Here is a 55,371-nt window from a genome sequence, read left to right as displayed (position 1 = left end):
ACGTCAGTGCCCCGCGGCTACCAGTACGTGCCCGACGTCGCCGGGGCCGTGGCGGTCATGTACAACCTCCACGACCGGGCCGGGCGCAAGGTCGACTACCTGCACCTCAGCCAGAAGACCATCGCCCGCATCTTCCTCGGCGACATCTCCAGCTGGGCCGATCCCGCCATCTCGGCCGAGAACGCCGGGTTCGTCTTCCCCGACAAGCCGATCAACGTGGTCTTCCGCTCGGGCCAGTCCGGCACCACCGGGCTCTTCTACGACTTCGTGAAGCACGCCGACCCGTCGCTGTTCGCCTCGTGGGCCGCCCGCACGGATGCGCCCACCAACGTCCGCATCCTCGAGATGCCGCCCGGCTTCGCGCCGAAGACGCAGGGCCTGGCCACCTCCGACCAGATCGCCCAGTTCGTGGCCAGCGATGCCGGCCAGTGGTCGATCAGCTACGACGAGTTCGGCTACGCCAAGACGTACGGCGCGCCGGCGGCCTGGGTGCAGAACGGGGCCGGCAAGTGGGTGCTGCCCTACGCCGAGAACATCTCGGCCGCCCTCGAGTCGGCGAAGCTCAAGCCCGACCTGAGCCAGGAGCTCTCGGGCGTGTTCGCCAGCACCAACCCGTTGGCCTACCCCGTGTCGGCGTACTCGTACGTCGTGACCCAGTGCGTCCCGAGCGCCGACCGGGCCACCTGCAGGGGCAAGTACCCCGACCAGGGCGTCATCGACACCCTGACGCCCTGGTTCAAGTACATCGCCTGCGAGGGCCAGGTGCCCATGGCGCGCATCGGCTACTCGCCGCTCCCGCCCAACCTGTCGCAGGAGATCATCAACTCGATCGCCCGCCTGACGGGCACGCCGCAGCCGCTCGAGCTCACGGCCCAGAACTGCGTCAACCCGCGCTTCCACGGCAGCCTCGGCGCCGGCGCGGGGAGCCCGGCCGACCCGTTCGACCAGCTCCCCGGCGGCGCGTGCGCCGCATCGGGCTGCAACCCGGGCGGCGGGGGCGGCACTGCTGCTCCCCAGGGCTCGGCGGCCGCCGCCGACGACGGGGGCAACCCATCGTCGGGCGGGGCGGTCACCGACGGCGGGGCCGCGCTGCGCAAGATCGCCGCCGCCGACGCGGCCAGGGTGGCCACGGCCGACGCCGCGTCGGGCAAGGCGGCGGCCGGCTCCAAGACCGCAGCCGGCGCCACTGACTGGCTGCCGGCCGACCCGAAGCCCTACTCGGGCACCGACTCGGGCCACCTGCCCGTGGCCCCGGCCGCGGTCCTGCTCGCCACCCTGCTCGTCCCCGCGCTCGTCGTGATCCTGCGCCGCCGTCGGGCCGTCCCATGACCCGTTCTCCGTCCCGCACCCTGCGGGCGACACCGATCCCAACCCTCCTGGAGGAGACCATGCCCACCCGTCGATCTGCCCGACTCGGCGTCAGCGCCCTGCTCGGCGCTGCTGTCCTCGTGCCCGCGCTGGCGCTGACCGGCCCGCCCGGGGCCGGGGCCACCGCGGCGTCCACGCCCGCGTTCGGGCCCCAGGTCACCGTCGGCATCACCGGCATCTACTCGCCCTACGGCGTGGTCGTCGACGGCACCGGCACGGTCACCGCCACCTCCTTCGCCGATGATGCCGACATCGCGGCCGGCGTGGTGCAGCGGGGGAGCGGCGCCCAGTCGAGCCTCGACTTCGGTGACCTGGGCTCCCCCTGGGCCGTCGCTCGCGACTCCGCCGGGAACCTCTACGTGGCCGACGCCAGCTCCAACGTGGTGCTCAAGAAGGCGGCGGCCGGCGGGGCGGTCACCACCCTGTCGATCGACGGCTTGGCCTTCCCCACGGGGGTCGCCGTCGACAGCGACGGCAACGTCTACGTGGCCGACTCCGACAACGGCCGCATCGTGAAGGAGCCCGCCGACGGCGGCGCCCAGTCCGACGTGGCGTTCACGGGCCTCCAGACGCCCTACGGCGTGGCGGTCGACTCGGCCGGCACCCTCTACGTCGCCGACCTCGACGGCAACGACGTCGTCAAGCGCACGTCGGCCGGCGTGCAGACCACCCTCGGGTTCACCGGCCTGAGCTCGCCTGACGCCGTCGCGGTCGACAGCGCCCTCGGCGTGTACGTGTCCGACGGCGACAACGACCGGGTGCTCACCCTGCCCGCTGCCGGTGGCACCCAGGCCACCCTCGGCTTCACGGGCCTCAGCACCCCGGCCGGCATCTCGGTGTCGCCGAACGGGAGCGTCTACGTGGCCGACAGCGGCAACGACCGCATCGTCGAGCTGCCGGTCCCGGCCAACTCGGCCAACCAGTCGTTCGTCATCGCGGCCTACACCGACTTCATCCAGCGAACGCCCACCTCGGGTGAGCTGAGCGCCGCGGTCACCAAGCTCAACGGCGGCCAGACCCACGCCGCGTTCCTCACCACGCTGGCCAACTCCGACGTGTGGCTCAACGCGGTGGTGCAGAAGCTCTACGTCGACACCCTGGGCCGCCAGGGCGATCCCGGCGGCGTGGCCTACTGGACCACCAAGATCCGCAACAAGACCCAGACCGTCGCCCAGGTCTCGGCCAGCTTCTACTCGTCCAACGAGTACTTCCGAGGCTTCGGGCACTCCGACAACGCCACGTGGGTCAAGGACCTGTTCCAGAAGGTCGTCCTGCGCCAGCCCACCTCGGCCGAGGTGACGAAGTGGGTCAACGTCGCCAAGACCAAGAGCCGCACGCAGGTGTCGCTGCCGGTCTTCCAGTCGGACGAGTCCGCCCGGGTGCGGGTGACCGCCCTCTACCAGAAGCTCCTCGGTCGTGGCACCGACCCCAGCGGCCTCACCTACTGGGCCAAGAAGGTCGTCACCCAGGGCGACGTCGCCCTGGCCATCAACCTCGGGTCGAGCAACGAGTACCAGCGGCGAGCGGCCACCCGCTTCCCGTGACCACCAGCACCGGTGGGCGCTCGCGGGCGTCCACCGGTGCACCCACCCGCCGGTTCGGAGGAACCATGCGCATCACCAGTCGAGACGGCGACCCCGTCCACCACATGAAGGTGACCATCGTCGGCCAGGTGTCTCTCCCGGCCGCGGTACGACGGCGGTGGGGGACCACCCGGGTGAAGGTGACCGACCTCGGCGACCGGTTGGTCGTGGAGCCCGAGCCCGACAACCGCTTCGACCTCTTCGTCGGCGTGCTCGCGCCGGCCGACGGCCTCTCGGAACCGCGGTGTCCGTCATGATCCCCGTCCTCGATGCCGGCGCGCTGGTCTGCCTGCTCCTGGGCGATCCCGGTGCGGAGGAGGTGGCGTCGCTCCTCGGCGGGGGGAGCGAGGCGTTCGCCGCCAACATCGGCGAGGCGGTCGACGAGCTCCGCCGCCGCGGCGCCGATCCCCATCGCGCCGTGGTGGAGGTCGAGCGGCTCCTCGACGAGGGGGTCTCCGCGCTGGCCATCGACCGCACGGTCGCGCTCCGCGGTGCAGCTCTGCGTGCCCAGCACCATGCCGGACACCCCGCCGCGTCTCTCGCCGACTGCACGGCCGTGGCGGCGGCCGAGCGCGTCGGCGGGACCGTGGTGACGACCAGCGCCGCGGTGGACGCCCTGGCCTGGTCGATCGGCGTCGCTGCCCACCGTCTGGGCGCAGCGCCGCTCCTGGTGGATCAGCCGGTGATGGCGGTGATGCAGGTGGCGTCGCCGCCGGCGCGGGAGGACTCGGTGAGCGCGGTGGCATCGCCGTAGAGCGCCTCGAGCATGCCGCGGACCATGCCCCGGTCGACGGCGCAGATCACCGGGTGCTCGACGGCGGCGTCGCCGAAGGGGCAGTGGTCGGAGATGATGCGCAGCTCGTCGCCGCGCTGCTCGGCGTGGGCGGCGAACCCGTGGGCGCTGAGCGCGTCGGCCACGGCGTGCAGGGCGGTGCGGAACGAGCGCTGCACGTCGCCCACCTCGCCCATGGCGGCGGCCATGGTGCGGCCGTACTCGACGCCGACCTCCTCGGCCATGGCCTCGGCCTGGTCCGGCGGGAGCATGCCGAGCGCCTTGCCCAGCAGGGTGACGAGGACGTCGTCGTGGCGGACCGGGAGGTCGAGCTCCATGGCCTCGCCGTGGGTGCGGTACCGCTTCGAGGGCCGCCCGGCGCCCGGGGAGCCGGGGCTGCGGGCCACGGAGACCTCGAGGTGGCTGCCGGCCGCGAGCTTGTCGAGGTGGTGGCGGGCCACGTTGGGGTGGAGGTCGAAGTGCTCGGCCACCTCGCTGGCGGTGACGCCCTCGGGGTTCTCGTGGGCGAACAGGTAGATCTGGCGCCGCGTTGGGTCGCCGAACGCCGAGGTGATGGCGGTGACGGCCGAAGAGAACTCGGTGGGACTAAGGGTCTCGCGGGTCACCTCGGTATTCTACCTATGCCGATAGGGGAAATCCCTCGGCGCTGGAACCGACCGAGACCACGAGGACACCCTGTGCCTACCGAAGCCGAGATCATCGAGGCGCTTCGCCCCGTCGAAGACCCGGAGCTGCACCGCAGCATCGTCGACCTCGGGATGGTCAAGGAGGTGGCCCAGGCCGGCGGAAACGTGCGGGTGATGATCGCCCTCACCACCCCGGGCTGCCCGCTGAAGAACGAGATCAACACCCGGGTCCGAGACGCGGTCACCGGCCTCGGCGGCGTCGACGCCGTGCAGGTCGACTTCACCGCCATGACGCCCGACGAGCTGGCCGCGCTGCGCCAGGAGCTCCACGGCGACCCGGCCGCCACCGCCGGGTCGCAACCCGCGCACGGCCACGCCGAGGGCCGGTCCATCCCGTTCTCCGAGGCCGGGTCCAAGACCCGGGTGCTGCTCATCGCCTCGGGCAAGGGCGGCGTGGGCAAGTCGTCGGTGTCCACCAACCTGGCCATCTCCCTGGCCAACCGGGGCAAGTCGGTCGCCCTCGTCGACGCCGATGTGTGGGGCTTCTCGATCCCCCGCATGCTCGGCATCTCGCACCCGCCGCAGGTGATCGACTCCATGCTCATCCCGCCCGAGGCCCACGGCGTCCGCTGCATCTCGATGGGCTTCTTCGCCGAGGAGGACCAGGCCGTCATCTGGCGGGGCCCGATGCTCCACAAGGCCCTCGAGCAGTTCCTCACCGACGTGTTCTGGGACGACCCCGACTACCTGATCATCGACCTCCCGCCCGGCACCGGCGACATCTCGATCTCCATCGCCCAGTTCCTGCCGCGCGCCGAGGTGTTCGTCGTCACCACGCCGCAGCCGGCTGCCCAGCGGGTCGCCCAGCGCGCCGCCGCGATGGCCGAGAAGGTCAACCTCCAGGTCCGCGGCGTCATCGAGAACATGTCGTGGTTCATGGGCGACGACGGTCAGCGCTACGAGATCTTCGGTGCCGGTGGCGGCCAAGAGCTCGCGGACAAGCTCGACGTGCCGCTGATCGGGCAGATCCCGCTGCTCCAGGACCTCCGCGAAGGCTCCGACGAGGGCAAGCCGGTGGCCGCCATCGATCCCGACGGCGAGGCCGGCCGGGCGTTCGCCGCCATCGCCACCGAGATCGACGTGGCCCTGGCCCCCAAGCGGCGCTACAACGCCGGGCTCAAGCTCATCGACAGCTGAGTATCCTCTGGGGCGAGACGACCCCAGGAGGCAGCCCCGTGGAACCGCAGCGTTGGCAGTCCGGTGAAGTGCTCGCGTGGAGCGAAGGCGACGGCCCCGGCCGGCCGCCGGTCGCGTCGCGGTGGATCATCGGTGGGGTCGCGGTCGCGCTGACGGCCACCCTCACCGGCATCATCACCACCGATGCCCTCTGCCCCGATCACCGCGCCTGGGTGCAGACCCTGGCCAGCGTGGCCATCTTCAGCGCCGCGGTGGCCATCTTCCAGGTGGTGCGCGGCCAGGCGTCCGCCGTCGTGTTCGCGCTCATCTCGTCGGTCCTCGGCGTCGCCATCGGCTTCATCGATGCGATCCACGACCCCACCCGCGGGATGCTCATCTCGCTGGGCTTCGCGCTGGCCGGCGTGGGCGGCGTGATCGTCGCCTTCCGGATGCAGCAGGTCGCCCGCTGGGGTGCCGACCTGTCCACCTCCCACCTCGCCCCGGCCGAGCTCGAACCGGTCGACGACGCGCCGGCGGTGGCCGGTCAGACGGCCGCTCCGGTCGACGACGCTCGGGCTGACCTCCGCCGTCGTTGAGGCCCGGTCGCCGGGACCAGGCGGTCCGACGGTGGCTCCGGCGCCCGCTGTGGTGGCTCGGCGCCTCGGTCCTCATCGTCGCCGCGCTCTTCGGTTCCGACCTCGTCGCGTTCCCGCGCCAGCAGCGCGCCGCCCACGGTCAGGTCGTCGAGGGGCGGATCCTGGGCTCCTGGGACGGCGGCACCGACGTCCCGGTGGCCTACACGTCGAATGGCGGCGACGAGGTCACCGCCACCGCCCGCACGACCGACGGCTCCGACGAGCGCGTCGGGCCGGTGCGGATCTCCGTCGACCCCGACCACCCCACCGACGCCCACCTCCAGGGCTTCGACCAGTCCCAGCTCTGGGTCGGCTCGCTCACCCTGCTCGGCCCCGCCGTCGCCGCCATCTTGCTCTGGTGGTGGACGCGCCGCCGTCGGGTGCGGCGGTCGGAGGCGCTCGCGGCCAGTGACGTCCCCTCGTTCCGGATGATCGGCGTGCCCCGCCCCGGCCGGGTGTCGCCGCGGCGGTGGCGCATGGGCCTGTACCCGCTCGATGCCCCGGTCGGGGCGGCGCCGGTCTGCTCGGTCGCGATGATCGACGGCGACGACGACATCCGGCCGCGGATGGTCGAGGTGAAGGGCCAGCCGCGTCCGGGAGGTGAGGTGGTGGTGTGGGAGCCCGCCACGGACCGGGTCTGGTGGCCGGCGGCCCGGGTGCTGCTGAGCGGCACGCGGAAGCTGCCGGAACGGGCGCCTCAGGCCCAAGCACCCACCTACTCGGCGTGGCGGTGGGCGGTGCCGATCGTGGCCGCCGTGGTCATGATCGCCGCGTTCGAGAGCGGGGAGAGCCCCGAGGCGCTGAAGGCGCGCAGCGAGGTCGTGCTCGTCACCGTGGTGACGGGCCACGGCGCCGAGACGGGGCCCACGCTCGTGTCGTACCGGCTGGCCGATGGCTCTGCGCACCGGACCACGGTGGCGCTGGCGGGGCCCCAGCGCACCGGTGACCGCTACCGGCTGCGGGCCGACCCGGAGCACCCCGACCGCCTCTGGCAGCCCGGCACCAGCGAGTCGCTCCCCGGCGCCGGCGGTTCGGCGTCCGAGACGGTGGGCACCCTCGCGCTGCTGGTCCTCGTGCTGGGCATCGTGGTGGTCCGGCGGCCGCGCCCCCGGCAGCTGCCGACGGGGTACCCGGGGCTCGTGGGCCCACGCGCCTTCGGCGCCCCCCGGCTGCCGCCACCGCCGCCGGCCTCGCCGTGAGCACCGGGCGGGAGGTCCTGGCACCGGCAGCCCCTACGATGACGCCTGCTCACCCATTCCTTCAGGAGACACACGCCGTGGACGTTCGCATCGGAGTCAGCCAGACCGCCAAGGAGATCGACGTCGAGCTCCCCGAGGGCGTCGACGCCGACTCGGTGAAGGCCGATCTCGACAAGGCCCTGGCCGACGGCGCGTCCTTCTGGCTCACCGACAAGAAGGGCCGCCAGGTCGGGATCCCCGCCGAGAAGGTCGCCTACATCGAGATCGGTCGCCCCGACGACGGTCGCCACATCGGCTTCGGCGCCTGACCGACCCGCGCCGCGCCCCGCGCAGCGTGCCCTTGGTCACGGGGCGGCTCGCCGTCGCCGGACCTGGGTAGGTACCCCATCATGATCCTCGACCGGCCCGTCCGATGACCCCGCTGCTCGATCGCAAGCTGCTCTTCGTCACGGGCAAGGGCGGCGTCGGCAAGTCCACCATCGCCGCATCGATCGGCCTGCTCGCCGCGGAGCAGGGCAAGCGCACGCTCGTCTGCGAGGTCGATGCCAAGGGCAACCTGGCCGACTTCTACGAGGCGGGCGACACCGCGTTCGCCCCCCGCGAGCTCCAGCCCAACCTCTGGGCCATGTCGATGAACACCGAGGAGTCGCTCAAGGAGTACCTGGGCCTCCAGCTGAAGATCCCGCTGCTCGCCAAGATCGGCCCGCTCGCCCGCACGTTCGACTTCATCGCCAACGCCGCGCCGGGGGTGAAGGAGATCCTCACCATCGGCAAGGTGGCGTGGGAGGTCAAGGAACACCACTACGACCTCGTCGTGGTCGACTCCGTCGCCAGCGGCCACATCATCGGCCAGCTCACCGCGCCCCAGGGCATCAACGAGCTGGTGCAGGTGGGCATGGTCCGCCACCAGACCCAGTGGATGCTCGACATCCTCACCGACCCGGTGCAGACCGGGGTCGTCATCGTCTCGGCCCCCGAGGAGATGCCCGTCGCCGAGACCATCGAGCTGGCCGACCGGCTCAAGGCCGAGACCGACGTCGACCTCGCCGCCGTCGTGGTCAACCGGGTGCTGCCCGAGCTGTTCACCGAGCGCGAGGAAGCGCTGTTCGAATCGCTGCGAGACCCCGATCACCTCGCCGCCCTGTCGGCCGCCGCCAACGGCGACGTCACCCCGGTGTTCGACGCGGCCGAGCTCGCCGTCACCCTGCGGCGCACGCGGGCCGAGCACCTGGCCACCCTCCGCCGGGCCCTCGACCCCACGCTGCCCATGCTCTACGTGCCGTACCTGTTCACCCGCAGCCACGGCGCCCGCGCCACCCGGCAGGTGGCCGAGCTGCTGGCGGAGGAGCTCTGATGGCAGCCGCGAAGGGATCCTCGAAGGGCTCGGCCAAGGACGCGGCCAAGGGGGCGGCGAGCCGCCGGCAGAAGGCCGATGCCGAGGCGGTGGCCGCCGACAAGGTCCGCACGCTGGAGCAGCTCCTCGCCACCAAGGAGATCGTGATCTCCTGCGGCTCGGGCGGGGTGGGCAAGACCACCACGGCGGCCGCAGCCGCAGCCATGGCCGCCACCCACCTCGGCGGCAAGGTGCTCGTGCTCACCGTCGACCCGGCCAAGCGCCTCGCCAACGCCCTCGGCCTCGAGCGGTTCGGCAACACCGAGACCCGCGTGCCCGAAGCCGCCTTCACCGCCGCCGGCATCCAGCCTCGCGGAGAGCTCTGGGCCGCCATGCTCGACACCAAGCAGTCCTGGGACGACCTCGTCGCCCGCCACGCGCCCGATGCCAAGACCCGCGAAGCCATCCTCGCCAACTCGATCTACCAGAACATCTCCGGCCGGTTCGTCCAGAGCCACGACTACATCGCCATGGAGCGGCTCTACGAGATCCACTCGTCGGGCACCTACGACCTGATCGTCGTCGACACCCCACCCACCCGCAACGCCATCGACTTCCTCGAAGCCCCCGATCGCATGAGCGACTTCTTCTCGTCGAAGCTCCTCCGCTGGCTCACCGCACCGTCGAAGAGCCGGGTCATGAGCCTGGCCTCGAAGCCCTTCTACACGGTCGCCGACCGCATCCTCGGGTCGCAGTTCCTGGCCGACATCGCCGAGTTCTTCACCCTCTTCCAGGCCATGGCACCCGGGTTCGTCGAACGGGCCGAGGCCGTCACCAAGACCCTCGCCGACAAGCGCACCACCTTCTTGGTGGTCTCCACCCTGGAGGCGGCGCCGCTGCACGAGGCCGAGTTCTTCATCAGCGCCCTCGACGAGCGCAAGCTCCACCTCGGCGCCCTCGTCCTCAACAAGGTCCTGCCCTCCTACCTCCGCCGCACCGCCACCACCGGCGTCGCCAAGCGCCTCTGCACCGACGCCGACGAGCTGGCGGCCATCGTCGCCGACGCCGGCAACCCGGCCGACACCGCCCGCGTCCTCGGGACCATCGGCGAGAGCTTCCTCAACTACCAGGTCGTCGCCAAGCGAGAGGCCGAGCAGCGCGCCAGCCTCGCCCGCAGCCCCGACGTCGTCGCCACCGTGCCCTACTTCGACGCCGACATCCACGACCTCGCCGGCCTCCTCCAGCTCGGCGACCAGATCTGGCGATAGTCCTTCTCCTCACTCGCTTCGCTCCGTTCGTCGAGCTGGACCATGCGGAGCTCCTGACGTCGCGCCGCCTTCGCTCGTCGGCACGACTTCGTCGCACCTCCTCGGCTCGAGGGCGCTCCGCAAGCTCCGCCCCTCGAACTCCCCGGGGCTCGCTTCGCTCGGTACCCATCCCTCGTCCTGGGTGCTCGGTCTGGTCGGGGGAGTCGCTTCGCTCGGTACCCATCCCTCGTGCTGGGTGCTCGGGCTGGTCGGGGGAGCTTGCTTTGCTCGGTATCCCTACCCGACCCCGCGCTGGGTGCTCGGTCTGAGTGGCGGGTCGGGGTGGGGGATCAGCGGGGGAGGGACTTGGCTGCTCGCCACTGCTTGAGGCGGGTGAGGGCCCAGGCGGCCGGGATGATCACCAGGCCGGCGATGCCGACGACGCTCACCATGTTCTGCATGCCGCTGGAGTTGACGAGCTCGATGCGGCCCAGGTCGTCGGCCGCCGGATCCTCGCCCGGGTGCAGCGGACGGTGCTCGTACTCGCGCTTCCGCCAGCTCACGGCTCGGCCCGGTCGGCTCGGGGGACCGTGGGGGTCGACGGCAGGGCATAGGTGCTGGTGCTGTAGGCCACCAGCTCGTCATCCGCGGTGGAGTAGATGCGCACGGCGATCACGGCCTGGCGGCGCCCCACCTTGAGGAGCTCGCCGGTGGCGCGGAGATCGGCCGGCGGGGGCTTGCGGAGGAAGTCGATGGCCAGGTGGCTCGTGACGGTGAGGAACTCCGGGCCGATCCGTGACACCACCGACGCGTAGGCCACCGTGTCGGCCAGCGTCATCAGCGTGGGGCCCGACAGCGTGCCGCCCGGGCGCAGCTGGCTGGCATGGAAGGGCCAGGTCAGCTCGACGCCCTCGTCGTCGGCCCTGGTGACCCGCGCCGAGAGCTCGACATCGGGGAAGGCGGCGGCCAGGAAGTCGTTCAGCTCATCTGGACCCATGGCGACCATGGCCGGGCACCCTAACCTCGCCTCGTGGCATCGCTCGCCGAGATCGTCCGCACCCGCTCGCGCCTGTCGCTGGGCGAGCTGGTGCACCTCCAGCGCCTCGTCGCGTCGTGGAACATGCTCGCCGACTTCTGCTTCTCCGACCTGCTGCTGTACGTCCCGCTGAGCCCGCACGAGACCAGCGCCGACCCCGACGACACCGAGTTCGTGGTGGTGGGCCACGTGCGCCCGTCCACCACCCAGACGCTCTATCGCCACGACCTCATCGGCGAGCAGCTCGACGAGAGCGAGCGCCCGCTCGTCGCCCGGGCCAACCGCCTCGGCGAGATCATCGAGGGCGAGATCACCATCTCCGCCATCCGCGAGCGGGTCCGGGTGCTCTGCATCCCCGTGCGCCTCGGCGGCAAGACGATCGCCGTGCTGTCCCGCGAGTCCACGCCCACCGTCGGCCGATCTCCCGGCGAGCTCGAACGCACCTACGTCGACATCTTCAACCGCTTCGCCCGGATGATCGCGGCCGGGCAGTTCCCGTTCCCTGCCGACGACAGCGACTCCAAGGAGTCCCCGCGCGTGGGCGACGGCGTCGTCGTGCTCGACCGCGCCGCGTGCGTCGAGTACGCCTCGCCCAACGCGGTGTCGGCCCTGCACCGCATGGGCGTCCACGCCAGCCTCGACGGCATGCGCCTGGGTGAGCTCGGTCTCGACGACGAGCCCATGCGCGACGCGTTCGCGGTGGGCAAGCCGGTCACCGAGGAGGTCGAGCGCGGCGACGTGATCATCCTCGTGCGCACCATCCCCATGCACGACTCGCAGGGGGTGTCGGGTGCGGTCGTCTTGTTCCGCGACGTCACCGAGGTCCGCCAGCGCGACCGGCTGCTCCTGTCGAAGGACGCCACCATCCGGGAGATCCACCACCGGGTGAAGAACAACCTCCAGACCATCTCGTCCCTCCTCCAGCTCCAGGCGCGCCGCACGGGGTCCGACGAGGCCAAGGAGGCGGTGGCCGAATCGGTCCGCCGCATCCAGTCGATCGCCCTCGTGCACGAGACGCTGTCGCGCGAGGCCGGCGAGGACGTGGCCTTCACCGAGATCCTCCGTCCGCTGGTGCAGATGGTGGCCGCCGCGGTGTCGTCGCCCGACCGCCAGATCGACTTCGAGGTGCGCGGCGAGGCGGGCACCCTGCCCGCCGAGGTGGCCACCCCCATGGCGGTCGTGCTCACCGAGCTGCTCCAGAACACCGCCGACCACGCCTTCCCCGCCGAGGCCCCCGACGATGCCCACTTCCGGGTGGTGGTCGAGCTGGCGGAGGGGGTCGACGAGTTCGTGGTCCGCGTGATCGACAACGGGGTGGGCGTGTCGCCCGACTTCAGCGTCGAGAAGGCCACGGGCCTGGGCCTGTCGATCGTGCGGGCGCTGGTGACGTCGGACCTGCGCGGCACCATCGACCTCTTCGAGCCGCCCGACGGGACCCCCGGGACGATCGTCGAGCTCCGCATCCCCACCGACCCGGTGGCCGCCGGCTGAGGCGTGGGCGCCTTGGTCCAAAACGCAACGATGCCGGCCTCAGGCCGGCATCGGGCGAACTTCTGGACTTGGTGTCAGGCGGTGCGGCGCTGGCGAGCGGCGTACTGCTTGCGCAGCTTGCGGCGCTCCTCTTCGGAGGTGCCACCCCAGATGCCGGAGTCTTGGTTGGTGGCGAGGGCGAACTCGAGGCAATCGCGCTGGGCGTCGCACTGGCGACAGACGGCCTTGGCGTTCTCGATCTGCTCGATGGCCGGCCCGGTGGTGCCGACCGGGAAGAAGAGATCCGGGTCGGTGTCGCGGCAGGCAGCCGTACGGCGCCATTCATCAGATGCGATGGTGAGCGAGAGCAAGTGAGCAGAACTCAAAGCCACGGGTGCCTCCAGACACGGGTCGTCACGACGAGTTCGTGACTTGGTTCACATACCGTTCCGCTCTGCCGGGGGAGAGATGCGGGTCGGTTGGGCCGTGTCAAACCGTAGTGGTGGGCGCTGCCTCCTGCAAGCACTTTTTCGCACAATTTTTACACGGCGGTCATCTCCGGCTAAGGGCCCGTCCACCAGGATGATCCACCGTCGCGCGGCAAGGCGCTGACCAGGGCATATCTCCGTTTCGATCCATCTCCGCATCGAATGGGCAGCATCCATCAGATCGTCACGTGACCGACATCACGCGCCATCGGGTGTCCGAAGAGGCCTCTTTGAGCCCCTGCGCTCACCAGGTCGTCCGCTGGGGCGGGCGAACCGGCTGCCTAGGGTGGCGCCATGGTCCGAGTCATCGCCCACCGCGGCGCGTCCGCAGCCGCACCCGAGAACACCGTCGAGGCCTTCCGGCTGGCCCGGGAGCTGGGCGCCGACTGGGTGGAGCTCGATGCTCGACGCACCGCCGACGGCCAGGTGGTGGTCCACCACGACGCCGAGCTGCCCGACGGCCGGGTCATCGTCGAGCAGCAGCGGGCCGATCTGCCGGCGTCGGTGTGCGACCTCACCGATGCGCTCGATGCCTGCGAGGGCATGAGCATCAACATCGAGATCAAGAACTGGCCGGCCGATCCCGACTTCGACGAGACCGAGCTCGTCGCCCGCGACGTCGTGGGCCTGGTGCAGCAGCGGTCGCTCCACCAGCGGGTGCTGGTGTCGTGCTTCCACTACCCGACGATCCAGCTGGTCCACCAGCTCGACCCCGCCATCCCCACCGCCTTCTTGCACCTCCTCATCGACCGGTCGTGGGACGAGCTGGCCGCCGACGTCGCCGCGGCCGGGCACACCGCGCTGCACCCGTGGGACGGCCTGGTCGACGCCGCCTTGATGTCGGCCGCCACCGCGCACGGCCTCGAGGTCAACGTCTGGACCGTCGACGACCCCGACCGCATGGCCCAGCTCATCGCCCTCGGCGTCGACGGCCTCTGCACCAACGTCCCCGACGTCGCCCGTCAGGTGGTGGGGGGCTCGTAGGCGGTGGGGAGGACGAGGTCGATGATCTCGGGGACGTGGCGGAGCTCGATGCGGTCGATCTCGCCGAGGTAGTCGCCGTCGATCTGGTACGGGAACGGGCGGCCGTCGATGCCGGTGACCACCAGCTCGTCGACATCGGGGCGGTAGTGCACCCAGGTGTCCCGCTGGAGGCTGCCGTTGGCGCGCAGGGCCTTGTACATCACGCGCAGGAACCGCTCGGCGCGCAGCGACCGCACCGTGACCATCGCCAGCCCGTTGTCGAGGTTGGCGTCGGGCGCGATGTCGAAGGGCGCGTTGCCCACGTACGTGTAGGGGTTGGTGTTGCAGCACACCGAGAAGTAGCCGTCGTCGACCCCGTCGCCATCGGGGTAGCGCACGGTGAAGTGCGGGTGCTTGCGGTCGTAGTGGCGGAAGAAGGTGGTGAGCCCCGCGTAGATGAAGAGCGGGTGCCCGGCCCAGCGCTTGAGGCCGGAGCGGCGCTCCACCTGCTCGACCAGGGCGGCGTCGTAGCCCATGCCGACGTGGAAGCAGAAGTAGCGCCCGTTGGCCGAGCCCAGCCCGACGCGCTTGATCGATCCGGCCTCGAGCGCCTCGAGCAGGTCGGCGGTGGCCTCGATGGGATCGTTGGGGAGGCCGATGCTGCGGGCGAACACGTTGGTGGACCCGCCGGGGAGGACACCGAGCGCGGTGGCCGTGCCGGCGAGGCCGTTGGCGGCCTCGTTGACCGTCCCGTCGCCGCCCAGGACCACGACCACGTCGACGCCTTCGGCGGCCGCACCCTGGGCCAGCCGGGTGGCGTGGTTGCGGCGCGCCGTCTCGACCAGCTCGACCTCGTGGTCGCCGGCAAGGGCCTTGCGGATGACGACGCGCGTGCGCGCCGTGACCGACGAGGAGAACGGGTTGACCAGCAGGAGGACCTTCACGCACCGGCGACGGTAGGCGAGGGGCGGGCCGCACGGCGAGGTGCCGGCGCGGCAGGACCGGCGCGGCGCGCCCGCCGAGCGGTACCGTTGGCGGCGGCGCCGCACTGGACCCGGCGCCTGACTCCGGGGGGAGATCACATGTCGGTTGCACGGAACCCTTCGCTCCGCCACGGCCTTCGGGCGTCGGCGCTGCTCGCGGTGCTGGCGTTCGCCGCCCTGGCCACCACGGCGTGCGAGCCGCCTCGGCCGCCGGCCAAGGACAAGCCGATCCTGTTCGTGCACGGCTGGTCGGCCCTCGGTGCCGGCGATGACTGCAGGGGCAACTTCGGTGCCTTGGAGACGTCGCTCAAGAGCGCCGGCTTCACCGGCAAGATGATCACGGTCGGCTACTACGACAGCGACACCAACTGCGACGTGAACCTCCGCGACTGGGGCAGCGTCTCCAACTCCACGTCGTGGAAGGACCTGTCGAAGGCGCTGTCGAAGTACATCTACGCCACCTTCACCGCCAAGGGCACCACGGTGGACCTGGTCGGGCACTCGATGGGCGGCCTCATCACCCGGGGTGCCGTGCAGGGCACGCAGGCCAAGGAATCCGGGTTCTCGGCGCCGATCAAGGTCGAGGACTCCGTCACGCTCGCCGCGCCGCACCAGGGAGCGGCCTGGTTCTCGAACGGCTGCTTCTGGGGGCAGTGCTCGGGGCTCAAGCCCGGGGCCACCGACATCAAGTGGCTGGCCACCAACGCCAACCCGCAGAGCGCCGTGGCCACCGACTGGACCGTGTTCGGGTCCACCGCCGACGACACCGTCCCGGCCGACTCGGCGCTGGCGATGGGGGTCTCCGACGCCCGCAAGATCAAGTACACCACCCTGGAGCACAGCGACTACATGGGCAACGCCACCTGCGAGGCCCGTGTCGCGAAGGCGTTGGCCGAGGTCGACAGCTGACCGGCTGACCGTCGATTTGTGGCGGTGCGCTTCGGCGAACAAACTCGCCGCTCATGAACGTCGTCGTCTGTGTCAAGCAGATCCCCGATCCCGCCGATCCCGGCGCGCTGAACGCGGATCACACCCTCAAGCGCGATGGAAAGCTCATCCTCGACGAGTCCGACTCGTACGGCGTCGAGATGGCTCTCCAACTGGTCGACAAGGCCGGTGAAGGCGAGGTCACCCTCGTCTCCATGGCCCCCAACGGTGAGGTGTCCGGTCTCCGCACCGCCCTCGCCATGGGTGCCGCCAAGGCCATCTTGATCAGCGACGACGCCCTCAAGGGCGCCGGTGCGCTCGACACCGCCAAGGTGCTCGCCGCCGCCATCAAGCGCGTCGAGGGCGCCGACCTGGTGCTCGCCGCCACGGAGTCGTCCGACGGCTACACCGGCACGGTGCCGGAGCAGATCGCGGCCCTCCTCGACCTGCCCTCCATCACCTTCGCCAAGTCGGTCGAGATCGCCGACGGCACCGTCAAGGTGCAGCGCCAGACCGAGGCCGGCTACGACGAGTGCGAGTCGCCCCTCCCGGCGCTCGTGTCCGTGACCGCTGGTGTGGTCGAGCCCCGCTACCCCTCGTTCAAGGGGATCATGGCGGCCAAGTCGAAGCCCGTCGACACCCTCACGGTGGCCGACCTCGGCATCGACGCCGCCATCGTCGGCTGGGCCGGCGCCGGCCAGGAGATCGTCGATGTCGCCGCTGCGCCCGAGCGCGAAGCCGGTGAGGTCATCGAGGACGACGGCGAAGCCCACCTGAAGATCGTCGAGTTCCTCGACGGCCTCAAGGTCCTCTGAACCCCAACCAGATCGAAAGGTACGAAGACATGGCTCTTTCCAAGGTTTGGGTTCACGCAGAGGTCGCCGACGGCGCCGTTGCCCCCATCACCCTCGAGATGCTCGCGAAGGCCCGTCAGATCGCCGACACCGTCGAGGTGTTCACCGGCGGCGACGGTGCGGAGATCGCGGCCACCGTCGGCGCCCACGGCGCCACCAAGGTGCTCGCCACCGGCGACATCTCCGGCAAGCTCCAGGGCGTGCACGTCGGTGCCGCGCTGGCCGCTGCCATCGAGGGCGGCGACGCCCCCGACCTGATCATGTTCGGCACCACCTACGACGGCCGTGACATCGCGGCTCGTCTCTCGGTGAAGCTCGACAAGCCGGTGCTCACCAACAACGTCGACGTCGAGGTCGGTGACGGCATCGTCGTCTCCACCCAGATCTTCGGTGGCACCCAGATCGTCAAGACCAAGTTCGCCGCCGGCGCTCCCGCCATCGCCCTCTTCCGCCCGAAGTCCTTCGTGGCCGAGGAGTCGGGCGGCGGTGCGGCCGAGGTGGCCGCCCTGGCGCTCACCGACACCGGTGCTGCCGGTGCCGCCACCATGCTCAACCGCCACGTCGAGGAGACCACCGGTCCCAAGCTCGACGAGGCGGCCGTGGTCGTCTCCGGTGGCCGTGGCCTCGGCGAGGCCGCCAAGTTCGAGATGATCGAGCAGCTGGCCAAGCTGCTCAAGGGCGCCCCCGGCGCCTCCCGTGCCATCGTCGACGCCGGCTGGGTGCCCTACAGCTACCAGGTGGGGCAGACCGGCAAGGTCGTGAAGCCCACGGTGTACATCGCCGCCGGCATCTCGGGCGCCACCCAGCACATGGTGGGCATGAAGGGCTCCAAGAACATCATCGCGATCAACAAGGACCCGGAGGCGCCGATCTTCGGTGTCGCCGACCTGGGCATCGTCGGTGACGTGCACAAGGTCCTGCCCAAGCTCCTCGAGGCCCTGCAGGCCCGCTGAGCCGACGGCACATGGTTCGAACTGAGGGCCCCGGCCACCGCGCCGGGGCCCGTTCGCGCCCGGAGGCAGGTGGAGCGTGAGCCTCCGCAACCGCTTCGGCGGCGTCCGACGACGCGACGGCGACCTCCGCGCCGAGCTGAGCCGCGGGGGGCCGGTGCGCGTGCCGTGCCGGCTCCGTCGCACCTCGGCGCGCGGCTGGGGGCCCTGGACCGAGGGGGCGCTGCTGCTCGGTGCGCTGCCCAGCGGTGGGGCGCGGTGGACCACCGACGACGCCGTGGCGGTGGGCTTCGCGTCCACGAACCAGCGGGTCGACCTGCCGTTCGAGGAGGTCAGCGACGTGTACCTGCGCTCGGTCCGCTTCCGCACCGAGGCGTTCTGGGGCATGGCCAACGACATCGTGGTGGTCGCCAGCGAGCGCGGGACCATCGAGGTGGCGGTGCGCCCGGGCGACGCCGAAGCCGTGGCCTCGCGGGTCGCAGAGCTCCTGGACCTCCCGGCTTGAGTCCCGGCGCGGCCGGTGCCGGCAGGTAGCGTGCGCGTCGTGCCCGGCGACGATCTCACCATCGATGAGCTCGCCGCGCAGGTCGACATGACCGTCCGCAACATCCGGGCCCACCAGGCGAGGGGCCTGCTCCCGCCGCCGCGCATCCGCGGCCGGGTCGGCTACTACGGCCCTGCCCACCGGCGCCGGCTCGAGCAGATCCGCGCCATGCAGGACGAGGGCCTGAACCTGGCGGCCATCGCCAAGGTGGTCAACGACGGGCAGCTCACCGCCATCACCACGGAGCTGTTCGCCGGGGCCGACCCGGCGTGGTTCGCGCCGGAGGAGCTGCTGACCCGGCTGGGAATCGGCGACGGCGACGTCAACGCCGATCGGGCCATCGAGCTCGGGTTGATCGAGATCGATGGGGATCGCGTCCGCATGGACATGCCCGGGCTCCTGTCGGTGGCGGAGGAGTTCCTGGCGATGGGCGTGCCGCTGAGCGCCCAGCTCGAGGCCCTCGCCCAGGTGCAGGCGGCCACCGCCCAGGTGGCGGCGGCCTACCTGCAGCTCGCCGACGATCACCTCATCGCCCGCGTGGCGGTCGACTCTGGCGGCGACATCGAGGTGATCCGGGCCTCGATCGCCCGTCTCCGCGACCTGGCGCGGGTGGCGCTCACCGCCACCTTCAACCAAGCGATGTCCGAGGCGCTGCGCGCCCACTTCGATCCGGGCGCTACGTCCTAGCGGCCAGCACCGGCACGCCCACCACCGTGGCGGCCGGCCGGTAGTTCCGGTCGATGGCGGCCTGGAGGCGGCCGCTGCGATCGCATCGCGAGGCCGGCTGCTGCATGGCCAGGAACGACGGCCGATCGGGCCCGTCGAGCAGGCGCACCAGGTCGCCGATGGCGCCTCGGCCCGATTGCACGTGGTCGACCCACAGGTACCGGTAGCGGGGGAGCTCGCCGGCGTCGAGGTAGTAGGTGGCGCTGGCGCACAACGGCAGCAGCCCGTTGCCGGCGCCCTCGGTGGCGGAACGGGCGTGGTACCAGTCGGCCAGGGCCTCGTCGGCGTCGATGCGGCGGTCGCGCTCGATGCGCGGCGCGGCGATGAGCACGAGCGAGATGGCCAGCGGCAGCGCCAGCGCCCACGTGAGCGACCGGCGCAGGTCGGCGATCGGCTCCACGCGCGCCGGGTCGGTGGCAGCCGCCAGGAGGATGCCGAACAGGGCCGCGAACGGGAAGGTGAGCTCGATCCAGTAGTGCCGGTGGAAGTTGCCGCCCACGGCGAACGCAGCACCGGCTGCCGCCAGCCAGAGCACCACCAGCACGTGCTCGGGCCGCATCCGGCGGAGGGCACGAGGCTGGGTGCCGTGCAGCCGGCGGGCCGCGATGATCACCGTGGGCAGCAGCAGGGGCGCGGCGATCCCCATGGTGATCAGCATGCGGCGGGTCTGGGCGCCGGCCAGGGCGCTGCGCGCGTGCAGGCGGAAGCCGTAGAGCGCGTACACGTAGGCGTCCCACCCGAGCGAGGCGCCGTGGACGGCCACCGCGCCCAGGACCGCCGCGGCGCCGAGGCCGAGCCACGCCAGCGGGGCGACCACCTGCCGCCACGGCCGCCATCCGAGCACGGCCGCCAGCACCAGCCAGGCGCCGATCGCCACCGGCACGTCGAAGCCCGACTGCTTCATCGTCATGCCCGTGGCGCTCAGCGCCCCGGCGAGGACGAGCCAGGAGGGAGCGAGGCGGCGGGTGATGACCAGCGCGCCGATCGCCAGGGCCGGGACGGCGAAGCCGCCGGCGAGCAGCTCGCCGTTGGCGGCGTAGCCCTCGAACGCAGCCGAGGACGAGATCACCGCGGCGAGCCAGGCCGCCGCCGCCCCGGCGCGCCACGACCCGGAGACCGCACGGGCGGCGACGGCCACGCCGACCACCGCGGCGATGCCGGCCACCATGGCCAGGACGCGGATGCCGGCGGGGTGGCCGCCCATCAGCGCGTCCCAGCGCTGGAACAGGGCCACCACGCCCTGGGGGCGATCGATGAAGACATCGGTGTAGAGGCGCCGGCCGTGGGCCCAGCTGCGAGCGACGGTGAGGGCGCCGGACTCGTCGACGGTCAGGGGTGCGGCGATGAACCGCAGCCGCAGCGCCACCGACGCCGTGGCGGCCGCGGCCACCCAGCGCCAGAACGCATCCGTCGGCGGATCCGGTTCCCGATCGGGGGCGGCGCTCAAGCCGGCGGGCGGCGGGCGCGGGCCAGGCGCACCACGCCCTTGAGGTCGGCCACCACGGTGGGGAGGAGCGCGACGCTGCTGTCGGGATCCTCCACCCAGGTGACCGGGACCTCCTCGATGCGGAGCCCTCGGCGCTGGGCCACCACCAGCAGCTCGGTGTCGAAGAACCACCCGTCGTCGGCGACGTGGGGCAGCAGCTGCAGCGCCAGATCTCGTCGGAGCGCCTTGAAGCCGCACTGGGCATCGCGGAACCCGGCGCGGAGCGCGGTGCGCACCAGCCGGTTGTAGGTGCGCGAGCTGACCTCGCGCCCGAAGCCGCGGGTGACGACCGCCCCCGGGACGAGCCGGCTGCCGATGGCCACATCGGCCCGTCCCGAGCCGATCGCGTCGAGCAGGACGGGCAGGGCCCTCACATCGGTGGACAGGTCGGCGTCCATGTACGCCACGACCGACGCGTCGCTCGTGGTCCACGCCTCCCGCAGGGCCCGACCCCGTCCGGGGCGGTCGCTCTGGAGCACCCGGACGCCCAGCGAGGCGGCCAGCTCGTCGGCGATCGAGGCCGTCGCGTCGGTGCTGCCGTTCTGGGCGATGGTGATGCGCCACGGGTCGGCCCACCCGTCGGTCAGATGCCGGTGGAGGCGGCCGACGTTGGCCGCGAGCACGGCGGCCTCGTTGTGCGCCGGCACGACGATGTCGACGCTCAGCAGCGTGGAGGAAGGAGCGCTCGCCATGGCGCGAGGGACGCTAGTGGGATCTCCGCGGGACGTGGCCGCTGTTGGTTCCGATCTGGCAAAAGGTGCGCTCAGGCGGCGTCGTCGACGGTGTCGGGCCGGGCAGCGGCGCGATCGTCGTCGTCGTACAGGCCGGTCCAACGCCAGACCGCCTTGGCCGGAGCGGTCATGAGGCCGAGCTCCCGGCACAGGCGCCGGAGCTTGGCCACCGACTCGCGCCGCAGGAGCCGGCCCTGTGCGCTGGTGCGGGCCTCGCGGAGCACCGACTTGGGGACGCCCTGGTGGCGGTGCAGGTCTGGGGTGGGATCGACCATGAGCGAGGCCATGAGCCACAGCACCAACGGGGTGCGCACGGCGAGCAGGTGGCGCCGCAGCGGGCTCAGCTCCGGGACCAGGTCCTTGAGGTACGTGCGGGCGAAGGCGATGTGGCGCGCCTCCTCGGTGACGTGGATCTTCATGATCCGCTCGATCAGCGGGTGCGTGGTGCCCTCGCGTAGCTGCCGGCGCTGGAGGTAGTCGACCGGGTCCTCGCCGCCGAGGACCAGGACGAAGAACTGCTCGGGCACCCACCGCGCGTACACGGGCACGATGGCGGTGGCGGCGAAGCGCAGCCACCGGGGCATCCCTGCGACGGGCAGCCCGGTGCGGTTGATCGTCTCCTGGAACATCAGCGAGTGCTGCGACTCCTCGATGATCTCGTGGTGCAGGTACCGGTACTCGGCGGCGCCGTTGGGGAGCCGGAAGCAGTAGGAGAGCAGGCCGCGCTGCAGGAGGTTCTCGAACTGCATGCCCACCTTGAAGGCGCCGCAGATGCGGTGGAGCCCGATCTCGGCCTGCACCTCGGGCGCCTGGGCCCGGTACCAGTCGGACTGGGCCAGCGCGTCGAACTCGAACAGCCCGCAGCGGGGGTCTCGGGGGCTGATGGCCAGCTCGGGGTCGTCCCAGGCCACGTCGACGTAGGCATCGAAGTGCTTCTCGACCGACTGGCGGCTGAGGCGCGGCAGCAGGGCAGGGAGCTTGCGGACGGCGACGTCGGTCTGCGGGGGCAAGGTGGCGGTCATCGGTGCTCCAACGGTGGGCGGACCATCCCATCGTTCCATGTGACATCAAACGATGTCAACGTTGCACCGGTCACACGGAGGGCTACACCAGGGGCCACGGCACGCGGCGGCCGGTGTTGTCGACGGGGAAGCGCCCCTCTGAGATCAGCGCCCGAGCACGGGTCCGCAGGGCATCGCGCTCGAGCGGATCGATGAGCTCGGCCAGCGCCTCGGGGAGCGGCTGCTCGAGGAACGCGCACAGGTCGTCGACGATGTCGGCCGGGACGGGCTCGTCGCCGAACTCCCAGATCACGGTGCGCAGCTTGAACTCGGCGTGCAGGCACAGCCCGTTGTCGATGCCCCAGAGGTGGCCGTCGGGCCCGAGGAGCACGTGGCCGCCCTTGCGGTCGGTGCTGTTCGCCACGATGTCGAAGGCGCACATGCGCATCAGCTGGTGGTGGTTGGCCTCGTCCTCGACGAGGGTGAAGTGGTGCTGGTCGAAGTCGGCATCGATGAACAGCTGGACCGAGCCGATGCCGAAGGGGCCGTCGCGCTCCACGGTGGGCGGCACCACGTCCCACCCGATGGCCTGCGCCAGCTCGAACGCGGCGACCTCCCGCCGGTAGAGGCCGTCGGGGAAGTCCCACAGCGGCCGCTCGCCCGCGTGCGGCTTGTAGATGGCCCGGCCGAGCGGCTCGGACGTCTCGTCGATGACCGGGACCTCGCCGTCGTCGTCGGGCGACAGGCCGCCGTCGGGCCGCCGGCCGGCCTCGTGCAGCTCGCACAGGAACGTGGCGTTGGAGCTCCACGGCATCCGGCCCTCGATGACGAGGTCGCACGAGCGGAGGAGGGCGACCGCGGCCGCCGCGGGGTCAGTTGAGCCTGGGGCAGGCATGGCCGCTGGGGTCGATGGGGGCCTCGCACAGTCGGCACAGCGGACGGCTGGACGCGAGGAGCGCGTCGACCTGAGCCGCGTAGGCCCGGACCTGTTCGGGGGTGAGCCGCACCCGCACCTGCGCCGGGTCCTCGGGGATCTCGTCGTCCTCGCCGATCTCGAGGAGCTCCTCGAACATGACCAGGATGCGGTGCGCCTCCTGGTCGATGCCGAGGCTGATCGACCCGACGGCCCACAGCAGGTCCGTGGGCGGGAGCGCCTCGGCCGCCACGATGGGGCCCTCGGGCCGCGCCGGGAGGTCGTCGAGGAGCCGGACGAGGTGCTCGGCCAGGGCCTGGGCCTGCTGCTTCTCGCACTTCAGGGCGACCTCGGTGCCCTCGGCGAACGCCTGGAAGTAGAAGACCCGCCGGCCCGGCTCGCCGATCGCCCCGACGGTGAAGCGCCCGGGCTCGCGGAGGTCGAACGACTCGCTCACGACGGCACCAGCACCTTGAGGTCGTCGCCGGTGGAGTTGACCGCGAGCACGATGGGCCCCGTGGGGGTGGTGAGGATGGCCGACACCGAGCACGGCGAGATGACGATCCGCTGGAACAGGTCGAGGTGGGTGCCGAGGGCGTGGGCCACCGCCGCCTTGATGGGATCGGCGTGCGACACGGCGACGACGGTCTTGCCGCGGTGGGCGGCGGCCAGCCGGTCGAGCGTGGACACCATCCGCAGCTGCATCTCGGTGAACGACTCGCCCTCGGGGAACCGGAACCCGCTGGGGTGGCGCTGCACGGTGTCCCACTCGGGCTTCTTGCGGAGGTCGGCGAGCTTGGCGCCGGTCCACCCGCCGAACTCGCACTCGAGGAGCCCGCGGTCGGTCTTGACCTTGAGGTCGAGCGCCTTGGCGATGGGTGCGGCCGTCTCCCGGGTGCGCTCGAGCGGGGAGGCGTAGACCGCCTCGACGTTGCGGAGCCCGGCGATGCGGGCCGCCACCGCGCCGGCCTGGATGCGCCCGGCCTCGGCCAGGTGCAGGCCCTTGGCCCGACCCGGGAGGGTGGCGCCGGTGGTGGGGGTCTGGCCGTGGCGCACGAGCAGCAGGAGCGTGGACGTGGGCGCAGGGCGCTTGGAACGAGCGGAGGAGGCCATCGGTCGGGTCACGCTATCGGCCGGGCCGCAGGGTACGGTCCCGCTCGTGGACAGCCTGGCTGCGCTGCGGCGCGACGTCGTCTCGTGCCGGACGTGCCCCCGCCTGGTGGAGTGGCGGGAGCAGGTCGGGCGGGACAAGCGCGCCGCGTTCGCCGACGAGGACTACTGGGCCAAGCCGGTCCCCGGCTTCGGCGATCCGGCCGCGGGGCTGGTGGTGGTGGGCCTCGCCCCGGCTGCCCACGGCGCCAACCGCACCGGACGGATGTTCACCGGCGACCGGTCCGGCGACTTCCTCTACGCCGCCCTCCACCGCGCCGGGTTCGCCAACCAGCCCGAGAGCGTGAGCATCGACGACGGCCTGGAGCTCACCGGGGCCTGGGTCACCGCGCCGGTCCGCTGCGCGCCGCCGGCCAACAAGCCCACCACCGACGAGCGCGACGCGTGCCGGCCGTTCCTCGATCGCGAGCTGGCGCTGCTGCGCAACGCCGAGGTGTTCCTGGTGCTCGGCGGGTTCGCCTACCAAGGGCTGTCGTCGTACCTGGGCATCCGGCCCCGACCGAAGTTCGGCCACGGGGTGGAGGTGCCGGCACCCGAGGGCCGCACCGTGCTGTGCAGCTACCACGTGAGCCAGCAGAACACCTTCACCGGCAAGCTCACCCCGGCGATGCTCGACGCCGTCCTGGCGCGGGCGAACGAGATCCTCGCCCACGGAACGGGCGGGCGGTCGGCGAACAGCCCCTCGCTAGGGTGATCCGGTGCCCGGCCGCTACTTCTTGACCACCCCGATCTACTACGTGAACGACGTGCCCCACATCGGGCACGCCTACACCACGGTCACCGCCGACGCCCTGGCTCGCTGGCACCGACTGCTCGGCGACGACGTGTTCTTCCTCACCGGCACCGACGAGCACGGCCTCAAGATCGCCCGGGCCGCGGAGGCCAACGGCATCACGCCCCAGGAGCAGGCCGACCGCACGTCGGCCCGGTTCCAGGAGACGTGGGACCTGCTCGACATCGAGCCCGACCGGTTCATCCGCACCACCGACCCCGACCACACCGTCGCCGTGCAGGCCTTCCTGCAGAAGATCCACGACAACGGCCACCTCTACAAGTCGCAGTACGCCGGCTGGTACTGCGTGCCGTGCGAGGCCTACTACGAGGATGACGACCTCCTCCCCAACCCCGATGGCGGGAACGGGCTCGACCCGGTGCACCTGCGGCCGGTCGAGTGGTTCGAAGAGGAGAACTGGTTCTTCAAGCTGTCCGAGTTCACCCAGCCGCTGCTCGATTGGTACGAGGCCCAGCCCGACGCCGTGGCCCCGGGCGGCAAGCGCAACGAGGCGCTCGGCATCATCAAGCACGGGCTCAAGGACATCTCGATCACCCGCACGTCGCTCGACTGGGGCGTGCCCGTCCCGTGGGATCCGGGCCACGTCTTCTACGTCTGGTACGACGCGCTCATCAACTACGCCACCGCGATCGGGTACGGCACCGACCCCGAGCGCTTCGCCGCGTGGTGGCCCCACGTCCACCACCTCCTGGCCAAGGACATCATCCGGTTCCACACCGTGTACTGGCCCGCCATGCTCATGGCGGCGGGCGAGGAGCCCCCGGCGCACCTCAACGTCCACGGCTACCTGCTCGTCGGCGGCGAGAAGATGAGCAAGACCAGCCTCAACCAGATCTTCCCGGCCGACCTCGTCGCCGACTTCGGCGTCGACGGCTTCCGCTACCACTTCTTGCGCAACGCGCCCTTCGGCCCCGACGGCGACGTGAGCTACGAAGGCATCGTCGCCGGCTACAACGCCGACCTCGCCAACAACTTCGGCAACCTGCTCAGCCGCGTCGCCACCGTCGTCGCCAAGAAGTGCGATGGCGTCGGACCGGCCCCGCGCCCCGACAGCCCCCTGGCGGCGGTGGCCGCCGACGCCTACCGCGAGGCCGCGGCCGCGTGGGACGCCGTCCAGCCGTCGGTGGCGCTCGAGGCCACCTGGCGGCTCATCCGCGAAGCCAACGCCATGCTGGAGGAGGCCGAGCCGTGGAAGGCCGAGCCGGGTCCCGAGGTCGATGGCGTGCTGGGCGACGCGATCGAGGTGCTCCGGCTGGTCTGCATCCTCGCCAGCCCGGCCCTCACCCGTGCCGCCGGCGAGGCCTGGCGCCGGATCGGGCTCACCGGATCGCCGGCCGACCAGCGCCTGCCCGAGGCGGCCTCCTGGGGCGGCTACCCCGGCGGGCTCCCCGTCGAGAAGGGCGACCCGCTCTTCCCCCGCTTCAAGCCGCCCGCATGACCGAGGCCGTGACCGTGGGCGCCGCTCGGGGTGCCGGGCGTGGGGCCGGAGCGACTCGCTGGTCACCCCGGCCCGCCAGGATCGCCGCCTCCGGGGCGGTCTACCCGGCGGCCTCCAGCACGAAACGGTGTTCAGCCACGATGAGCCGGTCGGCCCATGGCTGAGCAGCTCCGCTGGACCGACAACCACTGCCACCTGCACTTCCGCGACGCCGACCCCTTGGCGGTCACCCAGGCCATCACCGCTGGCCGGGATGTCGGCGTCGAGCGGTTCGTCACCGTCGGGTGCGACGTGGCTGATTCCCGTGCCGCCATCGAGGTGGCCCGCGCCCACCCCGGGGTGTTCGCCACCGCCGGCGTCCACCCGCACGAGGCGAAGGACGGCATCGACGGGCTCGAGGAGCTCCTGGGCGACCCCGAGGTCGTGGCGGTCGGCGAGTGCGGGCTCGACTACCACTACGACCACTCCCCGAGGGCCGAGCAGCGTGAGGTGTTCGCGGCGCAGATCGCCCTGGCCGAGGCGCACAGCCTGGCGCTGGTGATCCACGCCCGCTCCGCCTGGGAGGACACCTTCGACGTGCTGGCGGCCGAGGGCGTGCCGGCCCGCACGGTCTTCCACTGCTTCACGGGCGGCGCGGAGGAGGCCCGGCGGTGCCTCGACCTCGGCGCCCACCTGTCGATCAGCGGCATCGTCACGTTCAAGACGGCCGGCGACGTGCGCGAGGCGGTGGCGCTGTGCCCACCCGACCGGCTGCTCGTCGAGACCGACGCGCCGTACCTGGCGCCGGTGCCGCACCGCGGCGAGAAGAACCGGCCGGCGCTCGTGCCGCTGGTCGGCGCAGCCGTGGCCGAGGTGCAGGGCCGCTCGGTGGCCGAGGTGGCCGCGTCGAGCTGGGACGTGGCCACGCACCTGTACCGGCTGCCCCCGCAGCCGGCGCTCCCGTGACGCACACGCGCACGCAGCTCAACGAGCTGCTGGCTGCCCACGACCTCGGCCCGAGCCGAGCGCTGGGCCAGAACTTCGTGGTCGACCCGAACACCGTGCGCCGCATCGCCCGGCTGGCCGCGGTCGGTCCCGACGTGCCGGTGGTCGAGATCGGTGCGGGCCTGGGATCGCTGACCCTGGCGCTGGCCGAGACCGGCGCACCCGTCACCGCCGTCGAGATCGACCGGCACCTCGTCCCGATCCTCACCGAGGTGGTCGACGGGCTCGACGTCACCGTGGTGCACGGCGACGCCATGCGCCTCGACTGGGCCGAGCTCCTCGCCGGCCATCCCTCCTGGGTGCTCGTCGCCAACCTGCCCTACAACGTGGCCACACCGCTGGTCCTCGACCTCCTCGCCGACGTCCCCGCCATCTCGCGCATGCTGGTGATGGTGCAGATGGAGGCGGGGGAGCGCCTCGTCGCCGAGCCGGGCTCCGCCGCCTACGGCATCCCGTCGGTCAAGGTGGCGCTGTGGGCCACCGGCCGGCTGGTCGGCAAGATCGGGCCCGACGTGTTCGTGCCGCGGCCGCGGGTCGACTCCGCGCTCGTCGAGATCGTCCGACGGGAGCAGCCCGCCACCGACGCCGATCCCGACGAGCTGGTCTCGTTGATGGAGCGGGCGTTCAACCAGCGCCGCAAGATGCTGCGCCGGTCGCTGGCCGAGCGGGTCACGCCCGAGCAGTTCGAGGCCGCGGGCATCGACCCGCAGGATCGTCCCGAGCGCCTGTCGGTGCAGGACTGGGGCCGCCTCGCCGATGCCGTCCACCCGCGGCCGTAACCTGCGCCGGTGCCTGTCGACGCCGTCCTCGCTCCGGCGAAGCTCACCGTCTCGCTGCGGATCACCGGGGTGCGGCCCGACGGCTACCACCTGATCGACGCCGAGATGGTCTCGATCGACCTGGCCGACGAGCTGCGCTTCGCCGTGGGCGACGGCCTCGAGGTGATCGGGGCCACCGGGCTCGACGTCCCGGCCGACGACGACAACCTCGTGCGCCGCGCCCTGCGCCTGGTCGGCCGCACCGCCCACGTGACGCTCACGAAGCGCATCCCGGCCGGGGCCGGCCTCGGCGGCGGCTCCACCGACGCCGCGGCCGTGCTGCGGTGGGCGGGGTTCGACGATCCGCACGCCGCCGCGGCGCTGGGCGCCGATGTGCCCTTCTGCGTCCGCGGCGGTCGGGCGCGCGTCACCGGCATCGGCGAGCTCCTCGAACCGCTCGACCACATCGACCGCACGTTCACCCTGGCCACGCCCCCCTTCGGGTGCTCCACGCCGGAGGTGTACCGGGCGTGGGACCACCTCGGTGGGCCCACGGGCGGGGGCCCGAACGATCTCGAGGCGGCCGCCCTCCGCGTGCAGCCGGAGCTGGCGCGGTGGCGGGACCAGCTCGGCGACGCCACCGGGGCCACCCCGGTCCTGGCGGGGTCGGGCAGCACCTGGTTCGTCGAGGGCGCCTTCCCCGGGGCGGGCACCGTGGTGCGCACGCTCGCCGCCGCTCCGTGACCAGCCGGTTTGGCGCTGCTCCCGAGGTCGCTCTAGGTTGGCCCCACCATGGGTTCATTGATCAAGAAGCGCCGTAAGCGCATGCGCAAGAAGAAGCACAAGAAGATGCTGAAGCGGACTCGCTTCCAGCGTCGAGCTGCCGGCAAGTAGCCAGCGGCCGCTCGTCTCGCACGAGTGGTGCCAACCGAGATCTGTGCACGACCGCCCCACCGGGCGGTCGTGCCGCGTCTCCCCACGGATCTCCCCGACGATCGGTCGACCTTCCGGGCCCCCGGGCGTTGAAGAGGTGTGTCCATGACCGGCGACCAGCGCGCCCTCAGCCCTCCACGAGGTCCGAGGCCGACACCGCCCTGGCGTTCGGGGCGGTCGACGTGGAAGCGGCGTGCAGCCGGTGCAGGCGCTTCCCCTATCGTGGGCGTTCGCCTTTCGGGGGTAGTTCAGTTGGTAGAACACCGGCCTTTGGAGCCGGCTGTCGCAGGTTCGAGCCCTGCCCCCCGAGCTCAGCTCACAGGCCGCCAGCGCGCGGCAGGTCGACACCCATGATCCGCTGCAGCTTCTTCATCGAGAACTGGTCGCTGATGTAGCAGATCATCCCGCTGCGCAAGGTGAGCGCGGCGTACGGCGGCTCGAGCGTCTCGTTGACGTCGCAGCGCTCGATGTGCTCGCTCGCGACCCACGACTTGATGCCTTGCTTGTTCGAGTCGACCTCGATCCACATGTGCAACCCCTCGACGCTGTGCTGAGGCGGAAAGGTACCTCACCCCAGGCGTGACGAGAACGGGTTCCCGTGGCGACCTCGATCCGCTAGACCGGACCCCATGTCCGAACGCAGCCTCTCCGCCATCGTCCTCGCTGCCGGCGAGGGCACCCGGATGAAGTCATCCCGGCCCAAGCCGCTGCACCTGCTCGCCGGCCGGGCGATGCTCCAGTACATGCTCGACTCCCTGGCCGACTGCTCGGTCGGCAACGTGGTCGTGGTGGTGGGCCACGGCGCCGAGCGCGTCACCAAGAAGCTCCAGGCCGCCGAGCCCGACCTCCGCCTCACGTTCGTGGAGCAGCACACGCAGCTGGGCACGGGCGACGCCGCCAGCGTGGGCATGACCGGCCTGCCCGACGACGACGGCCCCGATGCCGACGAGCACGACGTGATCGTCCTCCCCGGCGACATGCCGCTGCTGCGCCCGGCCACCATCGCCCGGCTCGTCGCCACCCACCGCGAGGCCGACGCGGCGTGCACGGTGCTCACGGCGCGGGTCCCCGATCCCGGGTCGTACGGCCGGGTGGTCCGGGGCAAGGAGGACCAGGTCCTGCGCATCGTCGAGGCCGCCGACGCCACCGAGGACGAGCTCGCCATCGACGAGATCAACACGGCGGTCTACTGCTTCCGCCGCTCCGTGCTGGCGCCTGCGCTGCGCCGCCTCAGCCCCGAGAACGCGCAAGGCGAGTACTACCTGACCGACGTGGTGGCCGTGCTGCGAGATGCCGGCTACCGGGTGGCCGGCATGGAGGTGGCCGACGCCGCCGAGGGCGAGGGCATCAACGACCGCGTCCAGCTCGCGGCCGCCGAGGCCGAGCTCCGCCACCGCACCAACGAGCGGTGGCTGCGCGCCGGCGTGACCCTGGTCGACCCGGCCAGCACCTACCTCGATGCCACCGTGCAGCTCGGGTCCGATGTCACGATCTTCCCGGGCACCATCCTCCAGGGCAGCACCGTGGTGGGGGCCGGCGCCGAGATCGGCCCGCACACCCGGCTCGTCGATTGCGTGGTCGGCGCGGGCGCGGTGGTGGAGCAGTCGAACGGCCGCGACTCCGAGATCGGCGCCAACTCCACGGTGGGTCCGTTCGCCGTGCTGGCGCCCGGCGCGTCCGTCGCTGACGGGACGGTCACGGGTCCGTTCTATGCTGCGGGCGGTCCCGACGACGCCTGAGGGAGCGGGGCCTCTGCGAAAGGCACGCGCTTGAGCGCCCCGAAGACTTTGGAAGCCGTCACGAAGAAGAAGCTCGAGCTCTACGCGGGCGACGCCCACCCGGAGCTGGCGCAAGAGATCGCCGATCACCTCGGCGTCAAGCTGGGGGAGCCCAACCTCCGCCAGTTCGCCAACGGCGAGATGCACTGCCGCTACAACGAGTCGATCCGCGGCGCCGACGTGTTCATCCTCCAGACGCACGCGGCGCACGTCAACGACGCCCTGATGCAGCAGCTGATCATGATCGATGCCGCCAAGCGGGCATCCGCGAAGCGCATCACCGCCGTGTGCCCCTACTACGGGTACTCCCGGCAGGACCGCAAGGCCGAGGGCCGCGAGCCCATCACCGCCAAGCTGGTGGCCGACATGCTCACGGTGGCGGGCGCCGACCGGGTGGTGTCGGTCGACCTGCACAGCGGCCAGATCCAGGGCTTCCTCGACAAGCCGTTCGACCACCTGACGGCCCTGCCGATCCTCATCGAGTGCTGTCGGACCGCCGCCGCTCCCGAGGACCTGGTGATCGTGTCGCCCGACGCCGGCGGCGTGAAGGCCGCCAAGCGCCTCGCCAACCACCTCGGCGCCGACCTGGCGTTCGTGAACAAGCAGCGCCCCAAGGGCGTGGCCAACGTGGTCGAGGCGTCGAACGTCATCGGCAGCGTGGCGGGCAAGCACTGCATCCTGCTCGACGACATGATCGACACCGGTGGCACCCTGGTGGCCGCCGCCGACCTGCTCAAGTCCGAGGGCGCCACCGCCGTGTGGGCGATGGCCACCCACGGCGTGCTGTCCGACCCCGCCACCGAGCGGCTGAAGAACTCGGTCATCGAGAAGGTCGTGCTCACCAACACGCTGCCGCTCCCGCCCGAGAAGCAGATCGACAAGATCGAGGTCCTGTCGATCGCTCCGCTGGTGGCCGACGCCATCTCGGCGGTGTTCGAGGACGAGTCGGTCAGCGAGATCTTCGGCGGCGAGAACCAGAAGTAGCCCGCTGGTCAGAAGGGACGGCCGGGCCGCTGGGGCCGGGCGTCGAGCCGGGTCCGGGCGTGCACGAGCACCGGTTCCGTCTGTTCGACACCCACGGCCGGCACGGGCCCGGCGGACCGGACCGGGATCCTCGACGGCGGTGGGTTCTTGGCCTTCTCGACCTCGCCGATGATCCGGATGGTCGTCAGCCCGGCGATGGCGGCGGTGACCAGGGCCGCCGCGGCGATCCCGATCGTGGTGCCCAGCTCGGTGCCCGCGGTGATCGCGTGCGAGGTGGCGGTGAGGAACAGCGGGAAGCTGAGGAAGTGGATCTTCCGCCACGCCGAGGTGGGGATGTGCTTCTTCAGGAGCGAGGTGGCCTCGACCGCGATCAGCAGGTAGCCGCTCACCACACCCCAGGCGATCGCCCAGGGGCGCCATGCCGAGGCGAACGGGACCAGCACATCGGCCGCGCCGAAGTGGATGAAGTTGTCGCCCACGGCGCCGGCGACGTGGATGCCCACGAAGACGACGGCCAGGCCCGAGAGGCCCCGGTGGAGGTCCTGGATCCAGTTGGGCCGGACCTTCTTGCCGAGGGCCTTCGAGGACAGCAGCAAGCCGAAGATGATCGACGCGCTGAGCAGGGCCCAGGCCACCAGCCCGGCGGCTCGGTTGATGTACCACCAGGTCATGTCGGCACCTCCGTGAGGGGAGCGGGCGCGCGTCCCGGGATCGGGATCGAGAAGCGGTAGAAGTCGGCGGTGGGGTGCAGGCCGCCGTGGTCGTCGACCAGCAGGGCCGATGCCCCCATCGATTCGACGAGCGCCAGGCCCTCCTCCAGGCCGGCGACGACGGCGGCTTTCGCGAGCACCTCGGCCTGCCAGCCGTGGCCGGCGAGCACCGAGGCGGCCACCACGTCGGTGGCGGTCGGCCGCCCGGTGCCCGGGTCGATCAGGTGGTGGTGGCGCTCGCCCCCGATGGTCCACGCCCGGCGCAGCACGGTGGAGGTGGCCACCGCGCCGTGGTCGATGACGACGCGCGCCAGGGGCTGGCCGGTGGCGGCGGGGTCGAGGTCGACGAACCAGTCCTCGCCGGCGGGTGCGCAGCCGACCGCCCGCAGGTCGCCGCCGATGTTGATCAGCACGCCGGCGGCGCCCTCGCCGTCGATGCGGGCGGCCACCAGGTCGGCGGCGAGGCCCTTGCCCACGCCGCCGGGGTCGAAGCCGACGTCGGCCGGGAGACGCACCGCCAAGGCGGCGGCATCGACGTCGATGCCGCCGACCCCTTGACCGAGGGGGCTGGTGGGCGCCGCGGCGCGGTCGAGGCCGACCAGCTCCTCGTAGCTGCGGTCGTAGCCGGCCCGGATCACATCGCCGAGCACCGTGGGGTCGAAGCGGCCCTGGGTGACGACGCTGGCCAGGATGGCGCGCTCGACGAGCTCGACCGTCTCCGGGGACACCCGGACCCAGTCTCCCGATCGCACGGCGAGCTCGGTGACCTCACTGGTCGGCAGGAAGCGGCTCCAGAGCTGCTCGAGCCGTTCGATCTCGGCCTGCGCGAGCACGGCCAGCTCCGGGTCACCGTGGACGACGACGTGGACCGTCGTGCCCATGGCCCGGAACCGGCGTTCAGCTTCCATGGCTCTGGGTCGTCGCCTGCTGCGACGACGTCGAGTTGCTCGACGTCGAACTGCTGCCCGACGAGCCGGCCGAGGTGGCGGCCCAATCGTCGGAGGAGCTCGAAGCGGTGGTGGCCCCCGTCGTCGCGGTGGTGCCGGACCCGCTCGAGCTGGTGCCCGAGCCGCTGGTGGCGACCGTCGAGCTGGTCGCGGGGGCACTGGTCGCGGCGCTGATCGCCGCGTTGGCGGCGAAGGCGCCGGTGAGCGCGAGGAACGATCCGACGCTGACCATCGCCGCCCTCTTGCGGGCCTTCTTGGCGGGGTGGGGGCGGCGGCGCCGGCGAGGTGTCGGAGCCGCTGGGTTCGGGGGAGGGGTGGCTTCCATGCACCCCACCCTCCGCCTCGTTCCTGTGAACCGCCGCAGAGTCGGCGGGGGATGCCCACAGAGCGCGGAACGGGCCCGAATGGGAGCCGGTGCGGGCCGGAACCTAGGCTGGCAAGCCGTTCATCCAACCGACAAGCGCTCCGGCGCGATCTCTGAAGTAGGAGCTACCGATGGCTGAGATCACCCTCAAGGCAACCACTGGCCGCGAACTGGGCAGCGGCCCGTCCAAGCGGATCCGCGTCGAGGGCAAGGTCCCCGGCGTGGTCTACGGCCTCGATGCCGACCCCATCCCGGTCACCGTGGAGTGGAAGCCCCTCCGCGAGGCGCTCACCACCGACGCCGGCCTCAACGCCCTGATCGACCTCGAGGTCGACGGCGACGTGGCCCTAACCATCGTCAAGGAGCTCCAGCGCCACCCGATCCGCGGCGACGTGCTCCACATCGACTTCCTCCGGGTGAGCGCCGACGCCGAGATCACCGTCGAGGTGCCGATCGTGCTCGAGGGCGAGGCCAAGGCCGTCCTCAGCGAGGGTGGCACCGTCGACCACCTCCTGCACGCGCTGGCCATCAACGCCAAGCCCGCCGACATCCCGAACGAGATCGTCGTCGACATCTCCGACCTGGAGATCAACGGCTCGATCCACGTGTCCGACATCAAGCTCCCCTCCGGCGTCAGCACCGACGTCGACCCCGAGGAGTCCGTCGTCACCGGGACCCAGGCGTCGATCGAGACCGAGCCGGCCGCCGGCGAGGAGGGTGCCGAGGCGGCGCCCGCCGCTGAGGGCGAGGCCCCCGCGGCCGAAGGCGACGGCGAGGGCTGACGCCCCCGTCGGGGGATGACGCCATGGCGTTCCGACGCTCGCCGGAACGGCGAGGAACCCCCGCAGATCTGGTGGTGCTCGGCCTCGGCAACCCCGGGGCCGAGTACGCCCACTCGCGCCACAACGTCGGGGCCGACGTCGTGGAGCTGCTGGCCGAGCGCCACGGCGGCCGCCTGAAGGCATCCACCAAGGAGCGGTCCCTGGTGGCCGAGGTGCGCATCGGCGCGGCCCGGGTGGTGCTGGCGTTCCCGCAGACCTTCTACAACGAGGCGGGCAACGCGGCGCGCCTGCTGCTCGAGCGCCACGGCATCGACGACCTCCACAAGCTGGTGGTCGTCCACGACGAGATGGACCTCCCGCCCGGCAAGCTCAAGGTCAAGATCGGCGGCGGGCTCGCCGGCAACAACGGGCTGAAGTCGATCAAGGCCCACCTCAAGACCGAGGAGTTCGTGCGGGTCCGCATCGGCATCGGCAAGCCGCCCGGGCGCCAAGAGGGCGTCGACCACGTCCTGCGCAAGCCGGGCAAGGCCGACAAGGCCGAGATCGACATCGCCATGCGCGAGGCGGCCGACGCGGTGGAGGCGATCCTCGCCGAGGGCGCCGAGGCGGCGCAGACCCGCTTCAACCAGCGGGCCTGACCGGACCGGCTCGGCTCAGCTGCCGAAGCCGAAGGACCGCTTGGCGCCCTTCTGGCCGAAGGCGTCGGCCAACGGGACCTGGGCGAACTCCTGGGGCAGGGGCGCCTGGGTGGCGTAGCGGTACAGGGCCAGCTGGAACACGGCGGTCATGGCGGTGGACCAGCAGCTGACGGCGATGAGCCACACGGCGCCGAGGGCCACGGCGCCCACGATGACCGGCACGCTGCCCGAGGCGATGCCGAGCCCGATCACGAGCAGCCCCGGGATCGAGAGCACGAAGGCGATCAGCCCGATGCCCAGGTTGACGATCAGGTTCTCGCCCCAGGTGGTCTTGAGCAGCAGGGCGGAGCGCTTGATGGCGGTGCCGACGCCGACGTCCTCGAAGACCACGATGGGCAGGACCAGGAACGTCACGACCGCCCACGCCATCCCGACGAGGCCGATCACGAGGCGGCCCAGGATGCCGGCCCGGTCCTCGAGCGAGCGCAGGATGATGGACACGGTGGCGGTGACGATGGCCCAGGGGAGGATCTTCCCGGCTCGGGCCGTGGCCCCCGACAGCGCCGAGCCCAGCGAGGGGCTGCCGCCCTTCATGCGCTCATCGGCCCCGCACAGCAGCGCCGTCTTGAAGAAGACGGCCACGTAGGCCAGCACCAGGTACATGAGGAACAGGCCGACGTAGCTGACGACGTTGGGCGCGATGGTGGTGGCGCCCGCCGCATCGGTGGTCCGCGACGTCAAGCCGATCGGCACCAGGAAGGTGGCGGCGATGGCGAGCGACGCGATGCCGGAGATGAGCGGCAGGAACATGAGCTCCTTGTCCTGGCTGAGCACGCGCCACGAGGCTCCGGCCAGCTGCTTCGATCGCGCCCAACGTCCCATGCGGCACCTCCGTGTGCTCCGAGGCCCCAGTCTGCCGCGGGGGCGGCCGGGTCGGAGCCACGCCGCCCGATCGCGGCGCATCCGGCCCGGACCGGTCGGTCCCGGCGGTCGGCCCGGTAGCGTGGTGCGGCCTTCGACCCCCGGTGCGCCCGCATCGGGGGCGTTCCACGCGCGTACCGCTGCTGCAAGGACCTGCCCTCCATGGCCCTGACCGATCTCCCCGTGCTCCTGCGAGACGAGCCCGCGCTCCTGCAGGTGCTCGGCCGCAGCGCCGCGGTCCTGGCCGTGCCGGAACCGGCGCGCCCGATCGCCATCGCCGGCCTCGCCACGGTCGGGAGCCGCACCCCCATCCTGGTGGCCGTGGCCACCACGGCCGAGGCGGAGCGCCTGGTCAGCGACCTCACCACGTTCCTGGGCCCCGATGCCGCCGAGCTCTTCCCGGCGTGGGAGACGCTCCCGTTCGAGCGGGTCAGCCCCAACATCGAGACGATGGGCCGGCGCCTGCGCACCATCTGGCGGCTGCGGGCGGGCGGCGAGCACCTGCCCCAGGTGGTGGTCGCCCCCGTGCGGGCCCTGGTCCAGCGGCTCGGCCCCCACGTCGACGACACCGCGCCCCTCGTGGTCCAGACGGGGGAGCAGCGCGACCAGGCGGCCCTGGTGGGGTGGCTCGGGGCCAACGGGTACCGCCGCGAGGGCCAGGTCGAGCACCGGGGCGAGTTCGCCGTGCGCGGCTCGATCGTCGACGTGTTCGGCTCCACCGCCGATGGCCCCGTCCGCATCGACCTGTGGGGTGACGAGGTCGACCGCCTCACCGCCTTCTCCGTGAGCGACCAGCGCTCCACCGGAGACCTCGACCACGTCGAGGTCTTCCCGTGCCGGGAGCTGCTGCCCACCGACGACGTCCGCGAGCGGGCGACCAAGCTGGTGGCCACCGAGCCGTGGGGGCGCGAGCAGTGGGAGCGCTTGGCCGAAGGGCAGCTGTTCGACGGCATGGAGAGCTGGCTGCCGTGGCTGGTCGACGACCACCGCACCGTCGTCGACCTGCTCCCGCAGGGGTCCCAGGTCCTGCTGCTCGAGCCGCGCCGGCTGCGCGACCGCGCCGCCGACCTGCTCGCCGAGGAAGCCGACCTGGCCTCGTCGCTGGCGCGCACCTGGGAGGTCGGCGACGACGGGGCGTTCCCGCCGCTCCACGCCGAGTTCGCCGAGCTGTTCACCGCCGTCGACCTGCCGGTGTGGTCCGTCACCGTCACGCCCGAGGGCCCCGACGTGGCCACCATCGCCGCCACCGGGTGGAACCCGGTCGTCGGCGACGGCGAGGGCCTCACCAACCAGCTCCGCCAGCTGCTCGACGACGGCTACCGCATCGTGGTGGCCGCCGACGGCGAGGGCTCGGCCCAGCGCCTGGGCGACCTGCTGCGCGACCGCGGCCTGGCGCTCGACGTGGTGGTGGGCGCCCTGGAGCGCGGCTGCGTGCTCAGCAGCATCAAGGTGGCGGTCCTGGCCGAGTCCGACGTCACCGGCCGGCGCCGGGCCCACCGCGCCCCCAAGCCGCGCAAGCGCGACACGGCCGGGTTCTTCGACGACCTGAAGCCCGGCGACTACGTCGTGCACCACCAGCACGGCGTCGGCCGGTACGGGGGCATGGTCAAGCGGGCCATCGGCGGCGTCGACCGCGACTACCTGCTGCTCGAGTACCGGGGCGACGACAAGCTGTACGTGCCGTCGGACCAGATCGACGCTGTCCGCCACTACACGGGCGGCGACAGCCCCGCCCTGTCCAAGCTCGGCGGCGGCGACTGGACCAAGACCAAGGCAAGGGTCAAGAGCGAGGTCCAGGCCGTCGCCCAGGAGCTGGTGGTGCTCTACCAGAAGCGGCTCCACGCCCCCGGCCACGCGTTCCCGATCGACACCCCCTGGCAGCGCGAGCTGGAGGACGCGTTCCCGTACCGGGAGACGCCCGACCAGGTGAAGGCCATCGACGAGGTGAAGGCCGACATGGAGGCCGACACCCCGATGGACCGTCTGGTCTGCGGCGACGTCGGCTTCGGCAAGACCGAGGTGGCGGTGCGCGCCGCGTTCAAGGCCATCCAGGACGGCAAGCAGGTGGCGATCCTCGTTCCCACCACGCTCCTGGCCACCCAGCACTTCCAGACCTTCAGCGACCGCTTCGCCGCCTTCCCCGTGCGGGTCGAGGTGCTGTCGCGCTTCCTCACCGCCGGCCAGGCCAAGGCGGTGGCCGAGGGCGTGCGGTCCGGCGAGGTCGACTGCGTGATCGGCACCCACCGGCTGCTGTCCGAGGACATCGAGTACAAGAACCTCGGCCTGCTGGTGGTCGACGAGGAGCAGCGCTTCGGCGTCTCCCACAAGGAGCAGATCAAGCAGTTCACCAACAACGTCGACGTGCTCACGCTGTCGGCCACGCCCATCCCGCGCACGCTCGAGCTCTCGCTCACCGGCATCCGCGACCTCACCTTGCTCAACACCCCGCCCGCCGAGCGCCAGCCGATCCTCACCTACGTCGGCGAGTACGACGAACGGGCGGCGGCCGAGGCCATCCGGCGCGAGCTGCTGCGCGAGGGCCAGGTGTTCTTCGTGCACAACCGGGTCCGCGACATCGAGGACTGCGCCCGCGGCATCCGCGAGCTGGTGCCCGAGGCTCGCGTCGCGGTGGCCCACGGTCAGATGGACGAGGGCTCGCTCGAGAAGGTGGTCATCGACTTCTGGGAGGGCGAGTACGACGTGCTCGTCTGCACCACCATCATCGAGTCGGGCATCGACATGCCCACGGTCAACACGCTCGTGGTCGACCGGGCCGACCGCCTGGGCCTGGGCCAGCTCCACCAGCTGCGCGGCCGCGTTGGACGATCGGGCCAGCGGGCCTACGCCTACCTGTTCCACCCCCGCGACGTGGCCCTCAGCGAGGACGCCTACGAGCGGCTCAAGACCATCGGCGAGGCCACCGAGCTGGGCTCGGGCTTCCGCATCGCCATGCGCGACCTGGAGATCCGCGGCGCCGGCACGCTGCTCGGCACCGGCCAGAGCGGTCACATCTCGGCGGTGGGCTACGACCTGTACGTGTCGATGGTCCACGAGGCCGTGCAGGAGCTGAAGGGCGAGCCGGTCCGCGAGCCGGCCGAGGTGAAGCTCGACCTGCCCATCGACGCCAACCTCTCGCCGGAGTACGTGCCCAAGGAGGAGCTGCGGCTCGAGGCGTACCGGCGCCTGGCCGAGGTCACCACCGACGCCGAGGTCACCGACATCCGCACCGAGTGGGAGGACCGCTTCGGGCCGGTGCCCGAGGAGGCCGTCCGCCTCCTCGACGTCGCCCGGCTGCGGGCCGAGGCCCACCGCTTGGGCGTGCGCGAGATCAACGTCACCAAGGGCCCGGCGTTCGGCGGACCGGCATGGACGGCCCGGGTGTCACCCCTGGTGCTCAAGACCAGCCAGCAGGTCCGGCTCCAGCGCCTGTTCCGCGGGGCCGTCTACAAAGAGGCGGCCGAGCAGCTCATGCTCCCCATCCCCAAGACGCCCGACCTCGCCGGCACCCTCGTCGAGCTCCTCCACAACCTCATCCCCCCGGCTGAGTAGCCGGCGGCGGCTCGGGCCCGCGGTCAGTACACGCCGAAGTCGGTGACCGAGAGCCCGGTGCGGTTCTTCAGGGTCAGGATCGGGCGGAGCTCGCTGGCCGACACCCGGGCGTCGTTGCCCGCCGACTGGAACACCACGAGCTGGGAGGTGGTCCCGTTGTCGACGAGGAACAGCCGGCGATCGCCCGTCGCGTAGCGCGAGGTGGCACTCCCGATCGCCGCCGCCGCGTGGGCCATGGTGAGGCTGCTCAGGTTGCGGGTGATCACGACCAGCTCGCTCTTGGGACTGAACCCGCCGGGCCCGGTCCGGTTCGTCGGGCGGTCGAGCCTCGGCTCGCCCTGGCTCCCGATCGCCCAGCCCGAGCTCACCAGGACCCGGTCTGACTTGGTGGCGAAGTCGGTGATCACGTCGAGCCCGGTGACCGACGGCACGAAGAAGCTGTCCGAGCCGCCACCGCCGGTGAGCGTGTCGTCGCCCTGGGCACCGTTCAGCCCGTTGGGAGCACCGTTGCCGACCAGGGCGTTCTTGAGCTCGTTGCCGCTGAGGTTCTCCGCCCCGGTGCCGGTCAGGGCGCCGTTCTCGATGTTGGCGGGGAGCCCACCGCCGATCGGCGTCTTGAGGAGGTCGGTCCCCTCGCCGGCCGCCTCGACCACGGCGTACGACTGGCTGGTGATGACGTAGGTGTCGTCGCCGGTGCCGCCCTCGAGGTCGTCGCCCGAGCCTTGGATCAACGTGTCGTTGCCCCCGAGGCCGTGGAGGTGGTTCTGGGCCTCGTTCCCCACCAGGACGTTGGGCCCCTGGTTGCCGGTGCCGTCCGCGGGGGTGGAGCCGACGAGCGTGAGGTTCTCGACGTTGGGGGTGGTCAGGGCGTAGGTGGACGGGGTCTCGATGGTGTCGGTGCCGGCGCTGGCCTGCTCGACCACGGTGTCGGCCATGGCGGGGTCGATGGCGTAGGTGTCGTTGCCGGGCCCACCCTCGAGCACGGCCGGTCCGGGCGGGGAGGAGTAGGTGGGCGTGCCGAGCAGCCGGTCGGGCCCGGCGCCGCCGATGAGGTGGTCGAGGCCGCCGAGGCCCATCAGCAGGTTGGCCTTGCTCGATGCTGCAAGGGACCAGGTCTGGGCGGCGCCATCGGTGGCGTTCGAGGTGGTCCCGTCCCCGATGCGCACCACGCTGCCGTCAGCGAAGGTGACGTTGGTGGTGGACACCCCGGCGAGGAAGAGGCCGTTGACGTACACCGTCTTCGCCGCCGCGGTGACGATCAGGCCGTTGTAGCCGTCGTTCAGGCGCACCGACGCCGCCGAGATGGCGGGACCGTCGAAGCGGAGCACGTCGGCGTCGGGATCGAACACCACGGTCTGGCCCGCCGTGAGGGTGCTGAACAGGTACGTGGTGCCGGCGGCGCTGGCCGGCGAGCCGGGGAGCACGAGGCTCGCGCCCGCGAGCACGAGGGCGATGCACCCGATGATCAGCTTCTTCGAACCCCGCACCGCCGCCCCCTCGAACCTCACGTTCCGTGCCGAGGGTAGCGCGTTGGGTGGCGCCGACGGGGGTGGGTGGGCGCGTCGGTCAGAGGCCGACCTGGCCCCAGTAGGTGCCGTCGAGCATCGCCCGGAGGGTGGCCTTGTGGATGATCATGTCGTCGAGGTCCTCGGGCTCGACGGCCTCGCCGAACAGGACCGCCCGCTCGGTGACGCGGCGCATGACGGCGCCGTGGCGCATGGCGGAGTAGGCGATGTGCCACTTGAGGTCGCCCGGGGCCAGGCCCGTGGCGTCGGCGTAGCTGTCGGTGATGTCCTTGGCCGACATGTAGCCGGGCATCCCGGGCAGGCCGAGGTCGGTGGTGATGTCCTGGAAGAAGAGGTGGAGGTACGCCATCCAGCCGAGGTCGACCTCGGGCGGGGCCACGCCGGCCATCTCCCAGTCGAGGACCGCCACCACCTCGAAGTCGGCGAACATCATGTTGCCGATCCGGGCATCGCCCCACGACAGGGCGTCGGGCAGGCAGTCGGTGGGCAGGTTGTCGCGGAGCCAGGTGAAGCAGTCGGCGAGCAGCGGCGAGGGCTTGTCGCCCACGACCCACCGGTGGTAGCCGTCCCACTCGGCGAGGTGGCGCTCGAGGGCCGTCTCGCCCTCCTGGTCGTACTGGAGCGACGAGAGGTCGTGGGTGAGCGGCGTGATGGCGTGGATGCCGGCGACGGCGCGCACGGCCGACTCCTGCAGCTGCGAGCGCTGCTCGGACGAGGCGCTCTCGAGCCAGTTGTCACCGAACGTGTACGGCAGGACGTCGCGGGGGACCTCGCCGTCGATGCGGCCCATCACGAAGAACGGGGCGCCGATGATGGAGCGGTCGGCTTCGTACCAGAGGGTCTCGGGGACCGGGACGTCGGTGGCCTCGGCCACGAGCGACATCACGTCGAACTGCATGGCCAGGTCGTAGGTGGGGAACACCGGGATCTTGTCGAGCTCGGGCTCGATGCGGGCGACGCAGCGGCGGTCGACGGTGGCTCCGTCCTCGGTCCACCGCGCGTCGAACAGGATCGTCTCCGACGACATGCCGTTGCCCTCGGGGGTCACCACGCCCGACACCTCGGGCGAGGCCCCCTCGGGGAGCACGCCGGCCAGCCACTGCTCGATGAGGCGGCCGAGCGCCTCGGGGTCGCGGGTGGAGGTGGTGAGGTGGTCCGTGGGGAGGTCGGCGGGGCCGCCCAGCTCGGCGGTGGGTTCGGTGGACATGGAACCGGTTCTAGTCGCGCCACCCACCGTGTGCTGTACGTCACCCCGTCGCACCCGGGCCGTCCGATCCTGCCGATTCCCGGACGGGGGCGCAGGCGTAGCATCCTGTCCTCGTGGAACCGCGTCGAACCTCTGTCCGCCGTGCCGGCCTCGTCGGCATCGCCTTGGCCCTCATCGTCGGGGCGTCCGCCTGCTCCGGAGCATCGGTCGGTCCCGCACCCGCGGCCACCGTCAACGGCACCGACATCTCGCAGAAGACGCTCGACCAGATGGTCAAGGGCTACAGCGCCCTCATCAAGGCCGAGGGCAAGGCCGTGATCGCCAACCTGAGCCAGCCGTCGGCCGACGGCACCCCCGCGGCCACCGGCGCCCAGCTGGCTTCGCAGACCGCCAGCGTCGAGGCCCAGATCAAGCAGCTGGGCGCCAAGGTCGACAAGAGCGGCGACACCTACCCCACCGAGGGCGCCGCCAGCATGCTCACCGAGCTGATCAAGCGCGAGGTGATCGCTCAGGCCGTCGACGCCGCCGGCGCCAAGATCACCGCCGACGACCGGGCGAAGGCCCTGCAGAGCGTCGAGTCGAGCTACCCCACCGTCGACAAGGCGTCGAAGCTGGTGCGGACCACGTTCGTCGAGTCGGCCGCCGGGCTCATGGCCCTGCAGAGCCACGCGCCGAAGAAGTACCAGGACGCGCTCGCCGCGGCCTCGGCGCAGTACGAGGCCCAGCTGAAGTCCATCTATGAGCAGCAGATCGACTCGTTCAACCAGGTGTGCGCCCGGCTGATCGGCACCAAGGACGAGGCCTCGGCCAAGGCCGCGAAGGCGCGGATCGAGGGCGGTGAGGACTTCGTCACCGTCGCCAAGGACGTGTCGGTGGTGGATGCCGCCGCCGCCACGACGGCCCAGTGCTACGCCGCCGACCAGATCAACCAGGCCTTCGGCACCACGGCCAAGGCCGGCGACCTCCTGGGCCCCATCGCCAACGGCGGCAACTGGGCGCTGCTCGCCGTCGACGAGGTGAAGCCGCAGACCTTCGAGGCGGCGCGCAGCACGATCGCCCAGCAGGTCACCGACCAGTACACGGCGGCGGCGCAGGCCGCCCTGTCGACCTACATCGGCAAGCAGCTCGTGAAGGCGGCCGACGTCACGGTCGACCCGCGGTTCGGCACCTGGGACGACAAGACGCTCTCGGTGACGGCGCCGAAGGTGCCGGCTCCGGTCACCCCCGCCGAGATCGCCAAGGCGAAGGCGGCGGCGAAGGCGGCGGCCACCACCACCGTGCCGGCCGCCGCCGGCTCCTGACCTTGGGGCGCATCACGGTGGTGGGGCTCGGTCCCGGCGATCCGTCGCTGGTCACCGCCGGCACCATCGCCGCGATCGACCGCGTGCCCGCCGAGGCCCGGTTCCTGCGCACCGAGGTCCACCCCTCGGCTCACATGGTGGCGGGTGCGTCCACGTTCGACCACCACTACGAGACGGCCGACACCTTCGACCAGGTGTACCGCCGGATCGTCGACGACCTCATCGCCGCCGCGGCCGACCACGACGAGGTGCTGTACGCGGTCCCGGGATCGCCGCGGGTGCTCGAGCGCACCGTCGACCTGCTCGACGAGGCCGGCCGCGACGGTCGCGCCGAGGTCGAGGTGCTCGCCGGCATGTCGTTCGTCGACCTGGCCTGGGTCCGCCTCGGCATCGATCCGTACGAGGAGGGCGTCCGCCTCATCGACGGCCACCGCTTCGAGGTGGCCGCGGCAGGGGAGCGGGGCCCGCTGCTGGTGGCGCACTGCCACAACCAGCGGGTGCTGTCCGACATCAAGCTGGCGGTCGACGAGTTCCCCAGCACACCCGTCGTCGTGCTGCAGCGCCTCGGGCTGCCCGACGAGTCGGTCGCCACCGTCGAGTGGGCCGAGCTCGACCGGTCGTTCGAGCCCGACCACCTCACGTCGGTCTACATCCCCGAGCTGGCCCAGCCCGTGGCCGGCGAGGTGGCGGCGTTCGTCGCGCTGGTCGCCAAGCTGCGCGCCGAGTGCCCGTGGGACGCCGAGCAGACCCACCGCACCCTGACCCGCCACCTGCTCGAGGAGACCTACGAGGTGCTCGAGGCCCTCGACGAGGTGGGCGACGGCGGCCCCGACACCGACCCCGAGGCCTACGCGCACCTCGAGGAGGAGCTGGGCGACCTGCTGTTCCAGATCGTCTTCCACACCACGCTCGCCACCGAGGCCGGCGCCTTCGGCCTGGGCGACGTGGCTCGCGGGGTGCACGACAAGCTGGTGCACCGTCACCCGCACGTGTTCGGCCTGGTCACCGTCGACGGTGCCGACGAGGTGATCGCCAACTGGGAGCAGATCAAGAAGGTGGAGAAGGGCCGCGAGTCGATCTTCGACGGGATCCCCAGCGATCTCCCCGCCCTGCTGTACGCCCTCAAGGTCACCAAGAAGGCGTCGACGTTCGACGTCGTGCCCGATCCCACCGACGCCACCGTGGGCGGCCAGCTGCTGGCGCTCGTGGCCGCCGCCCGGGCCGCCGACGGCGACATCGATCCCGAGACCGAGCTGCGCGCCGCGGCCGCCCGCCTCCGCGACCGCGCCAAGGCCGTCGAAGCGAACCAACCGCCCGAGATTGCGTAGATCCCCGCTGCGATGCGACGGTCAGCGACGCCGTTTCGGCTGGGGAGGCGGGGATCGCCGGAACCGGCGCACCTCGACCACTAGCCTTTTCCCACTGTCACCAGGAGCACCACCACCGCAATGAGCACCATCGACCACGTCATCGGCCGCGAGATCCTCGATTCGCGCGGCAACCCCACCGTCGAGGTCGAGGTGTTCCTCGACTCGGGTGCCGTGGGCCGCGCCGCGGTCCCGTCGGGTGCATCCACCGGCCAGTTCGAAGCGGTGGAGCTGCGCGACGGTGGCGACCGCTTCGGTGGCAAGGGCGTGTCGATCGCCGTGGCCAACGTGAACGGTGAGATCAACGACGAGCTCGAGGGCCGCGACGCGCTCGACCAGCGCGACTGCGACCGGGCCCTGCTCGATCTCGACGGCACCGACAACAAGGCCCGCCTCGGTGCCAACGCCATCCTCGGTGCGTCCCTCGCCATCGCCAAGGCGGCGGCCGAGGAGCTGGACATCCCGCTCTACCGCCACGTCGGCGGCACCAACGCCCATGTGCTGCCGGTGCCGATGATGAACGTGCTCAACGGTGGCATGCACGCCGACAACAACGTCGACTTCCAGGAGTTCATGGTGATGCCGGTCGGTGCGGCCAGCTTCACCGAGGCGCTCCAGTGGGGCACCGAGACGTACCACGTGCTCAAGGGCATCCTCCACGACAAGGGCCTGTCCACCGCGGTGGGCGACGAGGGTGGCTTCGCCCCCGACCTGCCCGACAACGAGGAGCCGCTCAAGCTCCTGGTGCAGGCCATCGAGAAGGCCGGCTTCACGCCCGGCACCGACATCGCCATCGCCCTCGACCCGGCCAGCTCCGAGGTGTTCAAGGACGGGGCCTACGTGCTCGAGGGCGAGGGCCGCACCCTGAGCGGCGCCGAGCTCGCCGACTACTGGGCCGACCTGTGCGGCCGGTACCCGATCGTGTCGATCGAGGACGGCATGGCCGAGGAGGACTGGGACGGCTGGGCCTCGCTCACCGCCAAGCTGGGCGACCGCGTGCAGCTGGTCGGCGACGACCTGTTCGTCACCAACACCACCCGCCTCGCCCGCGGCATCGCGGCGGGCAGCGCCAACTCGATCCTCATCAAGGTCAACCAGATCGGCACCCTCACCGAGACCCTCGACGCCGTCAGCCTCGCCAACCGCAACCGCTACACCGCCGTGATGTCGCACCGCTCGGGCGAGACGGAAGACGCCACCATCGCCGACCTCGCCGTCGCCACCAACTGCGGCCAGATCAAGACCGGTGCGCCGGCGCGCAGCGACCGCGTCGCCAAGTACAACCAGCTGCTGCGCATCGAGGAGCAGCTCGGCGACGCCGCCGCGTTCCTCGGTTCGGCCGCGTTCAACCAGGGGGCTCGGGGCTAGATGGCGCCGAAGGGGAAGATCCGCGCCCGCCGCCGGGCCGTCATGGGCCTCGTCGTCACCGTCATCATGGTGGCGGTGCTGCTGTTCGCGGTCTTCCCCACGCGCACCTGGCTCCAGCAGCGCAAGGACACGGCCGCCGCCGCGTCGGAGCTGGCCCAGGTGCAGGCCGAGAAGGCCAAGGTCGAGCAGGAGCAGGCCAAGCTCAAGACCAAGGAAGAGATCGCTCGCCAGGCCAAGGAGACGCTCAACTACGTCTACAAGGGCGAAGAGGCGTACGCCATCCTCCCGGCCCCCACCGACCCCATCGGCCTGCCCGAGGGGTGGCCGTTCACCGGGGTCGAGCGGGTCTTCGGGGCCCGCTGAGCACGGTCGCCTTTGCTGATCTTGACGTCGGTGTCGAAGTCGGGCCTGGGTTCGGCCTAGCGTCCCGGTCATGGACTTCGCTCCCGACCCCGACCACGAGGCCATCCGAGAGGGCGTCCGCAACGCCTGCACGCCGTTCGACGACGACTACTGGCGCACGTGCGACACCGAGCACGAGTTCCCGTGGGACTTCTACCGGGCCATGGCCGACGGCGGCTGGATCGGCATCGCCATGCCCGAGGAGTACGGCGGCGGCGGGCGTGGGGTCACCGAGGCCTCGATCGTCGTGGAGGAGGTGGCGGCCTCCGGAGCCGCGATGAACGGCGCCTCGTCGATCCACCTGTCGATGTTCGGGATGGGCCCCGTGATCAAGCACGGCTCCGAGGACCTCCGCTCGCGGGCGCTGCCGTCCGTCGCCAGCGGCGAGCTGCACGTGGCGTTCGGCGTCACCGAGCCCGACGCCGGCACCGACACCTCGCGCATCACCACCCGGGCCACCCTCGCCGCCGACGGCAGCCACTACCTCGTGCGGGGCCGCAAGGTCTGGACCACCAAGGCGCCGTACTGCCAGAAGGTCCTGCTGCTCGTCCGCACCACGCCGCGCGACCAGGTCGCCAAGCCCACCGACGGCATGACGCTGCTGCTGGCCGACCTCCAGCGGCCCGAGGTCACCATCACGCCCATCCCGAAGGCCGGGCGCAACGCGGTGGTGTCGTGCGAGGTGGCCTACGACGACCTCCCCGTGCCGGTCGAGGACCGCATCGGCGAGGAGGGCCAGGGCTTCCGGTACCTGCTCGACGGCCTCAACCCCGAGCGGATCCTCATCGCGTCGGAGGCGCTCGGCACCGGCCGTGCCGCCCTGCGCCGAGCGGTGGCCTACGCCAACGAGCGGGTGGTGTTCGACCGGCCCATCGGCAAGAACCAGGGCATCGCGTTCCCGCTCGCGCAGGCCCACATGGGCCTGCGCGCCGCCGAGCTGGCGATCCGCGACGCGTCGTGGCGCTACGACCAGGGCCTGCCGAGCGGCGAGGCCGCCAACACCGCCAAGTACCTCGCCGCCGAGGCCGGCTACCGCGCCGCCGACCAGGCCGTCCAGACGCTGGGCGGCATGGGTTACGCCAGCGAGTACCACGTCGAGCGCTACTGGCGCGAGGCCCGGCTGATGCGCCTGGCCCCGGTGAGCCAGGAGATGGTCCAGGCCTACGTGGCCACCAACGTGCTGGGGCTCCCGAAGAGCTACTGACGGGCGGCTTCAAGCGGTGCTGCTCGGCCGTGCTGCTCACCGCCGTGGGCGGCAGGGCTAGCTGAGGTTGAAGTACTCGGTGCCGGCGGCGAGCGTGGCGATCAGCTGCTCCTCGCCGTGGGCCTGGGCCAGGGTGGTGACCCAGGTGTCGGCTTCGGCGGTGGTCGGGAAGCGCCGCACGAAGCGGAGGTACTGGTCCTTGACGATGTTGCGCCGTGCTTCGGTGGACGCCAGGAACTGGAGGGCGATGGTGCCGCGGTCGGCGCCGGCGTTCAGCTTGTCGGTCCAGTAGGCCTTGCCGGCGGCATCGGGGAGGCGGCCCAGCACGTCGGCGTAGGCCTGCTGCATGTACGAGGCGTTGGTGCCGCCGGCCTTGTTGAAGTACTCGTTCGAGCCGAACAGCTGGGCGCGGAACTTGATGAGGGGCTTGCCGCTGGCGAGGCTGCTCACCCAGTAGGCCCGGCCGCTCGGGTCGCCCGCCCGGTGCAGGTACTTCACGAAGACGCGGTCGACGTCGAGCGTGCGGTACTCGTCGGCGTCCATGAGGTCGCTGACGGCCTGCGCCCGCGTCTTGGTGTGGGCGTCCAGCTGACCGGCCAGGACGGTGCGGGCGCTGTCGGTGGGGAACCGGAAGTCGAGGTCGCGCGTGACGCGGTGGGCGAACGACTGGTTGGGGGTGGGCCACGGGTTGTGGACGATCGCCGCGCCGAACTGGCGGACGGTGATGACGCCGTAGCCCGAGGTCGGGGTGATCGTGAGCACGCTGGTGGCGGTGCCGCTGGTGCTCCAGGTCCCCGACGGGACGGTGATGTCGGCGAGGTTGCCCGCCCCGCTGCCGCCCTCGACGTTGATCGTCTTCCCGGCCAGGGCGTAGGCGTCGACCAGGCCGTGGTCGGCGGGGTCGGAGGCGGACCGGTACAGCAGCTCCTCGATCCGGGCGATGCTCGCGGGCAGCTGCTGCAGGCCGGGGCGCTCGAGGCTGTTGGTCACGACGGCAGATGAGGCGGCGGTGCCGGGCCGGATGCGGGACACGGCGTCGCCGTCGGACTGGGCGAGCTTGTAACTCGGCCCGCCGGTCGACGGGTTCACGGTGCGGCCGCCCGAGCGCAGGCCCTGCTGGTCCCAGATGAAGTCGAGACCACCGCCGGGGTTGATGGTGTCGGTGTCGCTGTCGGAGAAGATCGTGTCGTTGCTCGGGCCGCCGGTGAGGGTGTTGGTGCCGGTCTCGCCGGCGATCACCGCCGGGATCGGACCGCCGGTGACCACGTCGTTGCCGTCCTGGCCGTCGGCGCGGGCGTTGGTGACCGTTCCGCCCGCGGCGATGCCGGTGAGCGAGAGGTGGTCGTCGCCGCCCTTGCCATCGAGCCAGATGAACTCGGCGGTGGAGGTGGTGTAGGCGTGGGAGCCCGACGAGTTGGTCACCGTGACGGTGGTGTTGGCGCCCGCCGTCGAGCTGGCCATGGTGTCGGGGGTGGCGAGCCCGTTCACCTGGAGGGTGTCGAACTGGGTGCCCGAGGGATCGGTGCCCAGATCGATCAGGGTGTTGGCGACGCTGTCGGCCTCGACGTCGACGGTGTCGATGCCGTTGCCCATCGTGAGCGAGTCGGCCTGACGGGTGTCGCTCACGATGTCGGACCCGTCGCCCAGGCTGACGGTGAGGAACGGGTGGGCGCTGAACACCGCGGCGTCGAGGTCGGTGCCGTTGATCCGCTGGGCGCCGGCGTCGCCGACCACGGTGGCGTGGGTGAGCGACCCGCAGGCGAGCGCGGGCGTGGCCACGGTGCCGTTGACCGCCACGTTCCCCGTGACGCAGCCGAACCCGACCGTGGCCGTGCCCGAGGCCACGACGATGAGCTGGGTGCCGCTGATGGCCTGGGTGACGCCCGCCCCGGCGGGGGTGGGCGAGGCCAGCACGAGCAGCCCGGCCAGGGTGGCGCCCGCCAGCGCGGTGGTCGTGGTCTTCCAGCGGAGCATCGTGGGTCACCTCGGGATCGGTCGCGGTGGTCGGGTCGCCGGCCGCGGCGGTTGCTAGCTGCGGTTGTAGTAGCCGGTGCTGCCGGCGAGGAACGCGATGAGGTCCTGTTCGCCGGTGTCGCCGGGGAGGGCGTTCACCCAGGTGGTCTGCTCGCCGGTGGTGGGCTTGCGGTCCAAGAAGCGCAGGAACTGGTCGTCGACCAGGCGGCGGCGGGCCTCGGCCGAGTCGATGAACTGCAGGGCCACCGAGCCGCGGTCGGCGCCGGCGTCGAGCTTGGCGGTCCAGTACGCCTGGCCGGACGGGTCGGGCGCTCGTCCAAGGACGTCGGCATAGGCCTTGACCATGTACAGGGCGTTGGTGCCGCCGGCCTTGGTGAAGTACTCGTTGCTGCCGAAGAGCTGGGCCCGGAACTTCCAGAGCGGCTTGCCGGCGGCGATGCTGTTGATCCAGTACGTGCGGCCGCCGGGGTCGCTGGCCCGGTGCAGGTACTTCACGAAGACGCGGTCGACGTCGAGGCCGCGGTACTCGTCGGTGTTCATGGCGCCGGTGATGAACGCGGCCCGGGTGGTGGTGCCGGCGGTCAGCTGGTCGGCGATCTGGTCGCGGCCGATCGGGTTGGGGAACCGGAACAGGAGGTCGCGCGTCGCCCGGTGCACGAAGCCGGCGTTCAGGTTCCCGGTCCACGGACCGTGGATGCTGACGTCGCCCATGTCCTTGATCGTGATGTGACCGAGCGTGCTGCTGGTGGGGGTGATCTCGGCGGTCGTGTCCGAGGTGCCGCTCCAGCTCCACGTCCCCGTGGGCACCGTGATGTCGGCCAGGTCATTGTCGGGGTTGTCGCCGGTGACCACGACCGTGGTGCCGATCTGGGGGGCCACCACGTCGAACAGGTGGCGGGCATCCAAGGTGGTGCTGTAGCCGCTGTCGGCGGTCATCCGGGTGAACGCGCTGCCGAGCTGCTGCTGGCCCGGACGGTCGAGGCTGGCGGTGATCTGCGACTGGGAGCTCCCGAGGGGCCGGTACCGGATCACGGCGTCTCGGCCCGTCCCGGTGGTGCCGAACCACTGGTCGCTCGTGCCCTCGTTGGCGATGGTCCGCCCCAGGTGCAGCGAGGTCTGGTCGTAGACGCTGTTGGTGCTGCCCGTGCCCGGGTGGATGTCGTCGGTCTCGGACTCGCTCGTGAACGTCTCGATGCCGGTGCTGCCGGTCATGACGTTGGTCCCGGACCCTCCGTAGAAGTAGGCGTAGGTGGGCCCACCGATGAGGTGGTCGTCGCCGGTCCCGCCGATCAGGCGCTGGGTGGTCACCGACGTTCCCGGCGGGACGCCTGCGACGCTGATCGTGTCGTTGCCGCTGTTGCCCTGCAGGCTGAGCGTCTCGGCGTTGAGCGCCGTCCGGGCGACGGCGGTGGTGCCGTTGTTCAGGGCGAGGGTCACGGTGGAGCCCGAGGCGCTGGCGGTGATGGTGTCGTCGCCGCTGCCCCCGTCGACCGTCAGCTGGTCGCTGTCGGCACCGAGGTCGACGGAGGCGTCGGTCACCCCGGACGTGGTGACGTAGGCGACGTCGTTGCCGGCGCCGGTGTTGAGCGTGTCGGCCCGGGCCGTGCCGTACACGTAGTCGGCCCCGGTGCCCGTGAGGGCCACGAGGTACGGGTGGGCGGCGAACACCGGGTCGTCGAGCTGCTCGCCGTGCACGGTCTGGCTCCCGCTGTCGCCCAGCACGTTGACGTGCGAGACCGTGGCGCACGGCACGGTGGGGCTGGCGAAGGTGCCGGAGATGCGGATGTTGCCGCCGTTGCAGTCGAACGACACCGAGACTTCGCCCGCCGCCGACACGTTCACGGTGGTGCCCGACGAGGTGGCGGTGACCGCCGCGCTGGCCGTGCCGGCCAGCGGGCCGACGATCAAGGTCGCGCCCAGGGTCGCGCCGGTGGCGATCATGGTCCGTACCCGCATGCGGAACCCCTTCGTCAGCGGTCGGCGGCAGGTGCCGGCCGGTCCGGACATTGTTCCATGACTGCATCGGCAGCTCCGGCGATCGACCTGAGCGCGCGCCTCGGTAGCCTCAGGCGGTGCCCGACCCCCTCCCTCCCGTCGTGCTGGTCGACGATGCGCCCACCGCCGACGATGTGGCCGAGGTCGCCCGGCTCCTGGGCCGCCGGCCCGGCGGCGCCTTCACGGTGGTGGTCCGCCACGCCCACGACCGGTCGCCGGTGGTCATCCGCAACGAGCCGCTGCTCGACGACGGCCGCCCCATGCCCACCCGCTACTGGCTGCTCGGCGAGCCCGAGCGGACGATGGTCAGCCGGCTCGAGAGCCGGGGCGGGGTGCACCGGGTGGAGGACGAGATCGGCCTCGACGTCATCGCCGCGGCCCACGACGAGTACCGGACCGAGCGCGACGCCGCCCTGCCCGAGGGGTGGGACGGCCCTCGGCCGTCGGCCGGCGTGGGTGGCACCCGCGTGGGCGTGAAGTGCCTGCACGCCCACTACGGCTGGTACCTCGCCGGCGGCGACGACCCGGTCGGCCGCTGGGTCGCCGACCACCTGGCGGCGGGCGACGGCGACCGTGAGAGGATCGACTGATGGGCGAACGGGTGGCGGCGATCGACATCGGCACCAACTCCACGCGCCTGCTCGTCGCCGAGCGCGGCGACGACGGGGTGCCGCTGCGCACGGTCGAGCGGATGATGCGCATCACCCGCCTGGGCCAGGGCGTCGACAAGACGGGGTCGCTCGCCCCCGAAGCGATCGAGCGCACCGTCGCCGTGCTCGGCGAGTACCGCACGGTCATGGACGACCTGGGCGTCGCCGCCGGTCAGGTGCGGATGACCGCCACGTCGGCCAGCCGCGACGCGGCCAACCGGGACGTGTTCTTCGACGCCGCCGAGGCGGCGGTCGGCGTCCGCCCCGAGCTGCTCTCGGGCGACGACGAGGCCGAGGTGTCGTTCCGGGGCGCCACCGCCGACCTCGACCCGGCACGCGGCCCGTTCCTGGTGTTCGACCTCGGCGGCGGCAGCACCGAGTTCGTCTACGGCACCACCGGCCCCGACGGCAGCATCGGCGCCGGCATCTCCATCGACATCGGCTGCGTCCGGCTCACCGAGCGGTTCTTCGCCACCGACCCGCCCGCCCCCGAAGACCTCAGCGCGGCCATCAGCTACACCGACACCTGGCTCGACGACGTGCAGCGGGCCATCCCCGAGCTGGGCGAGGCGCAGACCGTGATCGGGCTCGCCGGCACCGTCAGCACCGTGGCCGCCGTCGAGCAGGGCCTGGCCAACTACGACCGCGACGCGATCCACCACTTCGAGCTCACCAAGGAGGCGGCCGAGGACGTGTTCCGCACCCTCGCCACCGAGCGCCGCGCCGACCGGATCCACAACCCGGGGCTCGAGGAGGCGCGGGCCGACGTGATCGTGGGCGGCTGCTGCGCCCTCGTCGCCATCCTCCGCCGTCTCGGCATCGAGCAGATCCTGTGCAGCGAAGCCGACATCTTGGATGGCCTGGCGCTGTCGCTGCTCGGGTAGCGGGCGAGCCACTACCGTGCGTCAGCGATGACGACGGCTCCGACCTGGACCCCTGATCCCGCCACGGCGGCGGCCACCAACGTCGGGCGGTTCATGACGGCTCAGGGCATCGGGTCGTTCGACGAGCTGCTCGCCCGGTCGATCGCCGAGCCCGCCTGGTTCTGGGGCGAGGCCGCCACCTTCCTGGGCATCCCGTTCAGCACGCCCTACGAGGAGGTGCTCGACACGTCGAAGGGCATCCCGTGGGCCACCTGGTTCACCGGCGGCCGGACCAACCTGGCCGCGGCCTGCGTCGACCGCTGGGTGGTCGAGTCGCCCGACGCCGAAGCGGTGCGGTGGGAGGGCGAGGACGGCGCGGTCACGGTGCTCACGTTCGCCGAGCTCGACCGCCGTGTCGACGGCCTGGCCGCGCTGCTGCGCGACCGGGGCATCGGCCTCGGCGATGCGGTCGGCATCTTCTTGCCCATGCTCCCCGAGACGGTGGTGGCGGCCATGGCCGTCGCCAAGCTCGGCGCCATGATCCTGCCCGTCTTCTCGGGCTACGGCGCCGACGCGATCGCCGTGCGGCTCCAGGACGCCGGGGCCAAGGCGCTGCTGTGCGCCGACGGCTTCTACCGCCGGGGCAAGGCGGTCCCCATGCTCGCCACCGCCCGGGAGGCCATCGCGCTGGTCGACACCGTCGACACGCTGGTGGTGGTGCCCCGGATCGGTGCGGTCACCGCCTCGGTGTCCGATGACGGCCGGGTGGCCACGCTGCCGTGGCCCGGCCCCACCGACGAGGTGGTGCCCACGGTCCCCGTCGACAGCGAGCACCCGCTCCTCCTGGCCTACACGTCGGGCACCACCGGCAAGCCCAAGGGATCCGTCCACGTGCACGGCGGGTTCACGGTGAAGATCGCCGAGGAAGCCGCGTTCCAGTTCGACTGCAAGCCCGGCGACCGCCTGTTCTGGTTCGCCGACTTCGGGTGGATCATGGGCCCGTGGGAGATCGTCGGAGCCCTGGCCAACGGCGCCACGGTCTGCCTGTTCGAAGGGGCCCCCGACTTCCCCGAGCCCGACCGGCTCTGGGCGTTCATCGAGGCCCACGCCGTCACCATCTTGGGCATCAGCCCCACGCTCGTGCGGGCGATGATGGCCCACGGCGACGACCCGGTCCGAGCCCACGACCTGTCCTCCCTGCGCATCCTCGGGTCCACCGGCGAGCCCTGGAACGAGACGCCCTACCAGTGGTTCGCCGCCGTGGTCGGTGGTGGCCGCTGCCCGGTCATCAACATCTCGGGCGGCACCGAGGTGGGCGCCTGCTTCTTGTCGCCGCACCCCGTGCAGGCGCTCACGCCCATGACCCTGGGCGGCCCGGCGCTGGGCATGGGCGTCGACGTGTTCGACGACGACGGCCATCCCGTGCGCGGCCAGGTCGGCGAGCTGGTCTGCACCACACCGTGGCCGGGCATGACCCGCGGCCTGTGGCAGGCGCCCGAGCGCTACCTCGAGACCTACTGGGACCGCTGGCCCGACGTGTGGGTCCACGGCGACTGGGCGCTCATCGACGACGACGGCCAGTGGTACCTGCGGGGCCGCAGCGACGACACCATCAAGATCGCCGGCAAGCGCCTCGGCCCCGCCGAGGTGGAGTCCGCCCTGGTGGCCCATCCCGCGGTCGCCGAGGCCGCCGCCATCGGCGTCCCGCACGAGATCAAGGGCGAAGCCCTGTG

General features: G+C 71.7%; 56 protein-coding genes and 1 tRNA gene (2 of these 57 running past the window's edge). 37 read left to right on the top strand and 20 right to left on the bottom strand.

Annotated elements, in window-relative coordinates:
* The 4 genes in view from ACPPVX_RS04365 to ACPPVX_RS04350 are tightly spaced (at most 59 nt apart) and all read left to right on the top strand, a layout consistent with a single transcriptional unit that may run on beyond the window.
* Positions 1 to 1,329, top strand: partial view of a substrate-binding domain-containing protein gene (locus tag ACPPVX_RS04365; RefSeq protein ID WP_426573669.1) — the 3' portion only. It extends 276 nt beyond the left edge of the window; only the last 1,329 of its 1,605 coding nucleotides appear in the window; its start codon lies beyond the left edge, outside the window; the stop codon is at positions 1,327 to 1,329.
* A 59-nt stretch (positions 1,330 to 1,388) separates the two neighbouring features.
* Positions 1,389 to 2,912, top strand: coding sequence for a DUF4214 domain-containing protein (locus ACPPVX_RS04360; RefSeq protein ID WP_426573668.1), 1,524 nt, complete (start codon positions 1,389 to 1,391; stop codon positions 2,910 to 2,912).
* Positions 2,909 to 3,208: an AbrB/MazE/SpoVT family DNA-binding domain-containing protein gene (locus tag ACPPVX_RS04355; RefSeq protein WP_426573667.1), complete on the top strand. Its 300-nt coding sequence runs from the start codon at positions 2,909 to 2,911 to the stop codon at positions 3,206 to 3,208. The genes ACPPVX_RS04360 and ACPPVX_RS04355 overlap by 4 nt, the downstream gene beginning before the upstream one ends.
* Positions 3,205 to 3,705, top strand: coding sequence for a PIN domain-containing protein (locus ACPPVX_RS04350; protein ID WP_426574989.1), 501 nt, complete (start codon positions 3,205 to 3,207; stop codon positions 3,703 to 3,705). The genes ACPPVX_RS04355 and ACPPVX_RS04350 overlap by 4 nt, the downstream gene beginning before the upstream one ends.
* Here ACPPVX_RS04350 and ACPPVX_RS04345 read toward each other — a convergent pair.
* Positions 3,627 to 4,349 (bottom strand): helix-turn-helix transcriptional regulator, encoded by a 723-nt coding sequence (locus ACPPVX_RS04345; protein ID WP_426573666.1) that lies wholly within the window; start codon positions 4,347 to 4,349, stop codon positions 3,627 to 3,629. The two genes, ACPPVX_RS04350 and ACPPVX_RS04345, sit on opposite strands and share 79 nt — an antisense overlap.
* A 15-nt stretch (positions 4,350 to 4,364) precedes the next feature.
* Here ACPPVX_RS04345 and ACPPVX_RS04340 point away from each other — a divergent pair, with 15 nt between their 5' ends.
* From ACPPVX_RS04340 to ACPPVX_RS04315, 6 genes are all read left to right on the top strand, one after another.
* Positions 4,365 to 5,567 (top strand): Mrp/NBP35 family ATP-binding protein, encoded by a 1,203-nt coding sequence (locus ACPPVX_RS04340; RefSeq protein ID WP_426573665.1) that lies wholly within the window; start codon positions 4,365 to 4,367, stop codon positions 5,565 to 5,567.
* Positions 5,568 to 5,605: 38 nt separating this feature from the next.
* Entirely contained in the window at positions 5,606 to 6,142 is a 537-nt protein-coding gene (locus ACPPVX_RS04335; protein ID WP_426573664.1) for a hypothetical protein, read from the top strand.
* Positions 6,139 to 7,380 (top strand): hypothetical protein, encoded by a 1,242-nt coding sequence (locus tag ACPPVX_RS04330; protein ID WP_426573663.1) that lies wholly within the window; start codon positions 6,139 to 6,141, stop codon positions 7,378 to 7,380. The genes ACPPVX_RS04335 and ACPPVX_RS04330 overlap by 4 nt, the downstream gene beginning before the upstream one ends.
* A gap of 77 nt (positions 7,381 to 7,457) precedes the next feature.
* A complete protein-coding gene (locus tag ACPPVX_RS04325; protein ID WP_426573662.1) occupies positions 7,458 to 7,688 on the top strand; it encodes a DUF3107 domain-containing protein in 231 nt (76 codons plus the stop codon).
* Positions 7,689 to 7,792: 104 nt separating this feature from the next.
* Positions 7,793 to 8,734 carry an ArsA family ATPase gene (locus ACPPVX_RS04320; RefSeq protein WP_426573661.1) on the top strand — a complete coding sequence of 314 codons (942 nt, stop codon included), beginning with the start codon at positions 7,793 to 7,795 and terminating at the stop codon, positions 8,732 to 8,734.
* A complete protein-coding gene (locus tag ACPPVX_RS04315; RefSeq protein WP_426573660.1) occupies positions 8,734 to 9,981 on the top strand; it encodes an ArsA family ATPase in 1,248 nt (415 codons plus the stop codon). The genes ACPPVX_RS04320 and ACPPVX_RS04315 overlap by 1 nt, the downstream gene beginning before the upstream one ends.
* Positions 9,982 to 10,310: 329 nt before the next feature.
* Here ACPPVX_RS04315 and ACPPVX_RS04310 read toward each other — a convergent pair whose 3' ends face one another.
* Both ACPPVX_RS04310 and ACPPVX_RS04305 read right to left on the bottom strand, forming a co-directional pair.
* Entirely contained in the window at positions 10,311 to 10,523 is a 213-nt protein-coding gene (locus ACPPVX_RS04310) for a hypothetical protein (protein WP_426573659.1), read from the bottom strand.
* Positions 10,520 to 10,966 (bottom strand): PaaI family thioesterase, encoded by a 447-nt coding sequence (locus ACPPVX_RS04305; RefSeq protein ID WP_426573658.1) that lies wholly within the window; start codon positions 10,964 to 10,966, stop codon positions 10,520 to 10,522. The genes ACPPVX_RS04310 and ACPPVX_RS04305 overlap by 4 nt, the downstream gene beginning before the upstream one ends.
* A gap of 24 nt (positions 10,967 to 10,990) precedes the next feature.
* Between ACPPVX_RS04305 and ACPPVX_RS04300 the strand changes: the two genes are divergently transcribed.
* Positions 10,991 to 12,487, top strand: coding sequence for a sensor histidine kinase (locus tag ACPPVX_RS04300; RefSeq protein WP_426573657.1), 1,497 nt, complete (start codon positions 10,991 to 10,993; stop codon positions 12,485 to 12,487).
* A 74-nt stretch (positions 12,488 to 12,561) separates the two neighbouring features.
* Here ACPPVX_RS04300 and ACPPVX_RS04295 read toward each other — a convergent pair whose 3' ends face one another.
* Positions 12,562 to 12,837, bottom strand: coding sequence for a WhiB family transcriptional regulator (locus tag ACPPVX_RS04295; RefSeq protein WP_426573656.1), 276 nt, complete (start codon positions 12,835 to 12,837; stop codon positions 12,562 to 12,564).
* Positions 12,838 to 13,248: 411 nt separating this feature from the next.
* Between ACPPVX_RS04295 and ACPPVX_RS04290 the strand changes: the two genes are divergently transcribed.
* On the top strand, positions 13,249 to 13,938 hold the full coding sequence (locus tag ACPPVX_RS04290) for a glycerophosphodiester phosphodiesterase (protein ID WP_426573655.1): 690 nt from the start codon (positions 13,249 to 13,251) through the stop codon (positions 13,936 to 13,938).
* Here ACPPVX_RS04290 and ACPPVX_RS04285 read toward each other — a convergent pair.
* Positions 13,917 to 14,861: a diacylglycerol/lipid kinase family protein gene (locus tag ACPPVX_RS04285; protein ID WP_426573654.1), complete on the bottom strand. Its 945-nt coding sequence runs from the start codon at positions 14,859 to 14,861 to the stop codon at positions 13,917 to 13,919. The genes ACPPVX_RS04290 and ACPPVX_RS04285 overlap by 22 nt on opposite strands.
* A gap of 138 nt (positions 14,862 to 14,999) precedes the next feature.
* On the opposite strand from ACPPVX_RS04285, the gene ACPPVX_RS04280 reads away from it, so the two are divergent.
* The 5 genes from ACPPVX_RS04280 to ACPPVX_RS04260 all read left to right on the top strand — a co-directional run bounded on the left by ACPPVX_RS04280 (position 15,000) and on the right by ACPPVX_RS04260 (position 18,862).
* Positions 15,000 to 15,809, top strand: a complete 810-nt coding sequence (locus ACPPVX_RS04280; RefSeq protein WP_426573653.1) for an esterase/lipase family protein — start codon at positions 15,000 to 15,002, stop codon at positions 15,807 to 15,809.
* Positions 15,810 to 15,862: 53 nt separating this feature from the next.
* Positions 15,863 to 16,642, top strand: a complete 780-nt coding sequence (locus ACPPVX_RS04275) for an electron transfer flavoprotein subunit beta/FixA family protein (protein WP_426573652.1) — start codon at positions 15,863 to 15,865, stop codon at positions 16,640 to 16,642.
* Between the two features lie 29 nt (positions 16,643 to 16,671).
* Positions 16,672 to 17,634: an electron transfer flavoprotein subunit alpha/FixB family protein gene (locus ACPPVX_RS04270; RefSeq protein WP_426573651.1), complete on the top strand. Its 963-nt coding sequence runs from the start codon at positions 16,672 to 16,674 to the stop codon at positions 17,632 to 17,634.
* A gap of 76 nt (positions 17,635 to 17,710) precedes the next feature.
* A complete protein-coding gene (locus ACPPVX_RS04265) occupies positions 17,711 to 18,136 on the top strand; it encodes a hypothetical protein (protein ID WP_426573650.1) in 426 nt (141 codons plus the stop codon).
* 39 nt (positions 18,137 to 18,175) lie between these two features.
* Positions 18,176 to 18,862 (top strand): MerR family transcriptional regulator, encoded by a 687-nt coding sequence (locus ACPPVX_RS04260; RefSeq protein WP_426573649.1) that lies wholly within the window; start codon positions 18,176 to 18,178, stop codon positions 18,860 to 18,862.
* Here ACPPVX_RS04260 and ACPPVX_RS04255 read toward each other — a convergent pair.
* The 6 genes from ACPPVX_RS04255 to ACPPVX_RS04230 all read right to left on the bottom strand — a co-directional run bounded on the left by ACPPVX_RS04255 (position 18,852) and on the right by ACPPVX_RS04230 (position 24,145).
* Complete coding sequence (locus tag ACPPVX_RS04255) at positions 18,852 to 20,348, bottom strand: hypothetical protein (protein ID WP_426573648.1); 1,497 nt, start codon at positions 20,346 to 20,348, stop codon at positions 18,852 to 18,854. The genes ACPPVX_RS04260 and ACPPVX_RS04255 overlap by 11 nt on opposite strands.
* Positions 20,345 to 21,079, bottom strand: coding sequence for a dolichyl-phosphate beta-glucosyltransferase (locus tag ACPPVX_RS04250; RefSeq protein WP_426573647.1), 735 nt, complete (start codon positions 21,077 to 21,079; stop codon positions 20,345 to 20,347). The genes ACPPVX_RS04255 and ACPPVX_RS04250 overlap by 4 nt, the downstream gene beginning before the upstream one ends.
* 71 nt (positions 21,080 to 21,150) lie before the next feature.
* Entirely contained in the window at positions 21,151 to 22,140 is a 990-nt protein-coding gene (locus tag ACPPVX_RS04245; RefSeq protein WP_426573646.1) for an AurF N-oxygenase family protein, read from the bottom strand.
* Between the two features lie 82 nt (positions 22,141 to 22,222).
* A complete protein-coding gene (locus ACPPVX_RS04240; RefSeq protein WP_426573645.1) occupies positions 22,223 to 23,014 on the bottom strand; it encodes an SCO1664 family protein in 792 nt (263 codons plus the stop codon).
* The gene (locus ACPPVX_RS04235) at positions 22,992 to 23,489 is read right to left on the bottom strand and encodes a DUF3090 family protein (RefSeq protein WP_426573644.1); all 498 of its coding nucleotides are present in this window, start codon (positions 23,487 to 23,489) and stop codon (positions 22,992 to 22,994) included. Before ACPPVX_RS04235 ends, ACPPVX_RS04240 begins: the two co-directional genes overlap by 23 nt.
* A complete protein-coding gene (locus tag ACPPVX_RS04230) occupies positions 23,486 to 24,145 on the bottom strand; it encodes an MSMEG_4193 family putative phosphomutase (RefSeq protein ID WP_426573643.1) in 660 nt (219 codons plus the stop codon). The genes ACPPVX_RS04235 and ACPPVX_RS04230 overlap by 4 nt, the downstream gene beginning before the upstream one ends.
* Positions 24,146 to 24,191: 46 nt before the next feature.
* Between ACPPVX_RS04230 and ACPPVX_RS04225 the strand changes: the two genes are divergently transcribed.
* From ACPPVX_RS04225 to ACPPVX_RS04195, 7 genes are all read left to right on the top strand, one after another.
* Positions 24,192 to 24,896: a uracil-DNA glycosylase gene (locus ACPPVX_RS04225; RefSeq protein WP_426573642.1), complete on the top strand. Its 705-nt coding sequence runs from the start codon at positions 24,192 to 24,194 to the stop codon at positions 24,894 to 24,896.
* Positions 24,897 to 24,900: 4 nt separating this feature from the next.
* Positions 24,901 to 26,433, top strand: coding sequence for a methionine--tRNA ligase (gene metG, locus ACPPVX_RS04220; RefSeq protein WP_426573641.1), 1,533 nt, complete (start codon positions 24,901 to 24,903; stop codon positions 26,431 to 26,433).
* 156 nt (positions 26,434 to 26,589) lie between these two features.
* Entirely contained in the window at positions 26,590 to 27,378 is a 789-nt protein-coding gene (locus ACPPVX_RS04215) for a TatD family hydrolase (protein WP_426573640.1), read from the top strand.
* Positions 27,375 to 28,196 (top strand): 16S rRNA (adenine(1518)-N(6)/adenine(1519)-N(6))-dimethyltransferase RsmA, encoded by an 822-nt coding sequence (gene rsmA, locus ACPPVX_RS04210; protein ID WP_426573639.1) that lies wholly within the window; start codon positions 27,375 to 27,377, stop codon positions 28,194 to 28,196. Before ACPPVX_RS04215 ends, rsmA begins: the two co-directional genes overlap by 4 nt.
* 9 nt (positions 28,197 to 28,205) lie before the next feature.
* A complete protein-coding gene (locus tag ACPPVX_RS04205; RefSeq protein ID WP_426573638.1) occupies positions 28,206 to 28,919 on the top strand; it encodes a 4-(cytidine 5'-diphospho)-2-C-methyl-D-erythritol kinase in 714 nt (237 codons plus the stop codon).
* Between the two features lie 48 nt (positions 28,920 to 28,967).
* Positions 28,968 to 29,069 (top strand): 30S ribosomal protein bS22, encoded by a 102-nt coding sequence (locus ACPPVX_RS04200; protein WP_208027376.1) that lies wholly within the window; start codon positions 28,968 to 28,970, stop codon positions 29,067 to 29,069.
* Between the two features lie 276 nt (positions 29,070 to 29,345).
* Positions 29,346 to 29,418: transfer RNA gene (locus ACPPVX_RS04195), tRNA-Gln, on the top strand.
* 6 nt (positions 29,419 to 29,424) lie between these two features.
* Here the strand turns inward: ACPPVX_RS04195 and ACPPVX_RS04190 are convergent.
* Positions 29,425 to 29,637, bottom strand: coding sequence for a hypothetical protein (locus ACPPVX_RS04190; RefSeq protein ID WP_426573637.1), 213 nt, complete (start codon positions 29,635 to 29,637; stop codon positions 29,425 to 29,427).
* 100 nt (positions 29,638 to 29,737) lie between these two features.
* Between ACPPVX_RS04190 and ACPPVX_RS04185 the strand changes: the two genes are divergently transcribed.
* Entirely contained in the window at positions 29,738 to 30,847 is a 1,110-nt protein-coding gene (locus ACPPVX_RS04185) for a bifunctional UDP-N-acetylglucosamine diphosphorylase/glucosamine-1-phosphate N-acetyltransferase GlmU (protein WP_426573636.1), read from the top strand.
* A gap of 30 nt (positions 30,848 to 30,877) precedes the next feature.
* Positions 30,878 to 31,870 carry a ribose-phosphate diphosphokinase gene (locus ACPPVX_RS04180; protein ID WP_426573635.1) on the top strand — a complete coding sequence of 331 codons (993 nt, stop codon included), beginning with the start codon at positions 30,878 to 30,880 and terminating at the stop codon, positions 31,868 to 31,870.
* Between the two features lie 8 nt (positions 31,871 to 31,878).
* On the opposite strand, the gene ACPPVX_RS04175 is transcribed toward ACPPVX_RS04180, so the two are convergent.
* Genes ACPPVX_RS04175 through ACPPVX_RS04165 form a run of 3 tightly spaced genes read right to left on the bottom strand, consistent with a single transcriptional unit; the run spans position 31,879 to position 33,852 of the window.
* Positions 31,879 to 32,541 carry a ferric reductase-like transmembrane domain-containing protein gene (locus tag ACPPVX_RS04175; RefSeq protein WP_426573634.1) on the bottom strand — a complete coding sequence of 221 codons (663 nt, stop codon included), beginning with the start codon at positions 32,539 to 32,541 and terminating at the stop codon, positions 31,879 to 31,881.
* Complete coding sequence (locus tag ACPPVX_RS04170) at positions 32,538 to 33,488, bottom strand: FAD:protein FMN transferase (RefSeq protein WP_426573633.1); 951 nt, start codon at positions 33,486 to 33,488, stop codon at positions 32,538 to 32,540. Before ACPPVX_RS04170 ends, ACPPVX_RS04175 begins: the two co-directional genes overlap by 4 nt.
* Entirely contained in the window at positions 33,478 to 33,852 is a 375-nt protein-coding gene (locus ACPPVX_RS04165) for a hypothetical protein (RefSeq protein WP_426573632.1), read from the bottom strand. The genes ACPPVX_RS04170 and ACPPVX_RS04165 overlap by 11 nt, the downstream gene beginning before the upstream one ends.
* Positions 33,853 to 34,022: 170 nt before the next feature.
* On the opposite strand from ACPPVX_RS04165, the gene ACPPVX_RS04160 reads away from it, so the two are divergent.
* Both ACPPVX_RS04160 and pth read left to right on the top strand, forming a co-directional pair.
* On the top strand, positions 34,023 to 34,673 hold the full coding sequence (locus tag ACPPVX_RS04160) for a 50S ribosomal protein L25 (RefSeq protein ID WP_426573631.1): 651 nt from the start codon (positions 34,023 to 34,025) through the stop codon (positions 34,671 to 34,673).
* Positions 34,674 to 34,696: 23 nt separating this feature from the next.
* The gene (pth, locus tag ACPPVX_RS04155) at positions 34,697 to 35,311 is read left to right on the top strand and encodes an aminoacyl-tRNA hydrolase (RefSeq protein WP_426573630.1); all 615 of its coding nucleotides are present in this window, start codon (positions 34,697 to 34,699) and stop codon (positions 35,309 to 35,311) included.
* A gap of 15 nt (positions 35,312 to 35,326) precedes the next feature.
* Here the strand turns inward: pth and ACPPVX_RS04150 are convergent, their stop codons facing one another.
* Positions 35,327 to 36,193 (bottom strand): DUF6159 family protein, encoded by an 867-nt coding sequence (locus tag ACPPVX_RS04150; protein WP_426573629.1) that lies wholly within the window; start codon positions 36,191 to 36,193, stop codon positions 35,327 to 35,329.
* Positions 36,194 to 36,394: 201 nt separating this feature from the next.
* Between ACPPVX_RS04150 and mfd the strand changes: the two genes are divergently transcribed.
* Entirely contained in the window at positions 36,395 to 39,781 is a 3,387-nt protein-coding gene (gene mfd, locus ACPPVX_RS04145) for a transcription-repair coupling factor (RefSeq protein ID WP_426573628.1), read from the top strand.
* 23 nt (positions 39,782 to 39,804) lie between these two features.
* Here the strand turns inward: mfd and ACPPVX_RS04140 are convergent, their stop codons facing one another.
* Entirely contained in the window at positions 39,805 to 41,268 is a 1,464-nt protein-coding gene (locus ACPPVX_RS04140; protein WP_426573627.1) for a hypothetical protein, read from the bottom strand.
* A gap of 79 nt (positions 41,269 to 41,347) precedes the next feature.
* On the bottom strand, positions 41,348 to 42,514 hold the full coding sequence (locus tag ACPPVX_RS04135; RefSeq protein ID WP_426573626.1) for a phosphotransferase family protein: 1,167 nt from the start codon (positions 42,512 to 42,514) through the stop codon (positions 41,348 to 41,350).
* Between the two features lie 113 nt (positions 42,515 to 42,627).
* Between ACPPVX_RS04135 and ACPPVX_RS04130 the strand changes: the two genes are divergently transcribed.
* The 5 genes from ACPPVX_RS04130 (at position 42,628) to ACPPVX_RS04110 (ending at position 48,156) form a co-directional block, all read left to right on the top strand.
* Positions 42,628 to 43,815 (top strand): peptidyl-prolyl cis-trans isomerase, encoded by a 1,188-nt coding sequence (locus tag ACPPVX_RS04130; RefSeq protein ID WP_426573625.1) that lies wholly within the window; start codon positions 42,628 to 42,630, stop codon positions 43,813 to 43,815.
* A gap of 2 nt (positions 43,816 to 43,817) precedes the next feature.
* Positions 43,818 to 45,143, top strand: a complete 1,326-nt coding sequence (locus tag ACPPVX_RS04125) for a MazG nucleotide pyrophosphohydrolase domain-containing protein (RefSeq protein WP_426573624.1) — start codon at positions 43,818 to 43,820, stop codon at positions 45,141 to 45,143.
* Positions 45,144 to 45,263: 120 nt separating this feature from the next.
* Positions 45,264 to 46,550, top strand: a complete 1,287-nt coding sequence (gene eno / locus ACPPVX_RS04120; protein ID WP_426573623.1) for a phosphopyruvate hydratase — start codon at positions 45,264 to 45,266, stop codon at positions 46,548 to 46,550.
* Entirely contained in the window at positions 46,551 to 46,913 is a 363-nt protein-coding gene (locus ACPPVX_RS04115) for an FtsB family cell division protein (protein ID WP_426573622.1), read from the top strand.
* 70 nt (positions 46,914 to 46,983) lie between these two features.
* On the top strand, positions 46,984 to 48,156 hold the full coding sequence (locus tag ACPPVX_RS04110; RefSeq protein ID WP_426573621.1) for an acyl-CoA dehydrogenase family protein: 1,173 nt from the start codon (positions 46,984 to 46,986) through the stop codon (positions 48,154 to 48,156).
* Positions 48,157 to 48,213: 57 nt separating this feature from the next.
* On the opposite strand, the gene ACPPVX_RS04105 is transcribed toward ACPPVX_RS04110, so the two are convergent.
* Together ACPPVX_RS04105 and ACPPVX_RS04100 are read right to left on the bottom strand one after the other, a co-directional pair.
* A complete protein-coding gene (locus ACPPVX_RS04105) occupies positions 48,214 to 50,130 on the bottom strand; it encodes a DUF4214 domain-containing protein (protein WP_426573620.1) in 1,917 nt (638 codons plus the stop codon).
* Positions 50,131 to 50,184: 54 nt separating this feature from the next.
* On the bottom strand, positions 50,185 to 52,086 hold the full coding sequence (locus tag ACPPVX_RS04100; RefSeq protein ID WP_426573619.1) for a DUF4214 domain-containing protein: 1,902 nt from the start codon (positions 52,084 to 52,086) through the stop codon (positions 50,185 to 50,187).
* Between the two features lie 116 nt (positions 52,087 to 52,202).
* Between ACPPVX_RS04100 and ACPPVX_RS04095 the strand changes: the two genes are divergently transcribed.
* The 3 genes in view from ACPPVX_RS04095 to ACPPVX_RS04085 are tightly spaced (at most 27 nt apart) and all read left to right on the top strand, a layout consistent with a single transcriptional unit that may run on beyond the window.
* Positions 52,203 to 52,715: a DUF501 domain-containing protein gene (locus ACPPVX_RS04095; RefSeq protein WP_426573618.1), complete on the top strand. Its 513-nt coding sequence runs from the start codon at positions 52,203 to 52,205 to the stop codon at positions 52,713 to 52,715.
* 11 nt (positions 52,716 to 52,726) lie between these two features.
* Entirely contained in the window at positions 52,727 to 53,659 is a 933-nt protein-coding gene (locus tag ACPPVX_RS04090; protein ID WP_426574988.1) for an exopolyphosphatase, read from the top strand.
* Between the two features lie 27 nt (positions 53,660 to 53,686).
* On the top strand, positions 53,687 to 55,371 hold the 5' portion of the coding sequence (locus tag ACPPVX_RS04085) for an AMP-binding protein (protein ID WP_426573617.1). It continues 253 nt past the right edge of the window; 1,685 of the gene's 1,938 nt are visible here — the first part of the coding sequence; it begins with the start codon at positions 53,687 to 53,689; the stop codon falls past the right edge of the window.

Origin of the sequence: Aquihabitans sp. McL0605, assembly GCF_049993875.1 — a bacterium.
Classification (GTDB): Bacteria; Actinomycetota; Acidimicrobiia; order Acidimicrobiales; family Iamiaceae; genus Aquihabitans.
Note: the sequence above shows the minus strand (reverse complement) of the source record. Positions and strands in the feature narration are given on the sequence as shown.

Coding starts and splice junctions, on each gene's coding strand:
- ACPPVX_RS04280 (WP_426573653.1), top strand. CDS start 15,000: ATGTCGGTTGCACGGAACCCTTCGCTCCGCCACGGCCTTCGGGCGTCG.
- ACPPVX_RS04110 (WP_426573621.1), top strand. CDS start 46,984: ATGGACTTCGCTCCCGACCCCGACCACGAGGCCATCCGAGAGGGCGTC.
- ACPPVX_RS04200 (WP_208027376.1), top strand. CDS start 28,968: ATGGGTTCATTGATCAAGAAGCGCCGTAAGCGCATGCGCAAGAAGAAG.
- ACPPVX_RS04100 (WP_426573619.1), bottom strand. CDS start 52,086: ATGCGGGTACGGACCATGATCGCCACCGGCGCGACCCTGGGCGCGACC.
- ACPPVX_RS04360 (WP_426573668.1), top strand. CDS start 1,389: ATGCCCACCCGTCGATCTGCCCGACTCGGCGTCAGCGCCCTGCTCGGC.
- ACPPVX_RS04150 (WP_426573629.1), bottom strand. CDS start 36,193: ATGGGACGTTGGGCGCGATCGAAGCAGCTGGCCGGAGCCTCGTGGCGC.
- ACPPVX_RS04320 (WP_426573661.1), top strand. CDS start 7,793: ATGACCCCGCTGCTCGATCGCAAGCTGCTCTTCGTCACGGGCAAGGGC.
- ACPPVX_RS04350 (WP_426574989.1), top strand. CDS start 3,205: ATGATCCCCGTCCTCGATGCCGGCGCGCTGGTCTGCCTGCTCCTGGGC.
- mfd (WP_426573628.1), top strand. CDS start 36,395: ATGGCCCTGACCGATCTCCCCGTGCTCCTGCGAGACGAGCCCGCGCTC.
- ACPPVX_RS04160 (WP_426573631.1), top strand. CDS start 34,023: ATGGCTGAGATCACCCTCAAGGCAACCACTGGCCGCGAACTGGGCAGC.
- ACPPVX_RS04165 (WP_426573632.1), bottom strand. CDS start 33,852: ATGGAAGCCACCCCTCCCCCGAACCCAGCGGCTCCGACACCTCGCCGG.
- ACPPVX_RS04290 (WP_426573655.1), top strand. CDS start 13,249: ATGGTCCGAGTCATCGCCCACCGCGGCGCGTCCGCAGCCGCACCCGAG.
- ACPPVX_RS04185 (WP_426573636.1), top strand. CDS start 29,738: ATGTCCGAACGCAGCCTCTCCGCCATCGTCCTCGCTGCCGGCGAGGGC.
- ACPPVX_RS04315 (WP_426573660.1), top strand. CDS start 8,734: ATGGCAGCCGCGAAGGGATCCTCGAAGGGCTCGGCCAAGGACGCGGCC.
- ACPPVX_RS04305 (WP_426573658.1), bottom strand. CDS start 10,966: ATGGTCGCCATGGGTCCAGATGAGCTGAACGACTTCCTGGCCGCCGCC.
- ACPPVX_RS04170 (WP_426573633.1), bottom strand. CDS start 33,488: ATGGAAGCTGAACGCCGGTTCCGGGCCATGGGCACGACGGTCCACGTC.
- ACPPVX_RS04230 (WP_426573643.1), bottom strand. CDS start 24,145: ATGGCCTCCTCCGCTCGTTCCAAGCGCCCTGCGCCCACGTCCACGCTC.
- ACPPVX_RS04115 (WP_426573622.1), top strand. CDS start 46,551: ATGGCGCCGAAGGGGAAGATCCGCGCCCGCCGCCGGGCCGTCATGGGC.
- ACPPVX_RS04215 (WP_426573640.1), top strand. CDS start 26,590: ATGGCTGAGCAGCTCCGCTGGACCGACAACCACTGCCACCTGCACTTC.
- ACPPVX_RS04270 (WP_426573651.1), top strand. CDS start 16,672: ATGGCTCTTTCCAAGGTTTGGGTTCACGCAGAGGTCGCCGACGGCGCC.
- ACPPVX_RS04250 (WP_426573647.1), bottom strand. CDS start 21,079: ATGGCGAGCGCTCCTTCCTCCACGCTGCTGAGCGTCGACATCGTCGTG.
- ACPPVX_RS04275 (WP_426573652.1), top strand. CDS start 15,863: ATGAACGTCGTCGTCTGTGTCAAGCAGATCCCCGATCCCGCCGATCCC.
- ACPPVX_RS04240 (WP_426573645.1), bottom strand. CDS start 23,014: ATGCCTGCCCCAGGCTCAACTGACCCCGCGGCGGCCGCGGTCGCCCTC.
- ACPPVX_RS04190 (WP_426573637.1), bottom strand. CDS start 29,637: ATGTGGATCGAGGTCGACTCGAACAAGCAAGGCATCAAGTCGTGGGTC.
- ACPPVX_RS04245 (WP_426573646.1), bottom strand. CDS start 22,140: ATGACCGCCACCTTGCCCCCGCAGACCGACGTCGCCGTCCGCAAGCTC.
- eno (WP_426573623.1), top strand. CDS start 45,264: ATGAGCACCATCGACCACGTCATCGGCCGCGAGATCCTCGATTCGCGC.
- ACPPVX_RS04175 (WP_426573634.1), bottom strand. CDS start 32,541: ATGACCTGGTGGTACATCAACCGAGCCGCCGGGCTGGTGGCCTGGGCC.
- ACPPVX_RS04135 (WP_426573626.1), bottom strand. CDS start 42,514: ATGTCCACCGAACCCACCGCCGAGCTGGGCGGCCCCGCCGACCTCCCC.
- ACPPVX_RS04105 (WP_426573620.1), bottom strand. CDS start 50,130: ATGCTCCGCTGGAAGACCACGACCACCGCGCTGGCGGGCGCCACCCTG.
- pth (WP_426573630.1), top strand. CDS start 34,697: ATGGCGTTCCGACGCTCGCCGGAACGGCGAGGAACCCCCGCAGATCTG.
- ACPPVX_RS04340 (WP_426573665.1), top strand. CDS start 4,365: ATGCCGATAGGGGAAATCCCTCGGCGCTGGAACCGACCGAGACCACGA.